Source organism: Streptomyces sp. NPDC085927 (assembly GCF_044540975.1).
Lineage (GTDB): Bacteria > Actinomycetota > Actinomycetes > Streptomycetales > Streptomycetaceae > Streptomyces > Streptomyces hirsutus.
Window position 1 is genome coordinate 1 of record NZ_JBITSN010000026.1, and the last position, 57,671, is coordinate 57,671.

The following is a 57,671-nucleotide window of genomic DNA, read 5'->3' on the forward strand; positions in this document are numbered from 1 at the left end:
CGACGGGCACCTGCCCATCGAGGTAGAGTCGGCCTACCTGCCCCAGCACCTCCTCCAGCACGACTGGCTGGGCGAATTCCCCACCTGACCAACCAAGAGGAGACCGGCCGGGAACTACCCGGCTCAGCCCCTCAGTACGTCCGCCACGCAAGCAGCTCGAACCCGGCGTACGAAGCGGCATCGAGCCCGAGGGACGGCAACGTCACCCCTGCCGCCTGGAGCGCGTCGCGCAGGTCCTCACACGCCTGTTCTGCGTCTCCCCCCTCAGAGAACCTCCCCTCTGCTGCGGGCGTTGGCCCTGGCCACCCGCGTCCACATCAGTTCCTCGGCCCGTTCACGGACGTTCAACGGCCGCACGTCGCCGGGCAGCGCCGTCCACTCCGTGCCGCCGCCCTCCGGGCGCAGCCATACGAACCCGTCCTGGTGGTCCATGACGATCCCGCGCCTCTCCTGCCTTAGGTCATGGGCGAGTTCACCGACCGGGAGCCGACTCGCCTCCGGTTCGGGGCGGCCGGGGCGGGGCGTCGTGTCGGTCGTCTTACGTCCGCGGGAGGGCAAGGGTGCAGCCTCCTGCTGCTTTTCACTGTTCACGCTCTCAGCGTCACGGCGGGCAAGGGGGCCCGCCAGGGTGACGATGTTCCGAAGCGGGTTCCGGGACGGCTGCCACCTGGGCACTCTCACTGTTCGCACCCACACTGTCACCGCAAGCGACTAGCGTTGGCGGATGCCCCGTTCCCTCGGGAACACGGGATGGCATGCCGGCACAGCACACGGCAAGGGAGCCCGACCACCATGACCCAGCCCTCCCGGGACCTCGAACCCGTTCACTCCGCCCGCGACCTGTACGGCGTCGAGCTGCGCCGGCAGCGCCAGCTCATCGGGCTGTCGCTGGACCGGATGTCGGACATCGTCAACTACAGCAAGACACACCTGCACGGAGTGGAGACGAGGGAACGGCTCCCCCTGCCGCCCCTCTCGGAGAAGCTGGACGCGGCTTTCGGGACAGGGGAGTTGTTCCAGGGGTTGTGGGGGCGGTGAAGCGGGAGTACACGCCGAGGCGGTTCGATCATTGTCTGGAGCTGGAGGCCCGGGCAGTGCGGATTCAGGAGTTCTGTGCAGGCATCGTCCCCGGTCTGCTCCAGACATCGGCATACATGCGTGCGCTGTTCACCGAGGGAAACCCCCAGATGAGCTCCGAGGAGATCGACCCCTTGGTCGCCGCACGCCTGGGCCGTCAGGAAGTCCTGCGCCGTGACAGCCCTCCGCACTTCTGGTGGATCCTCGGCGAAGCAGCCCTACGGCAGGCAGTGGGTGGACCGGAGGTGATGTACGGGCAACTCGCGGCACTGCTTCCCCTGGTGCAATCGCGCTGCACGACGATTCAGATCGTCCCGTTCGCGGCGGGCTCATGCACCTTGATGAACGGCACACTCATCTTGCTTACGCTCCCGGACAACTCCACCACCGTGTACCAGGAAGGCCCCAGGAACGGCGAGATCTTCGACGACCGCGAGACCGTCACACAGTGCGTGCGAGAGTACGATCTGATGAAGGCCAGCGCCCTCCCGCCAAGGGATTCAGCAGCGTTGATCGAAGCGACGATGGAGATGTACGAGCCATGCGAGTCACCCCAGACGTGAGCACCGCCCGCTGGCGTAAGTCCTCCTACAGCGGAAACCAGCAGGGGGATGCCTGCGTCGAAGTCTGCGACGACTTCGCCGACGCGGTCCCCGTCCGCGACAGCAAGAACCTGACCGGCCCTGTGATGATGCTGGACGGGGAGGCCTGGCGATCCTTCGTCGGCAGCGTCAAGGACGGCTCCCTGTAGAGCGGTTACGCGGAACGAGCCCTGGTGATGTTCCAGGACCCGTTCCGGAACAAGGACTACGGCGGTCTCACGGTCCAAGAGGAATACCGGTGGGACGAGGACGGCCGACCGACGAGAAGCCGGCGTCTCGACGACCACTCGCAGGCGCCCTGAGCGGATTCCCGATCGCCGGGTCGCGGCCTCGATGCGTCTTGGGAAGTGGCTCCAGGATGATCGAGGTCGAGTCGGAGTACCTGCCCGTGAATCTGCTCAAGTGCAGCCGGCTCGGCGAATTCCCCACCTGACCCGACACGAGGTGAATGAGCAGCATGTCCGCCCAGGACTACGACAGCCAGCTTCTCGAATCCGTTTCCGTGCGGCGGCGGCGCTTGCGGGACGCCCTGTTGTTCGGGGCGCAGCGGCAACGGCGGGCCGTGGACGAGCGGGTGGGGAAGGTGATCGCCGGGATGGTGATCGCGGCCGTGCTGTGCGCGGGGTGTGTGGGGTGGTCGTTCGTTTCGAATCGGCTGATCGGGCAGAGCAGCCCGTACTCCCCCGGCGTTTCCACGCCCTCCAATAGTCCTACAAGCCGGTGATAGGTTCGCGAGCGTGATGTCTCCGGGGGCCTTGAGCAGGGAAACGGCCGGTGGGCCGACGGTGTTGAGCCGGGTCACGCTCGTCGGTGAGCGGCGCCGCGTCGACCTCGTGCTTCCGGCGCGGGAGCCGGTCGGGCTGCTGCTGCCCGAGATCATGCGGTTGCTGGACGACCGCGTGGAGGGGCGGCCCGCCTCGCGTCACCTCGTCACGGTGGACGGCTCCGCGCTCGATCACGACAGCACACTGGAGACGGCGGGCGTCCGCGACGGCGCCGTCCTGCGTCTCGTCCGCGCGGAGGACGCCCCGCCCGCCCCCGTCGTGCACGACGTCACCGACGAGGTGGCGGAGGATCTCGGTCATCGGGCATGGGTGTGGGGGCCGGCCGCGCGGCGAGTCACGGCGGGGGTCGCGAGCGTGGGCTGGGTGGTCGTCGCCGCGCTGTTCGCGCGGGCGCAGTACGACCGGTCGGTCGTCGCCGGTGCCCTGCTGGCCGCCGCCGGTGCGGCCGCGGTCGCGGGTGCGGTGCTGGGGCGGGTGCGCAGGCACGGGCTCGCCGCGACCCTCCTGTGCGCCGGTGGCGCGCTCGGTGTGCTGGGCGTGTGGAGCCTGGTCGACGACCTCGGCGGGTCCTCGGCGGGCGCTCTGCGGCTCGCCGGGGTGGCCGCCGTGAGCGTGCTGGTCCTCGCCCTGCTCGGGCTGTTCACGCCGTTGGGACGGGGCGGGCTCGTGGGCGCCGGCGCCGTGGCTCTGACCGCCGTCGGCTGGGAGGCCGTCGTCGCCGTGCAGTCCGGCGCCGGGACGGCGGAGCAGCAGGCCCGCGTCGGGGCCGTTCTCGGTGTCGTCTGCGTGGTGCTGCTCGGGGTGCTGCCGCGGCTCGCCCTGATGGCGTCCGGGCTCTCCGGGCTCGACGACCGCCGGGCCGGGGGGGTCTCCGTCAGCCGCCACCAGGTGTCCGTCGCCCTGGCCGCCACCCACCGCGGTCTGGTGCTCGCCACGATCACTCTGGCGGGGTCGGCCGCCGTGGCCGCCGTCCTGGCGCTGCGGGATCCCTCCGTGTGGACGGTGCCGCTGGCCGCGGTCGTCGCGGTGGTGCTGGCTCTGCGGGCCCGGGCGTTTCCGCTGGTCGCCGAAGTGGTCGTGCTGCTGGCCGCCGCGGCGGGCGTCGCCGTGCGGCTGCTGGTGGTGTGGGCGGAGCGGTCCTCGGCCGCGGCACCGCTGGCCGTCCTCGTCGTGCTGGCGGTCCTGCCGCTCGTCGTGCTCGCCGTGCAGCCGGCCGAGCACGTACGGGTCAGGCTGCGGCGGGCCGGTGACCTGCTCGAGTCGGTGGGAGTCATCGCGCTGCTTCCGCTGCTCGTCGGCGTGTTCGGTGTGTACGGGCGACTGCTCGACACCTTCGCTTGAGGGCTTGAGGGGGCGCGGCGGCATGACGAGCGGGGAGCAGGGGCGGGAGCAGCCGTCGGCGCACGGCGGTGGCGGCGACTGGCAGCGGGACGTGCTGCGGGAGTTGGGCGGCGGGGGAAGCGGCCGTCCGGACGCGGGTCGGCATACCGGTGCGGATACGCATGCCGATGCGGGGAGCGGGCCTTCCCAAACCGCCCCCCGTACCGGCGAGCCCGCCCTGCGACTCGTACATCCCGCACCCTCGCGGCCGACGGCCACGGCGGCAGAATCGGGGGCGGGCGCGGAAGGTGGGGCGCCCGGCCCGCACGTCCCCGGTCCGGTGCCCCCGACCGCCTCCGCCGCCCCCACCGCCTCCGCCTCACCGTCCGCGCCCGACGCTCCGGACGGCCCGGCGTCCCCCTCCCCCGTACCGGCCGTCCGGGCCGCCGACGAGCCGGTCCCGGAGCGGCCCGCGGCGCCCGCCGTCCCCGACCGCGACCCCCGCCTTCCGGCGGCCCCCGCCCCCGAGTCGTCCCCCACCCTCGATCCCCGTCTCCTGCTCGCCCTGGGACGCCCCCTGCACGGCGACTCCGTGCCCCGGCGCACGGGCAGGGCGCTGCGCAAGCTCACCTCGTCCGTGGCACAGGACGTCGCCGAACAGACCCGGATCGCGCGTGAGCTGCAACAGCCCGTCACCACGGGCCGGGTGGTGGCGGTCACCTCCATCCGCGGCGGCGTCGGCAAGTCCACCGTCTCGGCGTTGCTCGGGCGCACCCTCAACCACTACCGGCACGACCCGGTGCTGACCCTGGAGGCGGATGCCGCGCTGGGCACCCTGCCGGTGCGCATGGGCGCGGAGGCGGTGCGCTGGACGTGCGCCGATCTCGCGCCGATCCTCCAACCGTCCATGCAGCTGACGGACGTGACGGGCTACTTGGTGCCGGTGTCGGACGGCGGCTGGCTGCTGCCCGCGAGCCGGGGCCAGGTCGGTGCGCCGCTCGCCATGGCGGCGTACCGCAAGGTGACGCTGGCGCTGCGCCGCTACTTCGCCGTGACCGTGGTCGACTGCGAGACGCTCCCCGGCGAGGTGGCCCGCACCGCCATGGACACCGCGCACGCCCGGGTGGTGGTCTCGCCGGCCACCGCGGAGGGGGTGAACGCCACCCGTCAGGTGCTGGACTGGCTGGCCCGGTTGCCGCACTCCGCCCTGGCCACGACGGTCGTGGCGCTGGTGTCGAGCACCCCCGACACGCTCCTCGACGACAAGACGGCCGCCGGGCATCTCAAGGAGGCCGGTGTCACCGTCGTCACCGTGCCGTACGACCGTCATCTGGCCGGTGGCGGCCCCATCCGCACCGACCTGCTGGCGCACGCCACGCAGCAGGCCGTCCTGCGGCTGGCCGCCGAGGTGATGGGGCGCGCGGTGAGGGTGCGATGAGCACCCGGCCGGTGCGCCCCGGGACGGGCCCGTCCCGTCCCGGCCCGTGCCCGTCCTGCCCGCCCCCCGTCACCACTTCCGTCACGACCCGCTTCGGAGAAGTCCGCCCGTGACCCTGCAGATCGTCCACCGGCCCGCCCGCAGCACCCGCCCCCCGGAACCCGCCCGGCCCCGTACGGTCGAGGCTCCGCCCAACCTTCCCGAAGGGAAGATCGGCAACGCGGCCACCGCGCTGCTGCCGATGGCCGGCGTCATGGGCTCCGTGATCATGATGACCGTGATCCGCAACAGCCGGTTCGCGGTGGTGGGCGCGGTCGTGCTGGTCTTCGCGCTGCTGGGCGCGGTGGCGCTGTTCCTGTCGCAGCGGGGCAAGGCGCAGCGCACCCGGCGCACGCAGCGTGAGCGCTACCTGGAGTACCTGGAGGAACTGCGGGAGGAACTCGGCGCCGCGGAGCGCCGGCTGCGGGACGCGGAGCGGGAGCTGAACCCGCCGCCGGAGGCGCTGTACGACCTGGTGCGGGACCCCGCCCGGCTGTGGGAGCGGCGCCGCCGGGACGCCGACTTCCTGCGGGTACGGGTCGGTCTCGGTGACGTACCGGCCCAGGAGCCGGAGATCCAGCAGAGCGGCACCGGCGGGGTGCTGACGCCGCCGGACCCGTTCATGCTCAACGAGGCGCGCGCCCTGCAACGCCGGTTCGCGACGGCCGCCGACGTGCCCTTGACGGTGCCGTTGGACCGCGCGGGAAACGTCAGCGTCGTCGGCGACCGGGAGGACGCCCTGCGGGTCGCCCGGGCCCTGCTGGTGCAGACGGCGGTGACGCACGCTCCCGACGACGTCGCGCTCGCCCTCGCCGTCCCCGGCGAGCGGCTCGCCGAGTGGGAGTGGGCGAAGTGGCTGCCCCATGTACTGGATCCGCAGGCGCACGACGGTCCGGTGGCCGCACGCCGCATCGCGCCCGACGTCAGGCAGCTCGCCGAAGGGCTCCGGCACGAGCTGGGCCGGCGGTCCGCGTACGCGGCGGAGGTGCGGCGCGGTCTGGCCGACCGGACCGCGCTGCGGCTGGCGGGCCGGCTGCTGGTGGTCGTCGACGCCCACGGCGAGCCGGCCACCGAGTTCCCCCGCCCGGACTCGGCGGTCGGACTGGCGGACATGGGGGTCACCGTGGTGCACCTCCTCCAGGAGCAGGTGCACGAGCCGGACGAGGTGAGCGTGCGCATCACCGTCCGGGGCGAGCGGGTGGTCGTCGAGGAGGTGCGTGGTTCCTCCGCGGCCCAGGGCCTTCACGGTTCCTCCGCCGCGGAGGACCTGCGCGGTTCCTCCGCCGCCGAGGGCACCGTGGACCCGGTCACCGCGGCCGGGGCGGAAGGCGTCGCCCGGCTGCTCGCCCCGCTGCGGCTGTCGCCGGAGTCCGTCGCCGAGGGAAGCCCCGTCACCGGGCCGGTCGACTTCCCCGCGCTCCTCGGCATCGCCGACCCGGCCGACCTCGATCTGCCCACCTTGTGGAAGCCCCGCGGCGAACGTGACTTCCTCCGCGTGCCCATCGGTCTCACGGACCGTCATGAGCCGGTTCTGCTGGACCTGAAGGAGTCCTCCCAGCTCGGCATGGGTCCGCACGGCCTGTGCGTGGGCGCGACCGGTTCGGGCAAGAGCGAGCTCCTGCGCACCCTCGTCCTCGCCCTGGCCGCCACCCACTCCCCGGAGGACCTGGCACTCGTCCTGGTCGACTACAAGGGCGGCGCCACCTTCGCCCCCTTCGCCGAGCTCCCGCACACCGCCGGGATGATCACCAACCTGGAGAACCGGGCAGGGCTCGTCGAACGCGTCCACACCAGCCTCGCCGGCGAGGTCAAGCGCCGCCAGCAGGTCCTGAAGGACGCCGGCAACGTCGCCGACATCGGGCACTACGCCGTGCTGCGCGCGACGGAGAGGCCGGACCTCGAACCGCTCCCGCACCTGTTCGTCGTCATCGACGAGTTCGGCGAACTCCTCACCGCCAAGCCCGACTTCATCGACCTGTTCCTGTCCATCGGACGCATCGGCCGCTCCATCGGCGTGCATCTGCTGCTGTCCAGTCAGCGCATCGAGGGCGGCAAGCTCAAGGGCCTGGACACCTACCTGTCGTACCGGCTGGGGCTGCGCACCTTCTCCGCCGACGAGTCCCGCACGGTCCTCGACACCACCGACGCCTTCCACCTGCCGCCCCTGCCCGGATTCGGCTACCTGAAGGTCGACACCTCCACCTACGAACGGTTCAAGGCCGGGTACGTCTCCGGCGCCCACCGCGGCCCGGCGGCGCGCGAACAGCGGGACGAGGAGCCGCTCGCCCTGCCCTACCCGGCGTACAACACCGCGGGGCGCACGCAGGAGCCGGAGGAGGAACCCGCCGCCACCCGGCGGGAGACCGGCCCGACCGTCCTGTCCCTCATGGTCGGCGGGCTCGCCGACGCCTCCCCCAAGCTCTCGGCTCCTCCCCCACTCTCGGCTTCGCTCGAGCGGGGGGACCCCCATGAGCAGGGGGGACCCCCATCGCCCGTGCGCCGTATCTGGCTGCCCCCGCTGCCGGACGCCGTGACCCTGGACGCGGCCGCGGGACCGGTCCGGGTCTCCGAGCGCGGGCTGCACCTGGCGCGCGCCGCGGGCGGGATGCGGGTGCCGCTCGGTGTGCTCGACGACCCGGCCCGGCAGTGGCAGGGCCAGTGGGTGCTCGACCTGACCACGGCCGGCGGTCACGTGGCTGTGATCGGTGGCCCCCAGTCCGGCAAGACCACCCTGCTGCGGACCCTCGTGCTGTCCCTGGCGGTCACCCACACACCCCGCGACGTCGCCGTGTACGGCCTGGACCTGGTCGGCGGCGGCCTGTCGGCGCTGGCCGCCCTGCCGCACGTCGGCGGGATCGCCGGACGGGCCGACCGGGAGCGCGCGGCCCGTACGGTCGCCGAGGTGCGCGCCATGCTCGACGAGCGCGAGACGGTCTTCCGCGAGCACGGCATCGACTCCGTCGACCAGCTCCGCCGGCTCCGCGCCCAGGGCCGGCTGCCACAGCTCGGCTCCACCGACGTCGTCCTCGTGGTCGACGGTTTCGGCGCGCTGCGCGACGACTTCGCCGACCTCGACGAGCCGGTCGCCGACCTGCTGAAGCGGGGCGGCGGCTACGGCATCCACGTCGTGGCGGGCATGCTGCGCTGGAACGACGTCCGCATCGCCACCCAGTCGCTCTTCGGCACCCGCGTCGAGCTGCGCCTGAACGACCCCGCCGACTCCTCCGTCGACCGCAAGCTCTCCGAGACCCTCGCGCCGGACGTGCCCGGCCGGGTGCTCACCGACGGAAAGCTGTTCGCGCAGGCCGCCCTGCCCCGCATCGACGGCTCGCCCACGACCGGCGACCTGGGCCCGGCCCTGGACGAGGCGGCCCGGACCGTCCGCGCCACCTGGCACGGCGAACCCGCCGCCCCGGTGCGGGTGCTGCCGGCCCGGCTGCCGGTGACCCGGCTGCCCTCACCGGCCGCCGAACCGCGGCGGATACCGGTCGGCCTCGACCAGGACGCCCTCGCCCCCGTGCTGCTCGACCTCTTCGGCGGCGACCAGCACCTGATGGTCCTCGGCGACAACGAGTGCGGCAAGACGAACCTGCTGAAGCTGGTCGTCGCCGGGCTCGTCGAGCGGTACTCCGACGACGAGCTGGTCTTCGGCGTCTTCGACCCCCGCCGCGGCCTGCGCGGCGTCGTCCCGGAGCCGTACCGGGGCGGTTACGCCCACAACGCCACGCTCGCCGCCGCCCTCTCCACGGGCATCGCCGCCGAACTGCAGAAGCGGCTGCCGGAGACCGCCGACCCGGACGCGCCCGAGACCGGTGAACCCGCGTTCCGGGGCCCGCGGATCGTCATCCTCGTCGACGACTACGACATCCTCACCACCGCCGGACAGCAGCCCCTCGCGCCCTTCCTGCCGTACGTCTCCTCCGCGCAGGACATCGGCCTGCACTTCGTCCTGGCGCGCCGCACCGCGGGAGCCTCCCGCGCGCTGTACGAGCCGCTGCTGACCACCCTGCGCGAGACGGGCACCACCGCCCTGGTGATGACCGGCGACCGCACCGAGGGACAGCTCTTCCCCGGTCTGTACGCCTCCCAGCAGCCACCCGGCCGCGGCACCCTGGTCCGCCGCGGCCGACGCCACCGGCTCGTCCAGACCGCGCTGGCCGGAGCCGAAGAGGAGGAGTCGTGACCAAGGACGTCATCGCCCTCACCCCGACGATGCCGGACACCTGGGCCCTGCTGGCCGGCCTGTACGCGGGCGGGCCCGGGGCGGGCGTGACCGCAGGGTCCGGGGGCGCCGTGCTGCGTCTGTGCGCCCCGGACGGCAGGCCCCTCGTGACCGTGGAGGCCCCGCTGCTGGTCCAGGTCCCCGGGGAGGCCGAACGGCTGCTCGGGCAGGACGTGCCCGTGCCGTTCTGGTGGACCGAGGCCCGGGCCTCCGGCGCCGTGCCCGAGGCCGAGCGGCTGGCGGGATCGGTGTGCGGGCGGCTCGCCCTGCTGCTGGGCGGCAGCACCTGGCCCGCGTCGGCGGCGGGCACCGAGGTCGTGGACGTGCGCGCGGCCGTCGCGCCGGACGACGGGCAGCCGGTCGTGGACGTCCTCACCGACAGCACGTCCGTCGTCCTGGCCGACCGGCCCGTCCTGGCCCTGACCACCTGGCTGTCCGAGGTGCTGCGCGGCACCTCCGAGTCGGGCCGTGCCCTGCAGATCGTCACCCCGCCGCACGTCCGGCTCAGCGCCCCGGCCCGCGCCACCCTCCTCCAGGTGCCCAACCGCTGGGTCGTCCAGGACCCGGCACAGGGCTACTACGACGGGCAGTCCGGGGCGGTGCTGCGCTGGCAGGACGGGACGTTCGCGCCCGCGCTCGGGGCGGACGGCACGGCCTCGGTCGCCGAGGCGTTCGGCCGGACGTCCCCGTCGGGTGACCGGCAGCTCGTCGTGGCGTTCCGTACGACGCTCCCCGCGCACGAGGACGCCGTTCTGGGCGAAGCGCTCGAGACGGCCTGGCGCGCGCTCACCGGCTCGGCCCCGGCCGGCTGGGGCACCGCGGAACCCGTCAACCTGCCCTGGTCGCCGCGCCGGCTGACCGGTCTGGCCCGTGACCGGGCCCCCGAGCCCACCCATCTGCTCGTGACGGGGCACCCCGACCGGCCCGCGCTGGCGTGGATCCGGGTGACGCGGACGACCACCGGGGTCGAGCAGGACGTGACGCTCACCCTCGGGTACGGGGAGGGCGAGGAGCCGCCCCTGGAGGCGATCGCGCCCCTCGCCGAGAACCTCGTCGTGGAACACGGCCTGACGACGATGCTGACCTCGGTGCGGCGGGCCTCCCGCGACCTCACGACGGCGCCCGTGCTCCAGGCGCCGTCCGTCCCGGTCGCCTTCACCCTGGGCGCGCGCGACGTGCGGGGCATCGGACTCACCCATGCCCGTCGCCCGCCCGTCGGGGTACGGCCCGTCGTCCTGGGGCCCGCCTCCGAGCCGGCCCTGCACTACCCGCTGGGGGACGGATCGGACGCCGGCGCCCTCGTCGAGCTGGACCGCCTGGCGGCGCATCTGCGGGCCGGTGTGCCGGGGACGGGGACGGAGACGGAGGCCTGACGTCGTCGTCCGCGTCGGCGGTGCCACGGGCGGGACCCGGGTCACGGGGCACAGGACCCGGGTCGTCGCTCACCTCCCACGGCTCACGGCTCACGGCTCACGGCCGGACGTTCTCCGTGAACCTCCGTGCCGTCTCCGCCAGGACCTCGCGGCCGTCCCGGGCCCACAGGACGTCGTTGAAGAGTTCGACCTCGATGGCGCCGGTGTAGCCGGCCGCCTCCACGTAGCCCTGCCACTCCCGCATGTCGACGCTCCCGTCGCCGATCTGGCCGCGGCCGTTGAGGACGCCCTCGGGCAGCGGGGTGGTCCAGTCGGCGAGCTGGAAGGTGTGGATGCGGCCCTGGGCGCCGGCCCGGGCGATCTGCGCGGGCGCCGTGTCGTCCCACCAGATGTGGTAGGTGTCGACCGTGACGCCGACCTGCCGGGCCGGGAACCGTTCGGCCAGGTCCAGGGCCTGGGCGAGGGTGGAGACCACGCAGCGGTCGGAGGCGTACATGGGGTGCAGCGGCTCGATGGCCAGCCGCACCCCGTGCTCCTCGGCGTACGGGCCGAGCTCCGCCAGGGCGTCCGCGATGCGTTCGCGGGCGCCGCGCAGGTCCTTGGAGCCGGCCGGGAGACCGCCGGAGACCAGGACCAGGGTGTCGGTGCCCAGGGTGGCGGCCTCGTCCACGGCGCGGCGGTTGTCGGCCAGGGCCGCGGCCCGCTCGGCGGGGTCGATCGCGGTGAGGAAACCGCCCCGGCACAGGGTCGTCACCGTCAGGCCCGCGTCCCGGACCAGCTTCGCCGCCGCCTCCACCCCGTGGGCCTGGACGGGCTCGCGCCACAGGCCCACCGCGGGGACGCCCAGGTCGCGGCAGGCGTCGACGAGTTCCGGCAGCGACAGCTGCCTGACCGTCATCTGGTTGATGCTGAAACGCGCGAGGCCGGTCACCGGCTCGGCGACGGGGTTGGTCACGGGCTCGGTCACGGGGTCGCTCCGTACAGGTGCAGCAGGGTCCGCATGCGGTCCTCGGCGAGCTTCGGGTCGGGGAACAGGCCGAGGCCGTCGGCGAGTTCGTAGGCGCGGGCGAGGTGGGGCAGCGAGCGGGCCGACTGCAGGCCGCCGACCATGGCGAAGTGGTTCTGGTGGCCGGCCAGCCAGGCCAGGAACACCACGCCCGTCTTGTAGAAGCGGGTGGGTGCCTGAAAGAGGTGCCGGCTCAGCTCCACCGTCGGGTCGAGCAGGGCGCGGAAGCCCGCCGTGTCCCCGGTGTCCAGGACCCGGACCGCCTGGGCCGCCAGCGGGCCGAGCGGGTCGAAGATGCCGAGCAGGGCGTGGCTGAAGCCCTGCTCGTCGCCCGCGATCAGCTCGGGGTAGTGGAAGTCGTCACCGGTGTAGCAGCGCACTCCCTCGGGCAGGCGGCGGCGCAGGGCGACCTCGCGCCCGGCGTCCAGCAGCGAGACCTTGATGCCGTCGACCTTGTCGGGGTGGGCGGCGATGACCTCCAGGAAGGTGTCGGTGGCCGCGTCCAGGTCGGACGAGCCCCAGTAGCCCTCCAGCGCCGGGTCGAACATGGGGCCGAGCCAGTGCAGGATCACGGGTTCGGCACACTGGCGCAGCAGGTGGCCGTACACCTCGAGGTAGTCCTCGGGGGAGCGGGCGGCGGCGGCCAGGGCGCGGGACGCCATCAGGATGGCCTGCGCGCCCGACTCCTCGACGAGTGCGAGCTGTTCCTCGTAGGCCGCCCGCACCTCGGCGAGCGTGCCGGAGGCGATCTGGTCGGTGCCGACGCCGCAGGCGATGCGGCCGCCGACGGCCTTCGCCTCGGCGGCGGAGCGGCGGATCAGCTCGGCCGCGCCCGCCCAGTCCAGGCCCATGCCGCGCTGGGCGGTGTCCATCGCCTCGGCGACGCCCAGGCCGTGCGACCACAGGTGGCGGCGGAAGGCGAGGGTGGCGTCCCAGTCGACGGCGGCGGGCGAGTCGGGTGTCGTGTCGGCGTACGGGTCGGCGACGACGTGCGCCGCGGAGAAGACCGTACGGGAGGTGAAGGGGGCCCCGGCGGAGAGCGCGAGGGGTTCGGTGCGGGGCTCGTACGTCCGCAGCCGGCCCTGCGCGTCGGGCAGTCCGATGGTCACAGCGAGATCTCCGGTACGTCGAGGCGGCGGCCCTCGGCCGACGACCTCAGGCCCAGCTCGGCGAGCTGGACGCCGCGGGCGCCGGCCAGCAGGTCCCAGTGGTAGGGGGCGTCGGCGTAGACGTGCTTGAGGAACAGCTCCCACTGGGCCTTGAAGCCGTTGTCGAACTCACCGTTGTCCGGGACCTCCTGCCACTGGTCGCGGAAGACCTCGGTGGCGGGGATGTCCGGGTTCCAGACGGGCTTGGGGGTGGCGGAGCGGTGCTGGACACGGCAGTTGCGCAGGCCGGCCACGGCGGAGCCCTCGGTGCCGTCGACCTGGAACTCGACGAGTTCGTCGCGGTTGACGCGGACCGCCCAGGAGGAGTTGATCTGGGCGATGGCGCCGCCCTCGAGCTCGAAGACGCCGTAGGCGGCGTCGTCGGCGGTGGCGTCGTAGGGCTTGCCGTTCTCGTCCCAGCGCTGCGGGACGTGGGTGGCGGCCAGCGCCTGGACGGAGCGCACCCGGCCGAACAGCTCGTGCAGGACGTACTCCCAGTGCGGGAACATGTCGACGACGATGCCGCCGCCGTCCTCGGCGCGGTAGTTCCAGGAGGGGCGCTGCGCGGACTGCCAGTCGCCCTCGAAGACCCAGTAGCCGAACTCGCCGCGCACCGACAGGACGCGGCCGAAGAAGCCGCCGTCGATGAGCCGCTTCAGCTTGAGCAGGCCCGGCAGGAACAGCTTGTCCTGCACCACGCCGTGCTTGATCCCGGCGGCGTTCGCCCGCCGGGCCAGTTCCAGGGCGCCGTCGAGGCCGGTGGCGGTCGGCTTCTCGGTGTAGATGTGCTTGCCGGCGGCGATCGCCTTGGTGAGGGCCTCCTCGCGGGCGGAGGTGACCTGGGCGTCGAAGTAGATGTCGACGCTCTCGTCGGCGAGCACCGCGTCCACGTCGGTGGAGACGTGCTCCAGGCCGTGCCGCTCGGCCAGCGCCCGCAGGGCGTGCTCGCGGCGGCCGACCAGGACCGGCTCCGGCCACAGCACGGTGCCGTCACCGAGGTCGAGGCCGCCCTGCTCGCGCAGGGCCAGGATGGAGCGGACGAGGTGTTGCCGGTAGCCCATCCGCCCGGTCACACCGTTCATGGCGATACGCACCGTCTTGCGTGTCACGTCGTTCCCTTCGTACGCGGTCCCCGCGCGCCGCGCACGCCCCACCCGTCACGCACCGGCCGGCCATGGGCGGCCGGCGGTCCGGGGACTGGTGAACGTCACAGCAAGCGCTTTCTATACATCTAGAAACTAGCCTCTCGACGGCGCTCCGGACAAGACCATGGAGAACCCGACTTGTTCGAGGGGGCGAACAAGCGGTCGCGGGGCCATAGGGTCTGATCGGGCGGGACATCGGGTTCGGTGCCCGGACGACGAGACGCGCGACCGGAGGACGAGAGATGACGGTGACCCTGGCGGACGTGGCGGCCCGCGCGCAGGTCTCCCCCGCGACGGTGTCGCGCGTGCTGAACGGGAACTATCCCGTGGCCGCTTCCACCCGCGAGCGGGTACTGAAGGCGGTGGACGAACTCGACTACGTGCTCAACGGCCCCGCGAGCGCCCTGGCCGCCGCCACCTCCGACCTGGTGGGCATCCTGGTGAACGACATCGCCGACCCGTTCTTCGGGATCATGGCGAGCGCGATCCAGGGCGAGATCGGGGGCCCGGGCGGGCGGGCCGGCGGGGAGAGGCTCGCGGTGGTGTGCAACACGGGCGGCTCCCCGGAGCGTGAACTGACCTACCTCACGCTGCTCCAGCGGCAGCGGGCCGCGGCGGTGGTGCTGACCGGCGGCGCCATCGAGGACGCCCCGCACAAGGCGGCGATGGACGCGAAGCTGCGCAAGCTGGCGGACGCCGGGACCCGGGTGGTGCTGTGCGGCCGGCCGCCGGCACCGGACACCGGGGCGATCGCGCTGACCTTCGACAACCGCGGCGGCGGCCGGGAACTCACCGAGCACCTGATCGGGCTCGGCCACCGCCGCCTCGGCTACGTCGCGGGCCCACTGGAGCGCACCACCACCCGCCACCGCCTCGAAGGGCACCGGGCCGCGCTCGCCGCGCACGGCATCGAGGAGGACCCCCGCTGGACCGTCCACGGCCGCTACGACCGCCGCTCCGGCTACGAGGCCGCCCTCGAACTCCTGCGCAGGGACCCCGCGCTGACCGCCGTGGTCGCCGCGAACGACTCCGTCGCGCTGGGCGCGTGCGCGGCGCTGCGGGACTCCGGCCGGAAGATCCCCGACGACGTGTCGGTCGCCGGTTTCGACGACCTCCCGTTCAGCATCGACGCGGTGCCCGCCCTGACGACGGTACGGCTGCCGCTCGCCGAGGCGGGGGCACGGGCCGGCCGCATCGCGATGGGCCGCGAGGAACCGCCGCCCGGGGGGATCGCCTCCGTGCGGGGCGAGTTGATGGTGCGGGGGTCCTCGGGGGTGCCGCGGGTGTGAGCGGGCGGCCGGGGCATGTCCCGGGGCCGGAAGCCGTGTCCGTCCCGGGGCCGGAAGCCGTGTCCGTTCCGGGGCCGGAAGCCGTCCCGCCCGGTCGGAGTACGCGGTTCCGGGGGCAGCGATGAGTTCCGCCGCTACCGTCGGTCTCCACTTGCGTCATCGCCTCAGCGGACCACAGGAGCGGCAGCCATGCGTATCGTGATCACCGAGTTCATCAGCCTCGACGGTGTCGTGCAGGCTCCCGGCGGTCCCCAGGAGGACACCGACGGCGGTTTCGCCCACGGCGGCTGGTCGCACGCCTACTTCGACCCGGAGGTCCTCGGCGGCGCCTTCGACGCGGCGCTGGGCCGGGCCGGGGCGCTCCTGTACGGGCGCCGCACCTGGCAGACCATGGCCAAGGCGTGGCCTCAGCAGGCCGGGGACCCCTTCGCCGACCGGATCAACGGCCTGCCGAAGTACGTCGTCTCCGGCACCCTCGGCGAGTCCGACCTGACCTGGAACAACAGCCGGCTCATTCCCGCCGGGGAGGCGGTCGCCCGTATCCGGGAGCTGCGCGCGGCCGAGGGCGGCGACCTCGCGATGATGGGCAGCCCCACGCTCGCCCGCACCCTGCTGAGCGAGGACCTGGTGGACGAGCTCCAGCTCCTCGTCATGCCGGTGCTCCTGGGCGGCGGCAAGTCGATCTTCCCCGCGGACGGCGCGAAGCGCCCCTTCGAGCTGGTCTCGGCGACCGCCGCGAAGTCGGGCGCCCAGGTGTGCGTCTACCGCCGCGCCGCGGAGGCACCGGCCGAAGCGCCCTCCGGGACGCCCGCCGGGGCCTGACGGCCCCCTCGCGGGGGTGCTGCCCGCCGGGACGGCCGGCACCCTCGCCCCCCGCTCCACCCGCCCGTCCCGAACCCGTGCGCGACACCGGAGCGACGAGGGGGATTCAGCGCCGAGGGTGCCGGGTAGGGTCCGTGGTCATGAAGCTGGCGTTCTCCACCCTCGGTGTCCCCGGCCTTCCGATGGCCGACGTACTGCGCCTCGCGACCGCGCACGGCTATCACGGCGTCGAACTGCGCGCTCACCCCGAGGAACCGGTTCACACCGGTCTCACCCCCGCCGAACGGGCCGATGTCGCCGCCGAGTTCAAGGCGGCCGGCATCGAGATCCTGAGTGTCGCGGGCTACCTCAAGGTCGCCGCGCCGGGCGAGGACGAGGCCGTCATCGCCGAGATCCGTGCCCTTCTCACTCTCGCCCGCGACCTCGGCGCCCCCTACATCAGGGTCTTCCCGGGCGGTTCCCCCGACCAGACTCCCGAGGAGGCCGACGCGACGGCCGCCCGGCGGCTGGGCACGGCCGCCGAGCACGCGACCGACGCCGGCGTCCGCATCCTGCTGGAGACCCACGACTCCCATCGCACCGGCGCCGACGCGATGCGGATCCTCGGCCTCGTGGGACACCGCCAGGTGGGCGCCCTCTGGGACGTGATGCACACCTGGCTGGGCGGTGAGCAGCCCGTGGAGAGCCACGCGGCCCTCTCCCCCCACCTCGGCTACGTCCAGGTCAAGGACATCGCCTCCGCCGAGGACACCACTCCGCTCCCCCTGGGCGAGGGCATCCTCCCGCTGGCCGACTGCGTGGAGATCCTCTCCCGCCACGGCTGGGACGGCTGGCTCTGCTGGGAGTACGAGAAGCGCTGGTACGAGAAGGCCGCCCCGCTCCCCGACCTCCTCACCCCCGGCCGCGCTCACCTCTCCCGCCTCCTCAACGACTCGGCGTGACCGGCTGCCGCCGGCCGGCCGGTCCGGTGCCCCGGCCGCCCGGCGCGCTCCCCCGCCCGGCGGATCCGCTCGCCCCGTCGACGGGCCCGTCCGTCCCGGCGGGTTCCGCCGTCACGACGGCGGGCTGCTCCGTCACGACGGCAGGCCCCTCCGCCCCGGCGGCGGATCCGTCCGTCCCGCCGACGGGCTCCCTCCGCCGGCCGGTCCGCCGGGCCCGCCCGGCGAACGAGGCGAGGGCCACCCCGCCCACCAGCAGCGCCGCCGCGCACCACCGCAGCGGGGACACCGGCTCGCCCAGGAAGAGGGCGGCCGACGACATCCCGAAGACCGGCACCAGCAGGGAGAACGGCGCCACCGTCGACGCGGGGTGACGGCGCAGCAGCCACCCCCAGGCCCCGAAGCCGAACACGGTGGCGGCCCAGGCGACGTACAGCAGCGCTCCCGCCCCGGGCAGGTCCAGTGCGCGCAGCGCCTCCAGGTCCCGTGACGGGCCCTCCAGGAGCAGCGAGAGCGCCAGCAGCGGCAGGACCGGCACCGTACTCACCCACACCATGAAGTTCAGGGCGTCGGCGGGCGCGGCCCTGCGGGTCAGTATGTTCGACACGCCCCAGCAGGCGGCCGCGGCGATGACCAGGGCGAACGCTCCCAGAGGACCCGAGGCGCCCTCGTCGACGGCGGCGACGCCGATCCCGGCCAGGGCCACCGCCATGCCCACCAGCCGGATGCGCGCGGGCCGTTCGCCGAGGAGCAGGAACGCGAACAGGGCCGTGAACACGGCCTGGATCTGGAGCACCAGGGAGGACAGCCCGGCCGGCATGCCCGCGTCCATGCCGACGAACAGCAGCCCGAACTTGGCCACCCCGAGCGCGAGGCCCACCCCCACGATCCACTTCCACGCCACCTTCGGGCGCCCCACCAGGAACACCGCGGGGACCGCCGCCGCGAGGAAGCGCAGCGCGGAGAACAGCAGCGGCGGGAAGTGGCCGAGGCCGATCTCGATGACGACGAAGTTCACGCCCCAGACGGCGGCGACGAGAACGGCGAGCAGGACGTGGGAAGGTCGCATACGTCGAGGATCACCGCCCACGACCCTTCAGCACCAGCGATGATTCCTGCATGGTGGGGTGAAGCACCGCTTACCGATCGGGGAGCCGTCATGCTCGACCTCCAGCGCCTGCGCGCCCTGCACGCCGTGTCCGTGCACGGCACCGTCGGGGCCGCCGCCGCGGCGCTCGGTTACACCTCCTCCGCCGTCTCCCAGCAGATCGCCAAGCTGGAGCGGGAGACCAGGACCGTGCTGCTGGAGCGGGAGGGCCGGGGTGTGCGGCTGACCGACGCGGCATACCATCTCGTCGCCACCGCGCAGGAGTTGCTGGCGATCGTGGAGCGGGCCGAGACCGAGCTGGAGGAGCGGCGCGGGGTGCCGTCCGGGCGGCTGACCATCGCCGCCTTCGCGTCGGCGGCCCGCGGGCTGATGCCGCCCGTGCTGGCCGACCTGGCCCGGCGGCATCCCGCGCTCGACACCCGGCTGACCGAGATCGACCCGCACCTGTCCGTGGACCTGGTCGCCAAGGGCGCGGTCGATCTCGTCGTCGCGCACGACTGGGACATCGCGCCGCTGCCCGCCCCGGCGGGTGTGGAGCAGGCGGCCGTCGGGGACGACCTGTGCGATCTGCTGGTGCCGCGCGGGCATCCGTTCGCGGAGCGCGGCACGGCGGTACGGCGCGAGGAGCTGGGCGGCGAACGGTGGATCTGCCAGCCTCCGGGGCGGGTCTGCCACGAGTGGCTGGTCCGCACCCTGCGGACCGCCGGACACGAGCCGGACATCGTGCACCAGGCGGACGAGAACCCGACCCTGGTCGCCCTGGTCGCGGCCGGGCTCGGCATCGCCCTGATCCCGCGGCTCGGCCGGGGTCCGCTGCCCGGCGCGGTGGTGGAGGTCCCGCTCGACCCGATGCCCGTACGGCATCTGTACGCGCTGTGGCGGGGCGGCGCGGCGCGCCGTCCGGCGATCGCGGAGACCGTCCGCACCCTGCGCGCCCACTGGCCCGCCGTCTCGGCGCACCGGCCCCCCGTGCCCCAGGCGTCCTAGTCGTCCCCGTCGTCCCCGTCATCGCTGTCGTCCCCCGTCATCGCTGTCGCCCCCCGTCGTCCCAGGTCGTCCCAGGTCGTCCCAGGTCCGGACGTCCGTCCCATCCGAGATTTCCGCCCGTACCCGGGAACCACGATCCGTCCCCTCCCGTCCAATGCGCGGACTGCCGGAGGAGTTTGCGCGGTGCGGTGTCGGCCACTCGCCACTGGCTGCGACGCCGACCCACCCTCTCCGCCGTGCCGCGGCCGGCAGCACCGCCGCCATCGGCGCGCCCCCCTCCCAAAGCGCCGATGGCGGCCCCGCCCGTGCCCCCGCCGACCGCGCCTCTCGCGCACTCCCTTGACTGGCAGAAACTTCCCGGATATTGGTGACCCCTTGGAAGTTTCCTTCAGCGGATCCCCCGTGGATCACCTCCCAAAGGAGCGCACGTGCCCGACAGCAGCACGGGAAGCACAGGAAACACAGAGAACGCGGAGACCGCGGAGCACGCGGTGGACCCGGTGAACGCGGGAAGCACGGGGAGCGCCGCCCGTCCGTCCAGACGTGCGGTCCTCGCCGCGACGACGGCGGTCACCGCCGTCCTCGCCGGAGGTGCCGCCACCGCGCACGCGGCCGGCACCTCCGGCGCCCCCTCGGCCCCCGCCTCCCCGGACGACCGGAAGCTCCGCGCCCTCGTCTCCCGGATGACCCTGGAGGAGAAGGTCGGCCAGCTGTTCGTGATGCGGGTCTACGGCCACTCCGCCACCGAACCCGACCAGGCGGACATCGACGCCAACCTCAAGGAGATCGGCGTGCGCACGGCCGCCGAGCTGCTGGAGAAGTACCGGGTCGGCGGCATCATCTACTTCACCTGGGCGCACAACACCCGCGATCCGCACCAGATCGCGAGCCTCTCCAACGGCATCCAGAAGGCGTCCCTCGGCCTGCCGCGCGGACTGCCGGTGCTCATCTCCACCGACCAGGAGCACGGCATCGTCGCCCGGATCGGCGAGCCGGCGACCCTGTTCCCCGGCGCGATGGCCGTCGGCGCGGGCGGTTCCCGCTCCGACGCGCGCAACCTCGGCAGGATCGCGGGGCGCGAGCTGCGCGCCCTGGGCATCCGTCAGGACTACGCCCCGGTGGCCGACGTGAACGTCAACCCGGCCAACCCCGTCATCGGCGTACGGTCCTTCGGGTCCGAGCCGGACGCGGTGGCACGGCTGGTGGCCGCCGAGGTCGCCGGGTTCCAGCAGTCGGGGGTCGCGGCGACCGCCAAGCACTTCCCCGGACACGGCGACACCGCCGTCGACAGCCACACCGGCTTCCCGGTGATCACCCACAGCCGGGAGCAGTGGGAGAAGCTGGACGCGCCGCCGTTCCGGGCGGCGATCGCCGCGGGCATCGACTCGATCATGACGGCCCATCTGATGGTCCCGGCACTCGACGACTCCGACGACCCGGCCACCCTCTCGCGCCCGATCCTCACCGGCATCCTCCGCGAGGAGCTGGGCTACGACGGGGTCGTGGTCACCGACTCCCTCGGCATGGAGGGCGTGCGGACGAAGTACGGCGACGACCGGGTGCCGGTGCTGGCCCTGAAGGCGGGCGTGGACCAGCTGCTCAACCCGCCCTCCCTGGACGTGGCGTGGAACGCCGTCCTGAAGGCCGTCCAGGACGGCGAGCTGACCGAGGCACGGCTCGACGAATCGATCCTGCGCGTCCTGCGCCTGAAGGCGAAACTGGGCCTGTTCAAGGACCCGTACGCCTCCCCGGACGGCGTGGACCGCAAGGTCGGCACGCGCGCGCACCGGGCGGCGGCCGACCGGATCGCCGAACGGACCACCACCCTGCTGGTCAATGAGGACCGCGTGCTGCCCCTGTCCCGGCGCCGGCAGCCGAAGCTGCTGGTCGTGGGCGCCGACCCGGCCTCCCCGTCCGGCACGACGGGACCGCCGACCGGGGTACTGGCAGGCGCGCTGAACGAGCTGGGCTTCACCGCCACCGCCCTGTCCACCGGTACGGCACCGTCGGCGGCGGCGATCGACCGGGCCGTGGCGGCCGCGCAGGAGGCGGACGCCGTGGTCGTCGGGACGTACAACGTGACGGCGTCCTCCAGCCAGCGGACCCTGGTCGAGCGGCTCCTGGCGACCGGCAGGCCGGTGGTCGCGGTGGCGATCCGCAACCCGTACGACGTGGCCCACCTGCCCGCCGTGCGGGCCTTCCTGGCGACGTACTCCTGGACCGACGTCGAACTGCGGGCGGCGGCCCGGGTGATCGCGGGCCGGGTGGAGCCGCGCGGGACACTGCCGGTGCCGGTGCAGCGGGCGGACGACCCGGCGGCGGTGCTGTACCCGGTCGGGCACGGCCTGAGGTACTGACCGCGGCAGCCGGATTTCCCGCAGCCGGATTTTCCGCAGCCGGGTAGCCCGTTGGACGTAGCACCCGTACGTCACACAACCGACGCACCCCCACCAACATGCGCAAAGCATGCCGTATGTCTGGTGTGGCCCGCTGTGGCGGGTCACGCTGGACGGGGGTGTTCGGGGGAGGGTGACGCACGTGAGAAGTTCCCTGGGGGCGGTGTGCGCGCTCGCCGTGCTGGCCACGGCCCTGTCGGCCGGCTGCCAGAGCGCGCCCGGCGGCATCGGCAAGAACGGCGGCCCTACCGGAGAGCCGACGGCGACGGTGTCGCCGTCGCCGGTCCGGACCTCGGGGTACGGGGCGGTGTTCCTCGGGATCGACGAGTGCAGTTCGTTCGGCCGGACCAGTTTCACCGAGGTGTCGTGCACCGGTGAACGGGCGGCGGCCCGGGTGGTCGCCCGCCACGACGGAACCGTCCGGGACGGGCCGCGCTGCCCCGCCACCACGGACTTCGTCCTGCACATCAGCGAGCAGCGCCCCGCGTCCGACGAGGACGGCGACGGGGCGGTGCCGCGCGGCTACGCCTGCATGCGCAACCTGCAGCCCCCGCACCCGGGCGATCCCGGCGGCGGGGGCGGGCCGCGCACCATCGTCGGCGACTGCGTGCGCGGGCTGGACGACGGCCAGGTCCGCGAGACGGCCTGCGACGGCGAGGGGGAGCAGCGGCCCGAGTACAGGGTGACCGAGGCCGTGGACGCCAGGTCCCGGTGCCCGGCGTCCACGACCCTCTATGTCCGGCTCGGCGGCAGCTCACCGGTGGGCTGCGCCGGCCCGGTGTGATTCCCGCCGCTGTGGCGGACCGGCGTTCCTACCGGTGCAGCGCCGGTTCCCGCCGGATGTCCCGCACGTCCAGCTTGCGGTCGAACTTCGCCAGCGGCTTCGCCTCGGCCGGGTTCTCCTTGACCGCGCTCGGCGCGACGCCCGCCCAGTCGAGGATGCGGGCCGTGGCGAGCGCCTTCTCCGCGTCGACCAGACCGGCCACGTTGGCACCGTGGTTCATGCCGGGGGCGGTCAGCACGTACGAGTCGCGCGCGCCCTTGCCGAGCCGGAAGGGCTCGGCACCCCACGGGTCGTTCTCGCCGTAGACGAACAGCATCTGCCGGGCGTTGCCGCGCACCCAGGTGTCGACGTCGCGCATGGCCCGGGGTTCGAACGTCATCGGGATCGAGCGGGGCACGAAGTTGCGCGGCGGCTGGTAGCCGTAGCGGATGTACTTCTTCTCGACGTGCGGGAACCGGATCGTCGGCGCACCGAGCTGCGTGCCGGCCTGGTAGTAGTACGGCGTGTACGGGCTGAGGCCCTGGTCCGTGTAGAACGAGAAGCCGGAGATCGTGTCGATCGAGGTCCAGATCTCGTCGTCGGTGGCGTTCCTGGCGTCGGCCGGGACCTGCTCGCAGTCCTGCACCGTGCTGTACTGCCAGAAGCCCCACACGTAGTCGAGGACGACGGCCTCGTAGGCCCGGTCCGCGCCGCCTATGGTGTCGAAGGTGTAGCCGTTCTCGGCGGCGTACGCCTCGTACCTCTCCTTCAGCGGGGCCCGGCGGACCAGCGCCTCGCGCTGCACCGCGTTCAGCCGGGCGCGGCACTCCTTGGTGCCGACCTTCGCGAAGAAGCGGTCGTAGGCGGAGTCCTCTTTGTTCACCACGTCGTTGGGGGCGACGTAGGCGACGACGCCGTCCATGTCACGCGGGTAGAAGCGCTCGTAGTACGTGGCGGTCATGCCGCCCTTGGAGCCGCCGGTGGAGATCCAGTTCTCGGAGTAGATCCCCTTCAGCGCCTTGTGGATGCGGTGCTGGTCGCTGGCGGCCTGCCAGATGTCCAGTTTGGACCAGTCGGCCGGGTCCGGGCGGGACGGGGTGAAGAAGCGGTACTCCATGGAGACCTGGTTGCCGTCCACGATCTGGGTCGGCTCGCTGCGGCGGGGCGTCGTCGAGACGTTGTAGCCGCCGGTGAAGAAGACGGTCGGCCGCGCGACGTCCTTGTGCAGCACGGTGATCCGCTGCTGGAAGGTGCCCTTGGAGGGCCTGCGGTGATCGACCGGCTGGGTGTAATTGAGGACGAAGAAGCGGTACCCGGTGTAGGGCTTCTCCTCGACCAGGCTCATGCCCGGAACGGAGAGCAGTCTCTCCTTGATGTCGGTGCCGGCGGTGACGTCGGTCTCGGCGGCGGTGGCCGCACTCGCCGCGCTCACCGTGCCGATCAGCATCGTGAGCGTCAGCAGCCATCTGAGCGCCTTGCGCATGCACACTCCCCTGTGAAACAGATGTGGCCGGGAAACTAACCGACCAACTCACCCCAGCACTAGGGGACATGGGGATAGCCCTCGGTACAGAGAGGGGCAAAGGCCTTACGCGGGACGGAAATTCCGGCTCGGTCCCGGACGCGCGCTCAGCACAGGATCCAGCCGGAGCTGACCGACCCGCCGGCCACCCTGCCCTTCACCCAGACGCAGCGGCGCCCGGCGTGCACGGTGACCGGGCCGGCGTGCCGCTTGTAGCGGCCCTCGTCGACCACCGGACGGCCGCCGCGCGCCCGGATGCTCACCGACATCTTCCGCTTGGTGCCGGGCTTCTTGGCGAGGGTGACGGCGCAGAGGTAGCCGCCGCGCTTGTAGACGACGACCGAGCCGGTGGAGAACGGCAGGGTGCGCATCTTGCGTCCGGGGCAGTGCGCCGCGGCCTGGGCGTCGCCCGGCGCGGAGACCACCAGTAGCCCCGCCGCGGTCAGCATCGCCAGACCGAGCGCGAGTCGCCGGTGTACCGCTCCACTTCCCACTGCCGTTCCTCCCCGTGCCGGATCGCACCGCATCGAAGCCCGCGCCGAAGCCCGCACCGCACCTGCCGCGACCGACGGCGTACAGGTGTACGGACGCATGACGTACGCCGGATGGTTGCCCACCCGTCTCCCCGCCCTCCCGCACGCCCCTGCGCCCATGCCCCGGCCCGGCGGACACGCACGCCTTGCGCCCATACCCCGGCCCGGCGGACACGCACGCCTTGCGCCCATACCCCGGCCCGGCGGACACGCACGCCCTTGCACCCGCGTCCCGGCCCGGCGGTCACGCGCCGGCGTCACACCCCGGGATTCACCGCCCCGCGCCGACCGGCTCCTCCGGTTCGGCCTCTCCGACGAAGGTCCGCCACAGCGCGGCGTACCGTCCGTCGCGGGCCAGCAGTTCGTCGTGCGTGCCGTCCTCGTCGACCCGGCCGCGGTCCATGACGACGACCCGGTCGGCGCGGGCGGCGGTGGTCAGCCGGTGCGCGACCACCAGCGTGGTGCGCCGTCCCGCCAGCCGGTCCGTCGCCTGGTTGACCTGGGCCTCGGTGGCCAGGTCGAGCGCGGCCGTGGCCTCGTCGAGCAGCAGGATGTCGGGGTCGACGAGTTCGGCGCGGGCCAGCGCGATCAGCTGGCGCTGTCCGGCGGAGAGGTTCCGGCCGCGCTCGGCGACCTCGTGCAGGTAGCCGCCCTCCAGCGTGGCGATCATCTCGTGCGCGCCGACCGCGCGGGCCGCCGCCTCGACCTCGGCGTCGGAGGCGTCCGGGCGGCCGTAGGCGATGGCGTCGCGGATCGTGCCCGGGAAGAGGTAGGCCTCCTGCGGGACCACGCCGAGCCGGTGCCGGTAGGCGGTGATGTCGAGGTCCCTGAGGTCGGTGCCGTCGACGGTGACCCTGCCCCCGGTCGGGTCGTAGAACCGGGCCACCAGCTTGACCAGGGTGGACTTGCCGGCGCCGGTCTCGCCGACGAAGGCGACGGTCTGCCCGGCGGGGATGCGCAGGTCGATGCCGCTGAGCGCCTCCTCCTCGTCCCCGTAGGCGAAGTCCACGTCCTCGAAGACGACCTGGCCGCGCAGGGAGGGCACGCCGAGGGGTTTCGCGGCGTCCTGGGTGGACGCCGGTTCCCGCAGCAGTTCCTGGATGCGGCCCAGGGAGACGGACGCCTGCTGGTAGCCGTCGAAGACCTGGGAGAGCTGCTGCACCGGGGCGAAGAACAGGTCGATGTAGAGCAGGTACGCGACCAGCGCACCCGTCGTCAGCGTCCCGTTGTCGACCCTGATCCCGCCCACGACGAGGACCGCCGCCGCGGCCGACGACGCCAGGAACTGCACGAACGGGAAGTACACCGAGATCAGCCACTGGCCCCGGATGCGGGCGGCCCGGTAGCTGTCGCTGCGCTCGGCGAACCGCCGGTTGCCCAGCCGCTCGCGCCCGAAGGCCTGCACGATCCGCAGCCCGGACACCGACTCCTGGAGGTCGGCGTTGACCGCCGAGACCCGTTCCCGGGCCAGTTCGTACGCCTTCACGCTGGCCCGGCGGAAGAAGTACGTGGCGATGATCAGCGGGGGCAGCGTGGTGAAGACGATCAGGGCGAGCTGGACGTCGATCACCAGCAGGGCGACCATGATGCCGAAGAAGGTGACCACCGAGACGAACGCGGTGACCAGGCCCGTCTGCAGGAACGTCGACAGCGCGTCCACGTCGGTGGTCATCCGGGTCATGATCCGGCCGGTCAGCTCGCGCTCGTAGTAGTCGAGGCCGAGCCGCTGGAGCTGGGCGAAGATCTTCAGCCGCAGTGAGTACAGCACGCGTTCGCCGGTGCGTCCGGTCATCCGGATCTCGCCGGTCTGCGCCGTCCACTGGACGACCACCGCGAGCAGGCCGAGCAGCGCCGACGCCCAGACGGCGCCGAGGGCGGCCTGGGTGACACCGGCGTCGATGCCGTGCCGGATCAGTACCGGCAGCAGCAGGCCCGCGCCGGCGTCCACGGCGACGAGCCCGAGGCTCAGGAGGAGGGGCCGGCCGAAGCCGCGCAGGAGGCGGCGCAGTCCGTAGGACTCCTCCGGCTGCACGGCCCGGCGCTCGTCGACGTCGGGGATGTCGTCGGCCGGGGGCAGCGCCGCGACCTGGGCGAGCAGTTCGGGGGTGGCCGGGCTGCCGGCCAGGGCGGTGTCCTTGGGCTCGCGGTCGCCGGTCCACAGGCGGGGGGTGACCCCGCGTTCGGCGTCGAACTCGGCGTCCAGCTCCGCGCGGACCGTGGTGTCGGCGGTGTCGTCCCGCTGGGGGGCGGCGGCCGGGTGGTGGCCCGGGGAGACGCCGCCCAGCTCGTCGGGGTCGGTGAGCAGCCGGCGGTAGAGGGCGGAGCGCCGCTGGAGCTCGTCGTGGGTGCCGATGTCGGCGAGCCGGCCGCCGTCGAGGACGGCGATGCGGTCGGCGAGGCCCAGGGTGGAGCGGCGGTGCGCGATCAGCAGCGTCGTGCGGCCGCGCATGACCCCGGCCAGCGCCTCGTGGATCTCGTGCTCGACGCGGGCGTCCACGGCGGAGGTCGCGTCGTCGAGCACCAGCAGGCGCGGGTCGGTGAGGATGGCGCGGGCGAGCGCGATGCGCTGGCGCTGGCCGCCGGAGAGGGTCAGGCCGTGCTCGCCGACCGTGGTGTCGTAGCCGTCGGGCAGCTCCGTGATGAACCGGTCGGCCTGGGCCGCGCGGGCGGCGGCCACGACCTGTTCCTCGGTCGCCTCCGGGCGGCCGTACGCGATGTTGGCGCGCACGGTGTCGGAGAAGAGGAAGGAGTCCTCCGGGACCAGCCCGATCGCGGCCCGCAGCGACTCGGTGGTCAGCTCGCGCACGTCGTGCCCGCCGACGAGGACGGCGCCGCCGGTGACGTCGTAGAAGCGCGGCAGGAGCAGCGAGACGGTGGACTTGCCGGAGCCGGAGGCGCCGACGACGGCGAGGGTCTCACCGGCCCCGATCTCGAAGGACAGGCCGTTCAGGACGGGGCGGCTCTTCCCGGAGGCGGTGTCGTAGCCGAAGGAGACGTCGTCGAACTCGACGGTCGCGGGGGCGTCGGCGGGGAGTTCCTTGGTGCCGTCGGCGAGGGACGGCTCGGTGTCGATCAGTTCCAGGACGCGTTCGGTGCCGGCCCGCGCCTGCTGCCCGACGGTCAGCACGACGGCGAGCATCCTGACCGGGCCGACGAGCTGGGCGAGGTAGGTGGAGAAGGCGACGAAGGTGCCCAGCGTGATGTTGCCGCGCACGGCGAGCCAGCCGCCGAGCGCGAGCATCGCCACCTGGCCGAGGGCGGGGACGGCCTGGAGGGCCGGGGTGTACCGGGAGTTCAGCCGGATGGTCCGCAGCCGCCCGGCGAACAGCCGCCGGCCGACCTCGCGGAGCTTGCCCGTCTCCTGCTCCTCCTGCCCGAACCCCTTCACCACGCGCACCCCGCTGACGGCGCCGTCGACCACTCCGGCGACGGCGGCCGCCTGGGCCTGCGCGTACCAGGTGGACGGGTGCAGCCGGGTGCGGCTGCGCTTGGCGATCCACCACAGGGCGGGGGCGACGGCGAGGGCGACGCCCGTGAGCGGCAGCGACAGCGACGCCATGATCACGAGGGAGATCACGAACAGCAGGATGTTGCCGAGGGTCATCGGCAGCATGAAGAGCAGGCCCTGGATCAGCTGGAGGTCGCTGGTGGCCCGCCCGACGACCTGCCCGGTGGACAGCTCGTCCTGGCGGCGGCCGTCCAGCCGGGTGATCGTCCGGTACATCTCGGTCCGCAGGTCGTGCTGGACGTGCAGGGCGAGCCGTCCGCCGTAGTAGCGGCGGACGAAGGTGAGGGCGTAGACGACGGCCGCGGCACCGATCAGGGCGCCCGCCCAGGGGGCCATGGCACGGGTGTGGTCGCCGATCACGTCGTCGATGATCACCTTGGTGACCAGCGGGACCAGCGCCATCACGGCCATGCCGCCGAGGGACGAGCCCAGGGCCAGCACGACGTCCCCCGGATGACGCCACGCGTACGCGCCCAGTCGTCGTGCCCATCCCTGCTGCGGTGTCACGCGGGTGCCCTCCGGTCGTTCCGATCATCCGATCGTCCTGATCTACCGGAAGGCACCAACACGCACCGAAGCGGATTTCATCCCTCCGTAACGTTTGGGCAGGTCGGTGTCACCCCGGAGGGACCTCCCTCCGCAAGGACGTCACGCAATCGACACCACATGTACATTCCTACAACTTCATGCGCATGTCACGATGCGAGAACCCTCATTCAACTCGCGTAGACGGGACACCCCCAGATGCTCGCGATACGCATGCGCACCCGGCGCCGGAAGGCGGTGGCGTTCGCCACGGCCGCCGCTCTCACCGCCCTCGCCGGTCCCGCCCTGACCGCGTCCCCCGCCACGGCCACACCCGCGCCGCCGGAAACGTCGGCGGCAGCGGCGGCGAACTCGGCCTACGACTCGACGTACTACAAGAACGCGATCGGCAAGACGGGGACCAGCCTCAAGTCCTCCCTGCACACGATCATCAGCAGCCAGACGAAGCTGTCCTACTCGGCGGTCTGGGACGCGCTGAAGGCCACCGACCAGGACCCGAACAACAGCAACAACGTGATCCTGCTGTACTCGGGGGTCTCCCGCGCCAAGTCCCTCAACGGCGGGAACACGGGCAACTGGAACCGCGAGCACGTGTGGGCCAAGTCCCACGGCGACTTCGGCACCTCCACCGGCCCCGGCACCGACATCCACCACCTGCGCCCGACGGACGTCCAGGTCAACAGCGTCCGCGGCAACAAGGACTTCGACAACGGCGGCAGCGCCGTGGCGAACGGCGGCGGCAGCCTCACCGACTCCGACTCCTTCGAGCCCCGCAACGCCGTCAAGGGCGACGTGGCCCGCATGATCCTCTACATGGCGGTCCGCTACGAGGGCGGCGACGGCTGGGCCGACCTGGAGCCCAACAACAACGTCAACAACGGCAGCGCCCCCTACATGGGAAGGCTCGCCGTCCTGAAAGCGTGGAACGAGCAGGACCCGCCGGACGCCTTCGAGCAGCGTCGCAACCAGGTCATCTACGACTCCTACCAGCGCAACCGCAACCCGTTCATCGACCACCCGGAGTGGGTCGAGTCGATCTGGTAGCCCTCGCCGTGGCTGAACTCCCTTGATCAAGAGGGAGTTCAGCCCGGCTCACCGAACATCGCCCATCCAGAGCCGCCGTCCCAGCTCGTCGAGGTCCGCCCGCCGCTCCTCGTACTCGGGCAGTGCGATCCGCAGCAGCCGCCAGAAGTCCTCCCCGTGCCCGGGCACCTTCACGTGGGCCAGTTCGTGGGCGATGACATAGTCGATCAGATGCATGGGCAGCTGGAAGAGCGGCCACCCGAGACTCATCAGCCCCTTGGTGCCCGCCCCGGCCTGCGGCGGCCGGTACGAACCCCATCGGTCCCCCAGGTCCCGCACGTCGAGTTCCGGCTCGCTCACCCCCATGCGAGCCGCCCAGGGCTGAAGCCGCTGTCCCGTCCAGTTACGGCCGGCCCGGCAGTACCAGTCGACCAGCGCCGCCCGACCCGCCCGGGGCTCCGCTGCCAGATCCGGGCCCATGACGAGACGCCCCGCGATCAGCCGGACTCCTCCGGCCGCCCTCTCCTCACCGGACACGGCCAGCCGGTACGTCCTCCCCAGATAACGGAAGACCTCTCCGTCGACGAACTGTTTGACGGGGCTGAGCGGGCGCGTGCGCTCCCGCTCCCGCCGTTTGGTCACCAGCCAGTCCCGGTGTGCGCGGACGAACTGCTCCGCCTCGGCCGTCGAGCGCCCGGCCGGCGTGTGCAGGGTGAGGGTCGCGTCGGTCTCGACGGTCAGCGCGAACCGTTTCCTTCGGGCGCTGGCACGCACCCGCAGAGACAGCCCGTCCACGGTGAGGTGGGCTTCGAGGGCGGAGTACGTCGAAGGATCGGCCGGCGCGGTCACGCGCCTATTCTCCCCTCGCCCTGTTCCGGAACTGCCGGAGGTTGTCCTGCGCGAAGGACGCCAGGCGCTCGGCCGCGTTCTCCAACGACGCCCAGTCCCCCTTCACGGGCCGGACATGGCCACTGAGCAGGACGTCCTGGAGGTCTCCGGCCAGCGCGCTGATGTCCTGGTGCTGTCCCTGGTACGACGCCCTGGCCATGGTCCGGGTGGCCATGTCGCACACCTTGCCCGTGAGCCGCCTGATGTCGCCGCCGTCGGCGAGGCTGATCCCGGGTGTGTCCTCCAGGATCTGCTCGACGAGCCGGTACGCCCGCTGTTCGAGCGGCGTGAGACCGGCGAGTTCCGGGGACTCCTCCTGTTCCTGCCTGGCCTCCTCGATCAGCGGGCCGAACTCCTCGATCTGCTCCTCGAAGCGACCCGGCATCGTGCGCAGGATCTCTTCCAGGCGCTTGGAGAGCCGCTCGTACTTCGCGGGGTCCTCCCGCTTCGTCCGCTCCTCCAGGTGGAAGCGGAGCGCGTGGCCCATCTCCGCCGCCGCCTCCTGCGGCGGCAGCCGCCGCACGGCGTCGTCGAAGGTGAGGGCGGTGAGCGAGACCGGCGGGATGACCTGGTCGATCTCCGGCCCTTCGAGGTGGTCGGCGATCATCGCCCGGACCTTGCGTCCGTACCGGCGCAGGGTGAACGTGCCGCCCTCGTCGTCCCGGCGCAGCCGCCGCACCCGCTTCTGGAGCAGGCTCCAGCGCCGGGCGTCCGCCACGTAGTCCAGGGCGTCCTCGTGCGGAAGGACGCGTTCGAGGGTGGCGAGGAACTTGTGCAGCACCTCGTCGAAGTCGAACCACAGGTCGTCGGGCTCCAGGGCGAGGGCCGCGGACCCCAGTTTGGCGAGCTGGTCGAGCTGCGCGTCGTCGATGCCGTTGCGCCACAGGAAGTCGCGGACCCCCTGTGCGGCGGGGCCGAGTTTGTCCACCTCGTAGGACAGATCTCGCATGGTGTCGGTGACGTCGGCGTTCCGGTACCCGGCGAGTGCGCTGGAGAGGTGCTCGAAGACGCCGTAGTAGTCGACGACGTAACCGACCTCCTTGCCGGGCGAGGTGCGGTTGACACGCGCGACGGCTTGGAGCAGCTCGGCGTCCCGGATCGGCCGGTCCAGGTAGAGCACCTGTTCGCGCGGGGCGTCGAATCCCGTGAGCAGCATGGACTTCACGATCAGGAACGCGACGGGGCTGTCGGGGTGCACGGGGTCGGGCACCGAGGTGGGGAGCGGCGGCGGCCCGCTGTTCGCGGCCTCGGACCACGGGGCGTCCATACCACCGGCGGAATCGGTGGGAGGGGGCAGGGCCTGCGGTGGATTGAAGGGGGTCACCGCAACCCACTCGGGATCGGGCGCCAGCTCGGGGAACGCCTTCTGGAAGCGCTCGGTGTACGCCTCCTGGCGGCCGGCGTCGGTCCACTCCCTCCATTCTCCCCGCTTGTGGCCGGAACCCGGGGAGATGACGGGAACGAAGTCGATCCGCCGCAACAGCGCCCGGAACTGGTGGGCCTGATGGAGATAGCGCTGTCTGACGGACAGCTTCTCCAGCGGGGTCCCCGTCACCGACTCCGGGTCGAACTCGGCCAACTGGTCCAGCAGTTCGTCACGGGCCTTGCGCAGGGCGTGGTGGTACCGCACGGCCGCCTTCCGGCTGACGGCCGCGACCTGTGCCTTGAAGCCGCCGGGAAGCACGGTGGTCACCCAGTGCTCCAGCATGTCCTCGGCCTTCGCCTCGATCATGGGAACGGACTCGGCGACGTCCCGCTCGGTGGGCCACCGCTTGAGCAGCGCGGCCCGCTCCTCGGGGGTGCGGTCGCGGACGAGGTCGTCGAAACCCTTGTCGAGGACCTCCCCGTCACGGACCTCGCCCTCCCCGGTCCGTCCCTCGTAGCGGATACGGACGACGACGCCGTCGTACTCGGCGTCCTCCATCCGGTACTCGTCGAGGAAGCCCCGCGGCGAGTCCCCCCGCCCGAAGATCCGGCGCGTGTCCTCCTCGCGCCCGGTGATGATCGGCGTACCCGTGAACCCGATCTTGGCGGCGTTCGGGATCGCCTTGCGCAGGGCGGCGTGCAGGACGCTGGTGTGGGAGCGGTGTGCCTCGTCGACGAGGACAAGGATGTCCGGCGAGGTGTTGCACTCGGGGAAGTCCGGTACGGGGCCAGGGCTTTCCTCCTCGCTCCGGCCCGTTCCCCCTCCCGTCAGATTCCGGTCGTCCGCGCTGCCTTCCGCGTCCCCGGCGAAGGTGAAGCCGGTCCCGTACTTCTGGATCATGCCGAAGACGACGCGCCGCCCGCCGTCGCGCAGCAGCCCTTCCATCTGCGTCCGGGTCTGCGCCGTCGCGACGTCGGACTCGCTGAGTTTCAGCGTCCGTGAGAGCTGGGTCTGCAACTGGGTGCGGTCGGTGACCACGACCACCATGAACTCACTGAGCCGATGGTGCAGATGCACCCGCCGCACCAGGAACGTCATGGTCAGCGACTTGCCGGAGCCCTGCGTGTGCCAGATGACACCGCCACGCTCGTCCTCGGTGTCCCGCCCTGCACGGGCCCGCCCGGTCAGCAGTCTGCGTACGGCCTTCTCGGCGGCCCGGTACTGCTGGTGCCGGGCGACGGCCTTCACGGTCCGCACGGCCCCGCCGTCCGCGTCCGACTCGACGGCCATCGGGATCACGTAGTGCCGTACGACGTTGAGCAGGGCGGCCGGCCGCAGGACCACACCGACGAGTTTCTGCTGCTCGCCGAGCGGCGCGGGCGCGGCCGGGTCGGCGCCGTCGCCGTCCGCGAGCAGCCCGGCGGTACGCAACTCCCGCCGCAGCGTGCCCTCTTCCTCCGGTTCGACGCTGCGCCACGGGTGGAAGTGCTCAGGCTCGGAGGTGACGGTGCCCAGGTGGGCGGTCTCGCCGGTCGCGGCGACGAGGAGCTGCACGGTCCGGAACAGTTCCGGCACACCGGCGGGGACCGGGGTACCGGTGGCGTCGAGGTCCAGTACGGGGTTCCCCGCGTAGTGCCGGAGATCGAGCACAGCGCTGCGGACAGGCTCGGCGAGATCGGGGCTCTTGCACTCGACGGCGACGAGCGGGATGCCGTTCACGAAGAGGACGAGGTCGAGTATCGACAGCTCCCCGGAGCGGCTGCGCACGCGGAGCTGGTCGACGACGGTGAAGGTGTTGCGCGTGACGAGGTCCGGATGCCACTCGACGTACTGGACGGTGGCGGACGGACCACCGTGCGCGGCGGAGGGCGAGGGCAGCGTCCAGCCGTGCAGCAGCATGTCGGTGGCGGCGAGGTTCGCCTGCACGACGCCCTTGCCGAGGGAGAGGGAGGCGAGCTCACCGACCGCCCGCCGGATGTCGTCCTCGCCCATCCAGGGCCGGCTGTCACCGCCCCGGAGGTTGATCCGCCGCAGTGCGGGTCCGAGCTGGTCGACGAGCAGCGGCACGGCCGCGTCGAGCGTGTCCAGCTCCGGGCCCGGGATGCGCGTCCACCCCATGGCCTCCAACTGGGCCACCAGCGGCCGCTCCACCTCGTCCCGCTCGACGTGCACCACCACAGCCCCGCGCCTCCGTACGTCCCGCTGTTCCCCGGAGATCCATTCTGGGCCCGGGAAGCGGGGCGAGGGGAAGGGATACGGGGAGAGGGCATGACCGATCGTGCGAACGTACGGGGGTTTCAAGCCAGTACATCCGCACGGTCGGCTACGGAGGCGGGCGGGTCAGATGCCGGGGACCTCTTCCGGTACGGAGTCGGGGTTTTCCTCGTCGCCGTGGGGCGCAGGGAGACGCTCTCCCCTGCTGCGGGCGATGCGGTGCACGTCGTGGAGCGCCTCGGCCAAGCAAGCGGCAAGGTAGTGGATTTGGGGCGCGGTGGCCTTGGTGTCGCCCAGGAGGTCGACGGCGTGGCCGAGAAGGTCGTCGGCCATGCCGAGCTGGACGGCTTCGAGGTCGTCGGCGAGGCGGGCGAGACGGCCGGTGCCGGTGTCGTCGGTGATGAGGTAGCAGGGGTTGCCGTCGAGGTTGGACCAGGGGAGGAGACGGGGCCGGCCGGCCGTGGGGGCGGCGGCGTCGTGGCTTTCGTAGATCATGCGGCGGCCACCTCGGCACCCCGGACTCGGCGCGCGCCGACATCTACGCCGTGGATGTGCCGTGGCCCTACGTCGATGCCGTGCACGGCGAGCCAGAGGGTTCGGCGCCGGGCGCGCTGCTGTCTGGCCTGCACGCGTCGTTCGTGGGCGAGGAGATAAGGGCGGACGAGCCGGGAGTCCTCGCCGTGGAGGAGAGCTTCGTGCGGGGAGGGGCGGCGGCCGGGGGTGACGGGGGCGGCCGGCGCGGGGGTGGGCGCCGCTTCCCCGGCGCGGTGCCGGTTCCGGTGCCGGTGGCGCCCGGAGGCGGGCCACAGGAGCCGCAGCAGCGGCTCGACGAGGAGGGCGATACGGTGCAACACGTCTTCAACTCCGGTGAGGTTGAGGGCCATGCCCCCGGGCCGTCGCTAGCGGTCGCGGGGGTCTTCCGTGCCCGAGGGCAGGTCGACGTGCATGGACATCGCTGTGTAGCGATCCGCTCACAGAGTGAGACGGGCCGGACTAGGCTCGCCAGAGGGTCGGATGTGACAACGCATCTGTCACACGGGAGCTGACGATGAGCAACATCTATGGGGAGTGGTTGAAGGCGCAGCGCGAAGCGGCCGGGCTGACGCAGCAGGAGCTGGCGACGGCCGCCGTCATGACGCGTTCGCACATCTCGCACATCGAGGCGGGCCGGCGCACCCCGTCCAAGGAGGACGCGAGACGCCTCGACAGGGCGCTGAACACGGGCGATGTGCTCAGCAGCTTCCTACCGGACGACGACACCGCTGTCGCGGGGTACTTCGAGGCGGCCCTTCAGCTCGAACAGCAGGCAACGATGATCCGGGAGTTCGCCCTGTCGTTCATCCCCGGCATCCTCCAGACGGAAAGGTACGCACGTGCGGTTCTGAGCACGTCGTTCCCTCCGGTGGGTGAAGTGGAATGTGACAGGCTCGTTGTCACACGCCTTGAGCGGGCAAAGATCCTTGAGGACCCGGTGACACCCGTAGTGTGGGCGCTGCTTGACGAGGCTGTGCTGCGGCGGGTGGCGGGCGGGCCGGAGGTCATGGCGGAACAACTCCGCCACATCGTGAAGCTGGTGGAATCAGGACGCGTACGCGTCCACGTGTTGCCCTTCGGACTAGGGGTTCACGCCCTCATGCAGAGCATGCTCACCCTGCTCAAGTTCGAGGATCAGCCGCCGGTGGCGTACTCCGAAGGTATCCAGGTGGGCAAGATTCACGACTCCCCCGCCATGGTCGACCGCCTTGAAGGCACCTACGATCTCGCGCTAGGCGACGCAATGCCGCTCAAGGAGTCACTGACCCTGATGAGGGCGACAGCAAAGGACTACGAACATCGTGAATGAACCCACCATCCCCAACGCCTCCTCCCTGCACGGCTGGCGCAAGTCGACGTACAGCGGCAACGAAGGTGGCAGCTGCATCGAGGTCCTGGACGGCTACCCGACCAGCATCCCGGTCCGCGACTCGAAGGTCCCTCAGGGGCCTGCTCTAGTCTTCCCGTCGACCGGCTGGACATCGTTCGTCACAGCGATCAAGGACGGCCACCTGTCCGCCTGACCGCTCACCGCCACGATCCATCCGGCCCGCATCCTTTGGGCGGGCCGGACACCGTTCTCTCAGGCCGCCACGCCAGAAGCTGTGACTCGCCCCGACAGCAGATCGTCCACAAGCCCTTGCTTAAGCTCACGGAGCTTGTTCAGCTCTTCTTCCTCACGCCCGATCTGCTCGTCACAGGCCTCCAGTGTGGCTACGATGCGACGCTGTTCAGCCAGATCAACCGGGAGATCAATCTCCAACTCCCTCAACCGGGATGGATTGACATTCACCTGCTGCACCGCAACCGTCGAAATCGACCGCACTCGCTGACGAACGAGAGGGTGCATCAGCCATTCGATAAGGTACTCCGGCGTCACGCGATCCAGGTCCGGGACGAGGCGCACCAAATACGACGCGAAGGTCGCACTCGGCAGCTCGTCACGCCACATCGCCGCCTTTCCAATGTGCTCCATACTGTTGGTCCTGTTGAACAGGACATCTCCGCGCCGGAGAAACAACTTCGAAGGAACCGGAACTGGGCAATAACGAAGCTCATCCGCATCGATCCTGGCACTCTGAATATTGTTCATACGCAGCACTGGTACGCCGCAGGCATCCCTGCCAAGGGCTTCAGAAATCCCATATTCGGCCGATGGAACAACGTCCTTCAACGGCACGCGAGCCCAGCCTGCCGTTGGCTGAGCACTTGCTACAGACTCCATGGACGCGAGTAGAGATCCCTGGCGCAAGTTGTGGAACTTGGCGATCGACGCCTCGACGCCACGCTCCAACTCCGTGACACTATTGAGTACGTCAACGATCCGCCGCTGTTCGTTAAGCGGAACATCGGGGATAGGGAGTTGACGCAACACCTTTCCCGAAATCTTCACCATGCTCTCCGAAGTACCCTGCGCCATAGTCATGAGGCGCCGCCGCGTTCGTGGTGAACGAAGCACCAGCTCCAGAAATTCAACCAAATAACGCGCAGAGAGCCGAACACGCATCATCAGATCAGGATAGATGCAAGGGGTTCCAACATCCCGGTAAATCCCCGCCATCCCGACCAAAGTTCGCGTGTTCGCACGGCTTATAAGCAGGTCGCCATCCTGCAGAATCGCAGGATGCATCGCCGAGACTGATTCGGGGGCGTTCTTCAACTGGCCAGGACTGAAACCATCGGTCGAGAGGCATCCAAGACCCAGCATTTGGACTCCCGTCCAAGCCTGACTCTCCGACGGAGAGAAGCCGTTTCGAATGGGCTCAGCCAGCACCTCGGAGAGCTTCAGCTCCGGCCAAGCTTTACCTGACATAACCCAACTCCCTAAGGAACCCGTCCACCTCACCGGCCGCCCGCTCCCGCCCCGCCCGAATCTCCCTCAACGAAACGGCATACTTCTGCTCCCACGTCTCATAAGACGCCGCCAACTCCCGCTGCCACCACACCACATGGCCGTCCAGCTTCGCCGCCAAGTCGTCCCGTAGCAGGTCGAGCACCACCCGGCGCTCCCCCTCCGCGTCCAACTCTTCCCGTGCCCGGAACAACCGCGGCGGCTCCTCCCCCAGGGTCGGCGGGTCGCTCGGGTACGGATACCGGTGGAAGTCCGCCTCAAAACGTTTGATGTCCGCGCCCGCCTTCGTGCGCGCCTTCTTCACCCGCGCCAGCTCAGCCGTGAGCTCGGCCCACTCCTCGACACTCAGGGCGACGTCCTCCGAGTCGACCTCACCGTCGGCCGGGTCGCTGTCGGCCTCTGGCTCCTCCCCGCCCCCCGACAGCCGCGCGCTCAGCTCCTTGAACCGTGCGTCCGCCGCCGCCTTGCGCGCATCCGCCTCCGCCAACTCCTCCAGGAACCGCGGAGCGATCGCGGCGACCACCTTGTGGTCGTACGCCTGACGTCGCTCCGCCGCAGTCCTCGCACGCAGCTTCTTCGTCCGTGCGTCCTGTTCGGGCGAGAGCAGCGTGTCGACGTTCTCGACCCACCCGTCGACGACACCCCCGAACCCGTTCTCCGACAACGCGAGCAGGTCGTACTTGGCGTCGTACCACCAGCCCGCGACCGCACCCGCCAACGCGTACCGGTCCAGCAGCCGGACCCGTCCCAGCCGTTCCCCGAACGACGTCATCAGCTGCCCCCGCACCGCCATCAACGCGGCCTTGCGCTCGGAGGACGTGGACGAGGCGAGAGCTTCAGGCGTGGCCGCCACCGACTCCAGCCGCAGTGTGGCCTCCTCCTCCCACCACTTGCCGAACTCCGCCCGCAGCGCCTCCTCCCGGGGCCGGGCCAGTTCGCCCAGCTCGGGACGGCCACCCGCCGCCTCGTCCCGGAAGTCGACGTACGCCGGGTCCGCCGGCTCCCGCTCCACGAACAGATCGGTCACCCCGATCCCGTACGAGTCGAGCAGCGGCTTCTTCGCCTCGATCTCGGCGCGCGGCACCCCGCCTGCCAGGTGCGCCCGCACGTCCTGCGGCTCGGGCGGCGGCGTGTTGTCGACGTACCGGCGGATGTTGAGGTTGTCGTCGTTGGCGGCGAGTTCCTCGCGGGTCACGATCCGCGAGAAGCCGGGTACCTCCTCGTACGCGTGGAACGTCGAGACGATCTTCTCGGCGTGCTCGGGGAGCAGGGTGTTCTGCGCCCGCTCCGCGTGGAACTCGCGGTCGGCGTTGATGAACAGCACCTTGCCCTCCCGCGCCCGGTCCTTCCGGCCCGGTGGGCGGAGCACCAGGACGCAGGCGGGGATGCCGGTCCCGTAGAAGAGGTTCGGCGCGAGACCGATAACCGCCTCGACTGCGTCCTTCTCCAGCAGCTCCGTACGGATGGCCTGTTCACCGCCCCCACGGAACAGCACCCCGTGCGGCATGACCGTGATCACCATGCCGCCGCGGGGGCCCTCCCGCTTGGCCTCCCACAGCATGTGCTGGAGGAACATCAGGTCGGCCTTGCCGCGCTCGCTCGTCGCCCCGTACTTGGCACGCTCCGCCGGGTGCGCCAGGCCCGCGAGGGCGTAGTCCAGGGAGAACGGGGGGTTGCTGAGCACCCCGTCGAAGCGGTCCTCGTCCGAGCGCGGAACGTGCGCCGGCTGCGAGAGCGTGTCCCCGGTGGCGAGGTCGAAGCGGCGCACCCCGTGCAGGACCATGTTCATCGTCGACATGATCCAGGAGCCGGAGTTGGCGTCCTGTCCGGCGAAGAACATCGACGACGTGTCGCCGCCGTGCTCCTCCACGTACTCCGCCGCGTGGATGAGCATGCCGCCCGAGCCGACGCACGGGTCGTAGATCCTCATGTTCTCGGTGGGGGCGAGGAGTTCGACCATCATCCGGACCACGGCGCGCGGGGTGTAGAACTCGCCGCCCTTGCGTCCGGCCGTGTCCGCGAACTCCTTGATCAGGTACTCGTAGGCGGCACCGATCAGGTCGGGGAACTCGAAGTCCTCCGTGCGCAGCCGGATCCGTCCGAAGTGCGCGATGAGGAGTTTCAGGCGCTGGTCGGCGAGCTTGGCCGCGCCGGACGCGGCGCCCGACCCGCCGATGCGGTTGAAGTCCAGGTGGTCGAAGAGGCCCTTGAGCTTGCTGTTCTGCCCCTCGAGCGCTTGCAGCGCGGGCCGCAGGGTCATCTCGTTGATGTTGTGGGTGGCGGCGGAGACCTCGGCCCAACGGGCCTCCTCCGGGACGTACAGCACATCGCGCTTGCGGTAGGGGCCCGGCTGCTCAAGGTAGCCGGGGAGGTCCTCGTCGCCGAGCTTCAGCTCCTCGACCGCGTACTGCCTGAGCCTGTCCCTGGCCGCCTCGAACTCGTCGTTGGCCCGCTTCAGGAAGAGCAGTCCGAAGATGTAGTCCTTGTACTCGGAGGCGTCCATCGTGCCGCGCAGAATGTCCGCGGCGGCCCACAGATGCCGTTCCAGCTGGGCGAGCGTGAGCTTGGCCACGTACGAGACTCCCTACGACCGACCTGAGATGACGGAGAGACCCTATGACCCCGCTCGGGTCCCACCGAAATCGGCGCATGCGATCATGGCCGAGAGAGATCAGTAGCTGTCGATGTGCAGCGCCTTCTCCACGAACGCGTGCACGTCCGTGTAAGGGTCCCTGTCCCACTTGCCCACATGCGCCGCGTGCTGGTTGTTCATCCGCTCGGCGTTCTTCCGGGCCGTCTTGTAGCGGCCCAGGATCTGGTGCGGCAGGACGACCTTGGGAGTCCTGGCGTCCTGGGAGCCCCGCTGGAACGGGAGCCGGTCGGCCGCCCCGTCGCACACCCCGGCGAACGAGCCGCTGACCGGCTTGTAGTGCGCGAGGCGCCACACCTCGAAGCACGGATGGGAGAAGGCGACGCCGATGCCCGCCCTCTCCGCCCGATCCAGCGCGTCACGGACGTACGTGTAGTTGTCGTGGTCGAAGAGGCACCAGACCTGGGGCAGGTACTTCGCCTCCAGCTTGGCCCGCTTCGCCTTGCGGTCCTCTTCGCGCTTCAGCCTGATCGCCTGCTCGACGAGGTCGAGCGGCTTGCGCCCGCTGTCCGCTCTGCGGTTGGCGATGTGCATCTCCACCGGGACCTCGTCGGCGAGGGGGACGCCCTGGTCCTTGAGGATGTCGAGGTACGAGGGCTCGGTCACCTTGCCCTCGGTGAAAACGAAGACCTGACGCTTGCGCTGCCCGCCCCGTCGGGCCGGACGCTCCCACGAGTCCCTGCCCTTCTGCCCCCGCCTCATCAGTCGCGCCCCGCCTCGTCCGCTCGCTCGCCTGTCCCGTCGTACGTGCCGGCCTCACGCGCCACCAGCAGCCGCCGCGCGATCTGCCCCTCCAGGAGAGCCGGAACCCCGCCGAAGGCCCCCGCGAGATAGGACTGCGTGAGGTCCTCGTCCTCGCCCGGCTCCGCATCGGTGAGCGGATAAAGCCCGGTCGCCCCGTCCTTGTCCTTCTCCGTCAGCCACACCTGCGCCGGGTCGAGAAGCCGCTCGCCGCTCGGGGTGGTGAGCACCGTCGCGTCGTGCGACGTGAAGACCAGCTGGGCACCCTTGGGGTTCGCGTACGGGTCGTGGAAGAGCCGGACGACCTCGGCCGCGAAACGGGAGTGCAGGCTGGCGTCGAGTTCGTCGACGAGCAGGACCGCGCCCTCGTCGAGGGCAAGGAGGAGAGGGCCGAGGAGGGCGAACCAGGAGCGGGTGCCGTAGGACTCCTCCTGCCAGTCGAAGGACACGTCCCCGGCAGCCGAGTGGTGCGTCAGCTTCACCGTGTCCCGGCCCGGACCGTCCTTGACGACCGTCGCTCCGGTGATGCCGAGGTCGGCGACCCTCAACAGCTCCTGGATCCTGGTGGCCCTGGGACCGGACAGTTCCTTCGTGGTGTACCGCGCGCGCTCGTCCCGCTCGACCTCCGGACTGATCATCCAGAAGTTGCGGCGGAACCAGTGGAACAGCGGGGAGAGCTGCGGGTGGTTGTCCGTGCCGGCCGTGGAGAGCAGCAGTGCGTTCGGCCGCGTACGCCGTACGAGCTGGGCTCGGTCCCTGACCCGTCCGCCGGGCCACTTGAAGACGTCCGGCCGGGAGGCGTCGCGGTCGAGCCATTCCTGGCGGTGGCCCTTCGGATAGCTGTGCAGCCATTCGGACTCGACACGGGTGGCTCCGAGTTCGAAGCCGTACGTCCAGCGGACCCCGTCGATGATGACGTCGACCTCGAAGAAGGAGGGTTCGCTCTCGCTCTTGGGGTCCAGGGAGAAGACCTGACGCGGTATGCCGTCGTAAGAGGCCCAGTGAGCATAGGAGTTGAGGACCGCGTTGCGCATGTCGGTCATCGCGGTCAGCACGTTGGACTTGCCGGAGGCGTTGGCCCCGAAAATGCCGATCAGCGGGAGCACGGAGAGGGATCCGCCGCCCGCGAGGTCCACCGGGTTCGCCGATGCGTCCTGTCCGTCACCGGGCGCGACGAAGGACAGCTCCTGCTCGTCACGCAGGGACCGCACGTTCGCGACGCGGAATCTCAGTAGCAAGCCGTCCTCCTCTCCGCGCTCAGGGTAGTCGTCGCCTCCGGTAACGGCCTGACGGGGAAGCCCGTGACCTCAGGGAACATATCGTTCACCGGAGCGCCTCCGCAGCCGATCGAGTGATCAACATTCTGTAGGCATCGGAAGGACGACCACCCGGAGTGGGTCGAGGCGATCTGGTAGCCCGGCGACCCCCGTGGTGCCCGGCCGTGCAGTTCCGCCACCCGCGAGGCGACGAGCGCGGGCGGCCTCAGCCATGCCTCCGGGAGGCCGGGCCAGTTCACCGGATAACCGTCGTGTTCGTGAACCTCCCTCAGCACCCGTGCGCAGTCACCGAGGTCGTGGTCGGTCCGCTGCCGGGTGCTCGGGGGCCGGGTGGTCGGGGGCCGGGGGCCGGGGGGCCGGCAGCCGGAGGGCCGGGGGGCCGAGGGCTTGTCCGTGCCGTGCCGGACGCGCTCTCGCTCTTCACCGTTGCAGGGAAACACGGTCCGCACGCCCGCGCCCAGCGGTTTCCCCGGCGGGCGGCTTCCCCACCGGGCTCCGGCCGGGGCCCGCCCGGCGTCCGTTCCCCCTCAGGCCTTCGGCTGGGTGAAGCGGATGCGGTTGCCGAAGGGGTCGCGCAGGCCGCAGTCGATTCCGTACGGCCGCTCGGTGGGTTCCTCGGTGAACTCCACGCCCTTCTCCAGCAGCCTCTCGTAGGTCTTGCGGCAGTCGTCCGTGGTGAGGATGAACCAACCGCCCATGGCCCCCTTGGTCACCAGCTCCCGTACCTGCTCCGCCGTCTCCTCCGACATCGCCGGAGCGCCCGGCTTCTCCAGCAGGATCTGCCGCTCGGGGTGACCGGGGACACTGACGGTCAGCCAGCGCATGAAGCCCATGTCGATGTCCGCGGTGACCTCCAGACCGAGCTTGCCGACGTAGAAGTCGAGGGCCTCGTCCTGGTCGAGGACGTACATCTGTGAGTGCGTGATGGCGTTGAACATGACGCTCACGCTAACGAGTCGCCGGAATGAAAACTTATCCGAAACTGCTCGATCGCCGAGCGCCTGCCGACTGCCGACTGCCGACTGCCGACTGCCGGACGGTCAGGTGCTCGGCCGGGCCCACGCCATCGTGAAGCACGTCGGCACGCCCACGGCCACCGACTCCTTGCGGTACGTGCGCGGTGACCGGCCGACGATGTCGCGGAACGTGCGGCTGAAGGTGCCCGGGCTGTTGAAGCCGACCTCGAAGCCGATGGCCGTCACACTGCGGTCGGTCTCCCGCAGCAGGAACATCGCCCGTTCCACCCGGCGGCGCTGGAGGTAGCGGTGCGGTGTCTCACCGAACGTGGCCCGGAAGGTCCGCGTGAAGTGCGCCGGTGACACGTGCGCGATGCGAGCCAGGGCGGGGACGTCCATCGGCTGCGCGTAGTCGCGGTCCATCGCGTCCCGCGCCCGGAGCATGCGGCGGTTGGTCTCTTCGGCGGCGCGGCTCACGCCGCCATCCCATCACGGTCCGCTCACCCCGCGCCACGCGCGGACCGATCACCGCCGGCACAGCACCGACGCGCGTCGACGCTCCGGCAGGGGACATCGCCCGGCCTCCTGTCGTACCCGACCGGACCGGGCACAGGATGTCGGGTCCGGCAGGCTGGTTCCTTCCTAACGTGAGTGAGCGAAAGGGAAGGAGGCCGGGGTGCTGGAGCGGCTGAACCAGGCCATGGAACACATCGAGCGCCGCCTCGATCAGCGGATCGAGGCGGCCGACCTGGCGCGGATCGTGGCGACTTCGGAGTACCACTTCCGGCGGCTGTTCTCCGCGCTGGCGGGAATTCCGCTGTCGGAGTACATCCGGCGCAGGCGGCTCACGGTCGCCGGTGCCGAGGTGCTGGCCGGGGACCGGACACTGCTGGAGATCGCGGTGCGGTACGGCTACACGTCCGGGGAGGCGTTCGCGCGTGCGTTCCGGGTCATGCACGGCGTCGGTCCCGGCGAGGCCAGGCGGTCCGGTGCGAGTCTGCAGTCCCAGCCACGGCTGTCCTTCCGCCTCACCGTCGAAGGGAGCAGCAGTATGCGATACAGGATCGTGGAGAAGGACGAGTTCCGTGTGGTCGGCAGGAAGGCGCGCGTCCCCCTCGTGCACGAGGGGATGAACCCCGCCATCGCCGACTTCATCCGGGGCATCGGGCAGGAGACGCTGCAGCGCATGCGGGGTCTGTCCGATCAGGAGCCGCAGGGGATCGTAGGGGTGAGTGAGAACCTCGACCCGAGCCGGGCGGAAGGAACCGAGCTCGACTACTACCACGGGGTGGTGACCCGGGCCGCCGTGCCCGAGGACATGGACGCGCTCACCGTGCCGGCCGGGACGTGGGCCGTCTTCGAGAGCTCCGGGCCGTTCCCGCAGGCGCTGCAGTACCTCTGGCGGGACGTGTTCACGCAGTGGTTCCCGTCCAATCCGTACCTGAGCCGGCCCGGACCCGAGATCCTTCGGACCCGGCTGTCGCAGGATGCCACGCAGGCGGACGCGGAGCTGTGGATCCCCGTGGAGCGGGCGGCGGTCTGAACAACGGCGTGCGGCGGCGGCCGGGGCGGTGATCGTGGGGCCGGGGACGAGGTACGGGGCGAGGTCTCCGGCGGTCGCGGTTCCTCGGCGGGGGGCTTCCGGGGGGCGGGCTGGTCGTCGTTGATCACCGTCCTCCAGAAGTGACCCGCCCACGTGAAAACTGTGAGCACATCTGCCCCTACTGCCCAGATGTCACTCATTTGAGCACCTAAGGGACATTTCCCTGCCGACTGCTCACGGTTTTCGGCAAGGTAGCCGCCATGAGCCCGCACCTCAGGCACAGCCCCAACCCCCACGGCACGGGGCAGGTGATCAGCACCGTACGCACTCTCATGCGCGCGGATGGCCTGAACGTGCCCCTGGCCACCATCGCCCGGAACTGCGGCACCACCCGCAACTTCCTCTACCAGAACTGGAGATCCGTCACCGCGCTGCATCTGCACGCACTCCAGGCCGAGCTTGCGCACGCCTTCGCCACGGCGGACCGCGTCTGCCCGAGCGACGGCACGGTTCCGGGAATCACCGAGCACCTGACGGAGGTGGTCCGCACCGTTCGCCGTCACCCGGCCACGGCTGCCATCGCCCGGTCCTCACCCAGGGAGTTCGCGGCGGCGCACACGGCGCTCGACGGACCGCTGGTGGGGATCGTGACGGACCGCATCAGTGATCTGCTCCATCCCCTCTGCCCGCACGGCGGAATCCGGGGCGACCGCGCGCTGGCCTCCAGGCCGTGGAAGATCCTGTGGATCGCCCGCCCCGCAGCCCTCTGCCCCGAAGCCGTCGGCGACCGGCTCCGGGAGGACACCCTGGACAACGCCTTCACCGCATTGCTGAGCGACCTGCTGGAGCCCTGGGCCTCCGCACCGGAACCCTGCCGGCACTCCAGTGCGGTTTCGTGATCCACCCGGCGAGCCGTGGCTGAGCACCGCAATTGGCCGGTGGGTGTTCAGGGACGCAGGTGGACCTGGTGGTGTCGCGATCAGCCGACGGCGGGGAGCTGCTGAGCGAAGCGGCGGACGGCACCAGTGAAGGCGTCCGGATCGTCGAAGTTCGCGAGATGCCTTGCCCGCGGGATCAACTCGACCACGGCGAGGGTCGCGCGGGTCAGTCTCACGGAGTCAACCACCTGGTGTCGTAGTCGCGGAGTACGGCGGAGGGATCGTCCCAAGGGGAGGCGGAGCGGATCACTGCCCGGATCAGGCAGTCTTCGCAGGTTCCTCGTTGCCAACGGCCCGCCACCCCTCACGATGAACATCACGCCATTCACCGGCAGAGGTCTTCGCACGGATTCTCGGCTGTCCGCACGATCAGTCCGCGTGCGTCGGGGCGGACATCCGCAGGAGGGCCGGAAGGGCGTGCTCGGCCCGCAGCCGGTCAAGTGGTCGGCATTCTGCGGGCATCGGACGATCGGCCCCCGAGTGAGGCGAGTCGATCCGGGGGCCCACCCTTTCCCGTGGTGCTCGGCGACACCGCTTCGAGCACCACGGGACCCCGAGCACCACGGGCGCACCACACCTTCCCTGGTTGACCGGCGTCTTGGCCCGGGACTACCGGGCGCGGGCCACGAAGGGGCGGGAGAGGACGGTGACGGTGACGGAGAGGGCGGCCAGGGCGGTGATCGTGGAGCCGGGGCCCAGGTGCAGGGCGACGCCGCCGGCGAGCGCGGCTCCGATGCCCTGCCAGGTCATCCGGCCGGCGGACTCCACCCCCTGGACCTGGCCGCGGACCGGGTCGGGGGTCAGCGCGAGAAGCTGTTCCTGGAGCGGCAGGGTCGCGGCGAACCCGGCACCGGCCACGAACACCGCGACCGCCGCCACCGCGGTGGGCGGGCTCGCGGCGAACAGCAGGTACGGCGCGGCGAGCAGCAGCCGCAGGGCGAACGCGCAGCGGCGCCGCCGGCCGGCGGTGAGCAGTCGCCCGACGGTCAGGTCTCCGAGGAGCATGCCGGCCGAACCGGCGGCCAGGAGGACGCCGGCGTGCTCCGGGTCGTAGGAGATGAACAGGGCCTCGCAGCCGACGATCAGGCCGTTGGGAACCCACAGGTTCAGCAGCAGCACACGTCTGCCGGGGTGGGAGAAGAGCTCGACGTTGGCCGCCCAGGTCCGGCGCGGTCCGGAGCGCGGTCCGGGGCGGGGTCCGGGGCGGCCCGGACCGGCCGGACGGGTCGAGTACTCCCGGACGGTCGTCGCCACGGCGACCAGCCCGAGTCCGGTCAGGACGGCGGCGACGACGAAGACGTCGTGCGGGCTCAGGTGGCGGAGCAGGACCGCGCCGACGGCGAAGCCGAGGATGGCCGTGCCGCCCGAGGTGATGTTCATCAGCGACCGGGCGAGCGCGTACGCGGAGGCCGGTACGACTTCGGCGAGCAGCCCCATCCGCGCTCCGGTGCCGAGGGACTGGAAGAACCCCAGTACCAGAAGGAGCCCGAACCGGGCGGCCAGGGGCAGTCCCGGGACCGCCTGTGCGGCAACGCCCGCCAGGGAGACGCACTGGAGCGTGACGAGGGTTCGGCGAGGACGCTTCCCGTCCGCGACCGACATCAGTGTCAGTGCGCCGAGCACCATCGCGAACGTGGCGCCGTACATGCTCACGGCCGTCAGGAAAGGGGACCCGGTCCGGTCGTTGACCAGCGTGCCGAGCGCGAAGCCCGACAGGGTGCTCGCGGCGACCGTCAGCGTGAAGCCGGCGTACAGGCCGGCGAACTCACGGTTGCGGAGCAGAGCGCGGTAGCCGGTGGCGGGGATCGCGGTGGGTGCAGAAGCGGGGGCGGGAGAGGGCGCGGAAACGTCGGCGGAAGCGTTGTCGGAAGGCATGAAAAAAGCCTCCGGATGTGCCCGCTGGGCGCCGGAGGCCAACTCGTACAGTCTAACAGGGAGTTCGGCCGGCGGCCGCTCAGTCCAGGTGCGTGGGTGCGAACATCCGCAGGACGGCGGGGAGGACGACCACGGACGGGCCCGGGGTGGCCAGGGCCGCCGCCAGGTCGCGTTCCAGCGTCTCGGGGGTGGTGCGTACGCCGGGGACGCCGAAGGACTCCGCCAGGGCGACGTGGTCCGGGCCGGTCAGTTCGGTGGCGATGGGCTCGCCGTAGGCGTCGGTCATGTACTGGCGCAGGATGCCGTAGCCGCCGTCGTCGACGATCAGCCAGGTGACGTCGAGGTCGTACTGGCGGGCCGTGGCCAGCTCGGCGACGGAGTACAGGGCGCCGCCGTCCCCGGAGACCGCGAGGACCGGGCGGGTGGGGTCGGCGACCGCCGCGCCGAGGGCGGCCGGGAGACCGTAGCCGAGGCCGCCGGCGCCCTGGGCGGAGTGCAGCTGGTTGGGGCCCTTGGCGTCGAAGGCGGACCAGGCCCAGTAGGCCAGGATCGTCATGTCCCAGAAGGACGGCGCGTCGTCGGGCAGGGCGCGGCGGACGGACGCCAGCACCTCCTGCTCCAGGGTGAGGTCCTGGGCGGCGATGCGTTCGGCGACCTTCGACAACAGCGTGCGGACGCGTTCCGGTGCCGTCGCGTCCTCGCGCGGCTCCACCGTCTCCAGCAGGGCCTGGAGCGCGAGGCGCGCGTCCGCGTGGATGCCGAGCGCCGGGTGGTTGGACTCCAGCTTGCCGAGGTCGGCCTCGATCTGGACGATCCGGCCGCGCGGCGTGAACGTGTGGTAGTTCGAGGAGAGTTCGCCCAGTCCTGAGCCCACGACCAGGAGCACGTCGGCGTCCTCCAGGAAGTCCGTCGTGTGGCGGTCCTCCAGCCAGGACTGCAACGACAGCGGATGCGTCCAGGGGAAGGCACCCTTGCCGCCGGGCGTGGTGACGACCGGTGCCCGGAGGAGTTCGGCGAGCTTGCGGAGCTTGCCCGAGGCGTCGGAGCGGACCACTCCCCCGCCCGCGATGATCGCGGGGCGCTCCGCGTGCGTCAGCCAGTGGGCGGCGAGCGCGGTCAGTTCGGGGCGCGGGGGCAGTTCGTCGGGGGTGGCGTCCATGGCCGTCACGACCGGCAGGGCCGTCGGGGCGTCCAGGACGTCCTGCGGGATCTCCACCCACACGGGACCGTGCGGCACCGTGAGCGCCGACTGCCAGGCCGCCGTGATCGCCGACGGGATCTGGGAGGCGGTGCGCACGGTGTGGACGGACTTGACCACGCCCCGGAACGAGGCCGCCTGGTCGGGCAGTTCGTGCAGGTAGCCGCGCCGGCCGCCGCCCAGTCCGGCGGTCGGCACCTGACTGCCGATCGCCAGCACGGGGGCGGACGCGGCGGCGGCCTCCTGGAGCGCGGGCAGCGCGGTCAGCGCGCCCGGTCCGGCCGACAGCAGCAGCGGGGCCGCCTCGCCGGTGACGCGGCCGTACGCGTCCGCCGCGAACCCGGCGTTGTTCTCCACCCGCAGGCCGACGTACCTGAGGTCCGAGCGGCGCAGGGCGTCGAACACGCCGAGCGCGTGCTGGCCGGGCAACCCGAAGACGGTGGTCGCGCCGAGGCCTGTCAGGGTCTCCACGACCAGGTCACCGCCGGTGCGGCCGTCGGGCGGGTTCAGCGCGGCCTCGGTCTGGGCCGGGGTCGGGCGGAGCACCAGGTCGTGGTCGTGGGTCACTTGCCCTCGTTCTCCTTACGGGCCTCTGCGATCTGGCGGGACATGATCGTGGTCAGTTCGTACGCCGTGTGGGAGGCGGCGACCGAGGTGATCTCCGCGTGATCGTATGCGGGGGCCACCTCGACGAGGTCCGCCGAGACCAGGTTGCAGGAGGCCAGCCCGCGCAGGATCTCGAGGAGTTCGCGGGAGGTCAGGCCGCCGGCCTCGGGGGTTCCGGTGCCGGGGGCGTGCGCCGGGTCCAGGCAGTCGATGTCGATGGAGATGTACAGCGGGCGGTCGCCGATGCGCTGCCTCAGCTGGTCGGCGACCTCGTCGGCGCCCCGGCGGTACACGTCCGCCGAGGTGACGATGCCGAAGCCCATCTTCTCGTCGTCGGTGAGGTCCTGCCGGCCGTAGAGCGGGCCGCGGATGCCGACGTGGGAGAGGGCGGAGGTGTCGAGGATGCCCTCCTCCACGGCCCGGCGGAACGGGGTGCCGTGCGTGTACTCGGCGCCGAAGTAGGTGTCCCAGGTGTCCAGGTGGGCATCGAAGTGGAGCAGCGCGACCGGGCCGTGCTTCTTGGCGACCGAGCGGAGCAGCGGCAGGGCGATGGTGTGGTCGCCGCCGAGGGTCATCAGACGGGCGCCGGTGCCGAGCAGGTCGTCGGCGGCGGCCTCGACGGTCTCGACGGCCTCGTTGATGTTGAACGGGTTGACGGCGATGTCGCCGCCGTCCGCGACCTGGGCGAGGGCGAAGGGGGAGGCGTCCTGCGCGGGGTTGTAGGGGCGCAGCAGCCGGGACGCCTCACGGATGGCGTTGCCGCCGAAGCGGGCGCCCGGCCGGTAGGAGACGCCGGAGTCGAACGGCACGCCCACCACGGCGATGTCCGTGCGGCCGACCTCGTCGAGCCGGGGCAGCCGGGCGAAGGTCGCGGGGCCCGCGTACCGGGGGACGCGGGAGGAATCGACGGGCCCGCGGGGCGTCTCGTTGCTGCTCATGGGTACTGCCTTCTTTCCTACGCTTCGCCGCGTATGCACTGCCTGCCGCATGACTTTACCGGCGCCGGGGACCTGGTTCCCGGTCGCACTGTCGGCGACGTTAGGTGGCAGGAAAGCGGCTGCAAAGTGTACGTTTCATCCACTTCGAACGAGCGACATGGAGGAAACGTCCACCATGCCGGACCCCACGGCTCCCCCCACGCCTCCGGTGCCCCTGGACGCGCTCCTGGCACGGGAGGACCTGGGCCTGCGCCGGGTCGCCGGTCCGTCGGACCCCGGCATCGTGGTGCGCTGGGCGCACACCTCGGAGATGGCCGACCCGTACCCGTACCTGCTCGGCGGTGAGCTGCTGCTGTCGGCGGGCGTGCACATCCCGGACGGGGCGGGCCCGGGGTACTTCGACGCCTATGTGTCCCGGATCGTGGCGGCGGGCGGCGCGGCGCTCGGTTTCGGTCTGGCGCCGGTGCACGACGCCGTGCCCCGGGCGCTGGCCGCGGCCTGCGACCTCCAGGGGCTGCCGCTCCTGGAGGTGCCGCCGCGGACCACGTTCTCCGGGGTGGCCCGCGCGGTGTGGCAGCTGATGGCGCAGGCCCGGCTGGCGGAGCTGCGCCGCGTGACGGAGGCCCACCGCAGCCTCGCCTCGGCCGCCGCCCGCCCGGACCCGGTCCCCTCGGTCCTGCACCGCCTCTCCCGGCACCTGGACGGCCGGGCGGTCCTCTTCGGCCCGGAGGGCACGGAGATCGCCGCCGCGGGCCGTGCCCTGGGCGGGGAGACCGACGCGGCCCTGGCGAAACTGGCCGAGGTGGTACGGCCGGCGGGCCCGGACGAGCACCGGCCGGACCCGACGGGCGGAACGGGGCCCGGGGCGGTCCCCGGGGCCGCCGGTCCGGGGTCCCCGGCCGGGCAGGCGCGGCCCCGCCCCTCGCCCGCCTCCGCCACGGACACGGTCGCCGGGGTCCGGCTGGCCGCCTACGCGCTCGGGGCCGGGCACGGGTTCGTGCTGGGCGTCGCGGCCCCGTCGCGGGACTCCGGGGACCACACCATCGCGTCCGTGGCCGCGGTGCTGCTCTCCCTGCTGACCGGTGAGCAGCAGAGCGGTACCGGCGCGGCCCGCTCCGCCGCGCTCGTACGGCTGCTGCTGGGGAGCGCGCCGGAGGAGGTGGCGCCGTTGCTCGGCGGTGAACGGTGGCGGGTCGTGCACGCGCGCCGGGCCGTACGGCCCTCGGAGGCACGGTCCCCGGAGGCGCGGTCCCCGGACGCCCTGGCGGCCTCCGCGCTCGGCGCGGCGCTCGGGTCGGCGCTGGTGGATCCGGCGGACGGGATCGTGCGGGTGCTCGTGCCGGCCGGACGGGAGCCGGAGACGCAGCCGGGCTGGACCCTGGGGGTCAGCGCCGACGTCGCCCCGTACGACTGGCCGGCGGCCGACACCCAGGCGGCCCGCGCGCTGGCCCGCGCCCGTGCCACCCGGGTCCCGATCGTCGTGCACGGCGCCCGCCCCGCACTGGACGACCTGGTTCCCGCGGCGGACGCCCGGGCCCACGCCCGCATGCTGCTCGCCCCGCTGGCGGGCACGCCCGCGCTCACCGACACCCTGCGCACCTGGCTTTCCCTGCACGGCAGTTGGGACCGCACCGCGGTGGCCCTGTCCGTGCACCGCAACACCGTGCGGCAGCGGATCGCCCGGTGCGCGGCCCTGCTGGACGCCGACCTGGACGACCCGGACGTCCGCATGAACCTGTGGTTCGCCCTGCGCCGCACCTGACCCCCGGACCACGGCGACCCTGAGTACGCGTACGGATGCCGTCCGAGTACGTGACGCACGTCCCAGGGGGCGACACCCCAGGGACGCCCGCCCCGGCCTGCTCCACAATGGGAGGCATGCCGATATCCGGGACGCCCAGCCGCGCCGAACTCCTCGTCCACCTTGCCGCCACGCGCATCGCCGGCGATGTCGCCACCCCGCGCGAGAACAATCTCTCCCACTACCGCAAGCTGGCGAACGGCGACCGCCACTACTGGCTCGGCCTGGAGCTCGGCGACCGCTGGAGCGACGAGCAGGACGTGCTCGCGGTGATGGCGGAGCGGGCCGGGGTCAGCGACGAGGCCGAGCACCGGTACGGCCAGGACACCATCGATCCGGAGCTGACCGTGGCCGCCCTGGAGCGGATGGCGGGGCGGCTGCGGAAGGCGGCGGACGGGCAGCAGCGGGTGCTGTTCGCCACCGGTCATCCCGGCGGCCTGCTCGACGTGCACCGTGCCACGGCCGCCGCGCTGCGCGCCGCCGGCTGCGAGATCGTGGTGATCCCGGACGGGCTGGCCACGGACGAGGGCTACGTGATGCAGTTCGCGGACGTGGCGGTGCTGGAGCACGGGGCCACCCTGTGGCACACCCACTCCGGTGAGCCGATGAAGGCCATTCTCACCGCCCTGGAACGCGAGGGCCGTCCGCTGCCCGACCTGGTGGTCGCCGACCACGGCTGGGCGGGCTACGCGGGGCAGCACGGCGTCGACTCCGTCGGCTACGCGGACTGCAACGACCCGGCGCTGTTCCTGGCCGAGGCGGAGGGCACCGTCCAGGTGACGGTCCCCCTCGACGACCACGTGGTCAGCCCCCGCCACTACGACCCGATGACGGCGTACCTGCTGGCGGAGGCGGGACTGGACCAGGGCGCCCGTTAGGACGGGCGTCAGGAGGGCCGAGGGGCCTCCTCGCGCGGGACGCGGACCAGGCCCTCCTGGATGACCGAGACCGCGAGGCGGCCGTCCTGGGTGTAGATGCGGGCCTGGCCGAGGCCCCGGCCGCCGTGCGTGGACGGGGAGTGCTGGTCGTACAGCAGCCATTCGTCGGCGCGGAACGGGCGGTGGAACCACATGGCGTGGTCGAGGGAGGCCCCGACCACGTCCCCCACCGCCCAGCCGCCGCGGCCGTGCGCGAGCAGCACCGAGTCCAGCAGCGTCATGTCGGAGACGTAGGTGGCGAGGACGACGTGCAGCAGGGGTTCGTCGACCTCGCCGCCGAGCTTGCCGTTGGTGCGGAACCACACCTGGGAGTGGGGTTCGCGGGGCTCGCCGAAGCGGCCGTAGGGCGGCTCGTCGACGTAGCGCAGGTCCACGGCCCCGCGGGCCTCCAGGAAGCGCTCGACGACCTCGGGGGCGAGGTGCCGGTAGTCGCGCAGCCGTGCCTGGGAGGTGGGCAGCGTGTCCGGGTCGGGCGCGGACGGCATCGGCTCCTGGTGTTCCAGGCCCTCCTCGTGCGTCTGGAAGGACGCCGAGAGGTGGAAGATCGGCTTGCCGTGCTGGACCGCGACGACCCGCCGGGTGGTGAAGGAGCGGCCGTCACGGATCCGGTCGACGGTGTACACGATGGGCGCGCCGGCGTCGCCGGGGCGCAGGAAGTACGCGTGCAGGGAGTGGGCGGGCCGGTCCGCGGGGACGGTCCGCCCGGCGGCGACCAGCGCCTGCGCGGCGACCTGCCCGCCGAAGACGCGGGGGACGACGGCGAAGCGGGACTGGCCGCGGAAGATGTTCTCCTCGATCTGCTCGAGGTCGAGCAGATCGAGGAGTTCCTGTAGTGCCTGGCTCATGGGGTCAGTTGTACCGGTGCTCGTAGAGGCCAGGGATGTCGGACGTCCTACAGGCCCATGTCCTTGGCGATGATCGTCTTCATGATCTCGCTGGTGCCGCCGTAGATGCGGTTGACGCGGTTGTCCGCGTACAGGCGGGCGATCGGGTACTCGTTCATGTAGCCGTAGCCGCCGTGCAGCTGGAGGCAGCGGTCGATGACCCGGTGCGCGACCTCGGTGCAGAACAGCTTGGCGGAGGCGGCCTCGGCGGGGGTGAGTTCGCCCGCGTCCAGGGCCTCGGTGGCGCGGTCGGCGACGGCCTGGGCGGCGTCCACCTCGGCCTGGCAGGCGGCCAGCTCGAACTTGGTGTTCTGGAAGTGGGCGACCGGCTTGCCGAAGACGGTGCGCTCCTGCACGTACTGCTTGGCGAACCGGACGGCGGCGGCGGCCTGGGCGTAGGCGCCGTAGGCGATGCCCCAGCGCTCGGAGGCCAGGTTGTGGCCGAGGTAGGAGAAGCCCTTGTTCTCCTCGCCGAGGAGGTCCTCGACGGGGACCTTGACGTCGACGAACGCCAGCTCGGCGGTGTCGGAGGTCTTCAGGCCGAGCTTGTCGAGCTTGCGTCCGACGGAGTAGCCCTCGGACTTGGTGTCGACGGCGAACAGGGAGATGCCGTGGCGGCGGTCCTCCGCGGTCGGGGCGGCGGTGCGGGCGCAGACGATCACCTTGTCGGCGTGGACGCCGCCGGTGATGAAGGTCTTGGCGCCGTTGAGGACGTAGTGGGTGCCGTCCTCGCTCAGCTTGGCGGTGGTCTTCATGCCCGCGAGGTCGGAGCCGGTGCCCGGCTCGGTCATCGCGATGGCCCACATCTCCTCGCCGGTGACGAACTTGGGCAGGTAGCGCTTCTTCTGCTCGTCGGTGGCGAGCATCTTGAGGTACGGCAGGGCGAGCAGCACGTGCACGCCGGAGCCGCCGAACTGCACGCCGGCGCGAGCGGTCTCCTCGTAGAGGACGGCCTCGAACTTGTGGGTGTCCATGCCCGCGCCGCCGAACTCCTCGGGCACGCTGATCCCGAAGATGCCCAGCTCACCGAGCTTGTAGTAGAAGTCGCGGGGCGCCTGGCCCGCCGCGAACCACTCGTCGTAGACCGGGACGACCTCGGCCTCGATGAAGTCGCGGATGGTCTCCCGGAAAGCCTCGTGGTCCTCGTTGAACACCGTACGGCGCACGCCGCCGCCCTCCTTCGCGCCTGGTCCGGCGCCGCTGTCGCGTTCCTGGTTGCCCGACGTCGGGGCGCCCCACTGCCTGGCCGCCCGACGTGCCTAAGCGCTTGCTCAGAGACTCAACCGTACCGGCGAGTAGCCAAAGCCGTCCAGACCGTGAGCCCCGTAACGCTCGTCACGTGCGCCGGGGCCGGGGCGGCGTGGAGGCCCGGGCGCCGTGGAGGACCGGCAGGGTGAGTCCGGGAGGGTGGGCCCGGGGCCGGACCGGACCGGCCGGCGGTCAGGCCGAGTCCGCCGCGGCGAAGGCGCCGCGGGCCATCCGGTGCAGGAGGGCCGCCGTCGTGGCGCGGCCGGGCAGGGAGCCGGTCCGGGTGAGGTGCGGGGTGGAGTTGAGCAGCCCGAACACGGAGTGCACGGCCGAGCGGGCGGCGGGTTCGGCCAGGTCCGGGTACAGCGCGCGCACCACCCCGACCCACAGTTCGACGTACTGCCGCTGCAACTGCCGCACCAGCTTGCGGTCGGTGTCCCGGAGGCGGTCCAGCTCACGGTCGTGCAGGGTGATGAGGGGCCGGTCGTCGAGCGCGAAGTCGATGTGGCCCTCGATCAGTGAGTCCAGGACCACCTCGGGAGCCGCCCCGTCGACCTCCTTCAGGCGCTGTTTCGCGCCGGTGAGCAGCTGGCCGCTGATCCCCACCAGCAGCTCCGCGAGCATCGCGTCCTTGCCCGGGAAGTGCCGGTACAGGCCGGGGCCGCTGATGCCGACCGCGGCACCTATCTCGTCGACCCCGACTCCGTGGAAACCGCGCTCGGCGAACAGCCGCGCGGCCTCCTTGAGGATCTGCTCGCGGCGGGTCGGTGCGTCGGTTCTGGTGGCCATGGGAACGATTCTAGACAGCGGGGTTAGCGGTCGTTAACCTGAGGGAAATCCGTTAACGGTCATTAACCAGTCGAGGGGACCGGCAGATGGACGAGGCACCGGAACTTCACAGCGCGGCCGATCCCGCGTCGGAGTCCTTTCGGGCCAACGAGGAGGCGCACCGCGCACTCGTCGAGGAGCTGCGCGCCAAGCTGGCGGCGGCCGCGCTCGGCGGCGGCGAGCGGGCGCGGGCCCGGCACACCGCGCGGGGCAAACTGCTGCCCCGCGAGCGCGTGGACACCCTCCTCGACCCCGGTTCGCCCTTCCTGGAGCTGGCCCCGCTGGCGGCCGACGGGATGTACGAGGGGCAGGCCCCGGCGGCCGGGGTGATCGCCGGGATCGGGCGGGTCGCCGGGCGCGAGTGCGTGGTGGTCGCCAACGACGCGACCGTCAAGGGCGGCACGTACTACCCGATGACGGTGAAGAAGCACCTGCGCGCGCAGGAGGTGGCCCTGGACAACCGGCTGCCCTGCGTCTACCTGGTGGACTCCGGCGGCGCCTTCCTGCCGATGCAGGACGAGGTGTTCCCCGACCGGGACCACTTCGGGCGGATCTTCTACAACCAGGCCCGGATGTCCGGCGCCGGCATCCCGCAGATCGCGGCGGTGCTGGGCTCGTGCACGGCGGGCGGGGCGTACGTCCCGGCGATGAGCGACGAGGCGGTGATCGTCCGCGGCCAGGGCACGATCTTCCTCGGCGGCCCGCCCCTGGTGAAGGCGGCCACCGGCGAGGTGGTCACGGCGGAGGAACTGGGCGGCGGCGAGGTGCACGCGCGGGTCTCCGGCGTCACCGACCATCTCGCCGAGGACGACGCGCACGCGCTCAGGATCGTGCGGAACATCGTCGCGACCCTCCCGGCGCGCGGCCCGCTCCCCTGGGGGGTCGAGCAGGCCGTGGAGCCCAAGGTCGACCCGCTGTCGCTGTACGGCGCCGTCCCGGTCGACTCCCGTACGCCGTACGACGTGCGGGAGGTCATCGCGCGCGTGGTGGACGGGTCGCGTTTCGCCGAGTTCAAGGCGGAGTTCGGGCAGACCCTGGTCACCGGTTTCGCCCGGATCCACGGCCATCCGGTGGGGATCGTCGCCAACAACGGCATCCTGTTCTCCGAGTCGGCCCAGAAGGGCGCCCACTTCATCGAGCTGTGCGACCAGCGCGGCATCCCGCTGGTGTTCCTGCAGAACATCTCCGGCTTCATGGTCGGCAAGGACTACGAGGCCGGCGGCATCGCCAAGCACGGCGCCAAGATGGTGACGGCGGTGGCGTGCACACGGGTGCCGAAGCTGACGGTGGTGGTCGGCGGTTCGTACGGCGCGGGCAACTACTCGATGTGCGGCAGGGCGTACTCGCCCCGCTTCCTGTGGATGTGGCCGGGCGCCAAGATCTCGGTCATGGGCGGCGAACAGGCCGCCTCCGTGCTGGCGACGGTCAAACGCGACCAACTGGAGGCTCGCGGGGAGAGCTGGCCGGCCGAGGACGAGGACGCCTTCAAGGCGCCGGTCCGCGCGCAGTACGAGCGGCAGGGCAATGCCTACTACGCGACGGCCCGCCTGTGGGACGACGGGGTGATCGACCCGCTGGAGACCCGGCAGGTCCTGGGCCTGGCCCTGACCGCGTGCGCCAACGCGCCACTGGGCGACCCCCAGTTCGGCGTCTTCCGGATGTGAGGGGACCTCAGAGGATGGCGGATCAGACCATGTCGGGTCAGATGTTCGAGACAGTGCTGGTGGCGAACCGGGGCGAGATCGCCGTCCGGGTCGTCCGCACCCTGCGGTCGATGGGCGTGCGCTCGGTGGCCGTCTTCTCCGAC

Annotated in this window: 47 protein-coding genes and 1 pseudogene (1 of these 48 running past the window's edge); 23 read left to right on the top strand and 25 right to left on the bottom strand. The window is 71.8% G+C overall.

Annotated features, from left to right (window positions below; translation table 11 throughout):
- Positions 1 to 264 precede the first annotated feature (264 nt).
- Complete coding sequence (locus tag ACIF80_RS35745; protein WP_399812733.1) at positions 265 to 432, bottom strand: hypothetical protein; 168 nt, start codon at positions 430 to 432, stop codon at positions 265 to 267.
- A gap of 360 nt (positions 433 to 792) precedes the next feature.
- Between ACIF80_RS35745 and ACIF80_RS35750 the strand changes: the two genes are divergently transcribed.
- The 8 genes from ACIF80_RS35750 (at position 793) to ACIF80_RS35785 (ending at position 10,856) form a co-directional block, all read left to right on the top strand.
- Positions 793 to 1,038 (top strand): helix-turn-helix domain-containing protein, encoded by a 246-nt coding sequence (locus ACIF80_RS35750; protein ID WP_399812735.1) that lies wholly within the window; start codon positions 793 to 795, stop codon positions 1,036 to 1,038.
- Entirely contained in the window at positions 1,035 to 1,640 is a 606-nt protein-coding gene (locus ACIF80_RS35755) for a DUF5753 domain-containing protein (protein WP_399812738.1), read from the top strand. Before ACIF80_RS35750 ends, ACIF80_RS35755 begins: the two co-directional genes overlap by 4 nt.
- On the top strand, positions 1,619 to 1,828 hold the full coding sequence (locus ACIF80_RS35760; RefSeq protein WP_399812741.1) for a DUF397 domain-containing protein: 210 nt from the start codon (positions 1,619 to 1,621) through the stop codon (positions 1,826 to 1,828). The genes ACIF80_RS35755 and ACIF80_RS35760 overlap by 22 nt, the downstream gene beginning before the upstream one ends.
- A gap of 308 nt (positions 1,829 to 2,136) precedes the next feature.
- On the top strand, positions 2,137 to 2,403 hold the full coding sequence (locus ACIF80_RS35765) for a hypothetical protein (protein WP_399812743.1): 267 nt from the start codon (positions 2,137 to 2,139) through the stop codon (positions 2,401 to 2,403).
- A 16-nt stretch (positions 2,404 to 2,419) separates the two neighbouring features.
- Positions 2,420 to 3,805 (top strand): type VII secretion integral membrane protein EccD, encoded by a 1,386-nt coding sequence (eccD, locus tag ACIF80_RS35770; RefSeq protein WP_399812841.1) that lies wholly within the window; start codon positions 2,420 to 2,422, stop codon positions 3,803 to 3,805.
- A 319-nt stretch (positions 3,806 to 4,124) separates the two neighbouring features.
- Entirely contained in the window at positions 4,125 to 5,222 is a 1,098-nt protein-coding gene (locus ACIF80_RS35775) for a hypothetical protein (RefSeq protein ID WP_399812745.1), read from the top strand.
- A 109-nt stretch (positions 5,223 to 5,331) separates the two neighbouring features.
- Positions 5,332 to 9,444, top strand: coding sequence for a type VII secretion protein EccCa (gene eccCa, locus ACIF80_RS35780; protein WP_399812748.1), 4,113 nt, complete (start codon positions 5,332 to 5,334; stop codon positions 9,442 to 9,444).
- Positions 9,441 to 10,856, top strand: coding sequence for a DUF6177 family protein (locus ACIF80_RS35785; RefSeq protein WP_399812751.1), 1,416 nt, complete (start codon positions 9,441 to 9,443; stop codon positions 10,854 to 10,856). The genes eccCa and ACIF80_RS35785 overlap by 4 nt, the downstream gene beginning before the upstream one ends.
- Before the next feature lie 97 nt (positions 10,857 to 10,953).
- On the opposite strand, the gene ACIF80_RS35790 is transcribed toward ACIF80_RS35785, so the two are convergent.
- The 3 genes from ACIF80_RS35790 to ACIF80_RS35800 are packed head-to-tail and all read right to left on the bottom strand — an operon-like array spanning position 10,954 to position 14,119.
- Complete coding sequence (locus ACIF80_RS35790) at positions 10,954 to 11,787, bottom strand: sugar phosphate isomerase/epimerase family protein (protein ID WP_399812843.1); 834 nt, start codon at positions 11,785 to 11,787, stop codon at positions 10,954 to 10,956.
- Between the two features lie 32 nt (positions 11,788 to 11,819).
- Positions 11,820 to 12,971 carry a dihydrodipicolinate synthase family protein gene (locus ACIF80_RS35795; RefSeq protein WP_399812753.1) on the bottom strand — a complete coding sequence of 384 codons (1,152 nt, stop codon included), beginning with the start codon at positions 12,969 to 12,971 and terminating at the stop codon, positions 11,820 to 11,822.
- Positions 12,968 to 14,119: a Gfo/Idh/MocA family protein gene (locus ACIF80_RS35800; protein WP_399812756.1), complete on the bottom strand. Its 1,152-nt coding sequence runs from the start codon at positions 14,117 to 14,119 to the stop codon at positions 12,968 to 12,970. Before ACIF80_RS35800 ends, ACIF80_RS35795 begins: the two co-directional genes overlap by 4 nt.
- 278 nt (positions 14,120 to 14,397) lie before the next feature.
- On the opposite strand from ACIF80_RS35800, the gene ACIF80_RS35805 reads away from it, so the two are divergent.
- The 3 genes from ACIF80_RS35805 (at position 14,398) to ACIF80_RS35815 (ending at position 17,207) form a co-directional block, all read left to right on the top strand.
- Positions 14,398 to 15,444, top strand: a complete 1,047-nt coding sequence (locus tag ACIF80_RS35805; protein WP_399812758.1) for a LacI family DNA-binding transcriptional regulator — start codon at positions 14,398 to 14,400, stop codon at positions 15,442 to 15,444.
- A gap of 189 nt (positions 15,445 to 15,633) precedes the next feature.
- Positions 15,634 to 16,266, top strand: a complete 633-nt coding sequence (locus ACIF80_RS35810) for a dihydrofolate reductase family protein (protein WP_399812760.1) — start codon at positions 15,634 to 15,636, stop codon at positions 16,264 to 16,266.
- A gap of 140 nt (positions 16,267 to 16,406) precedes the next feature.
- Positions 16,407 to 17,207, top strand: a complete 801-nt coding sequence (locus ACIF80_RS35815; RefSeq protein ID WP_399812762.1) for a sugar phosphate isomerase/epimerase family protein — start codon at positions 16,407 to 16,409, stop codon at positions 17,205 to 17,207.
- On the opposite strand, the gene ACIF80_RS35820 is transcribed toward ACIF80_RS35815, so the two are convergent.
- Positions 17,191 to 18,273 carry an EamA family transporter gene (locus ACIF80_RS35820; protein WP_399812764.1) on the bottom strand — a complete coding sequence of 361 codons (1,083 nt, stop codon included), beginning with the start codon at positions 18,271 to 18,273 and terminating at the stop codon, positions 17,191 to 17,193. The two genes, ACIF80_RS35815 and ACIF80_RS35820, sit on opposite strands and share 17 nt — an antisense overlap.
- 90 nt (positions 18,274 to 18,363) lie before the next feature.
- Here ACIF80_RS35820 and ACIF80_RS35825 point away from each other — a divergent pair, with 90 nt between their 5' ends.
- From ACIF80_RS35825 to ACIF80_RS35835, 3 genes are all read left to right on the top strand, one after another.
- Positions 18,364 to 19,299 (top strand): LysR family transcriptional regulator, encoded by a 936-nt coding sequence (locus ACIF80_RS35825; RefSeq protein ID WP_399812766.1) that lies wholly within the window; start codon positions 18,364 to 18,366, stop codon positions 19,297 to 19,299.
- Between the two features lie 428 nt (positions 19,300 to 19,727).
- The gene (locus tag ACIF80_RS35830) at positions 19,728 to 21,656 is read left to right on the top strand and encodes a glycoside hydrolase family 3 protein (RefSeq protein WP_399812768.1); all 1,929 of its coding nucleotides are present in this window, start codon (positions 19,728 to 19,730) and stop codon (positions 21,654 to 21,656) included.
- Positions 21,657 to 21,837: 181 nt separating this feature from the next.
- Positions 21,838 to 22,479 (top strand): hypothetical protein, encoded by a 642-nt coding sequence (locus tag ACIF80_RS35835; RefSeq protein WP_399812771.1) that lies wholly within the window; start codon positions 21,838 to 21,840, stop codon positions 22,477 to 22,479.
- Positions 22,480 to 22,507: 28 nt separating this feature from the next.
- Here ACIF80_RS35835 and ACIF80_RS35840 read toward each other — a convergent pair whose 3' ends face one another.
- The 3 genes from ACIF80_RS35840 to ACIF80_RS35850 form a co-directional block, all read right to left on the bottom strand.
- The gene (locus tag ACIF80_RS35840; protein ID WP_399812773.1) at positions 22,508 to 23,941 is read right to left on the bottom strand and encodes a S28 family serine protease; all 1,434 of its coding nucleotides are present in this window, start codon (positions 23,939 to 23,941) and stop codon (positions 22,508 to 22,510) included.
- Positions 23,942 to 24,087: 146 nt separating this feature from the next.
- The gene (locus ACIF80_RS35845) at positions 24,088 to 24,429 is read right to left on the bottom strand and encodes a hypothetical protein (protein WP_399812846.1); all 342 of its coding nucleotides are present in this window, start codon (positions 24,427 to 24,429) and stop codon (positions 24,088 to 24,090) included.
- A gap of 355 nt (positions 24,430 to 24,784) precedes the next feature.
- Positions 24,785 to 28,528 (bottom strand): ABC transporter ATP-binding protein, encoded by a 3,744-nt coding sequence (locus ACIF80_RS35850; protein ID WP_399812775.1) that lies wholly within the window; start codon positions 28,526 to 28,528, stop codon positions 24,785 to 24,787.
- Positions 28,529 to 28,765: 237 nt separating this feature from the next.
- Here ACIF80_RS35850 and ACIF80_RS35855 point away from each other — a divergent pair, with 237 nt between their 5' ends.
- Positions 28,766 to 29,611, top strand: a complete 846-nt coding sequence (locus ACIF80_RS35855; protein WP_399812777.1) for an endonuclease I family protein — start codon at positions 28,766 to 28,768, stop codon at positions 29,609 to 29,611.
- 48 nt (positions 29,612 to 29,659) lie between these two features.
- Here ACIF80_RS35855 and ACIF80_RS35860 read toward each other — a convergent pair whose 3' ends face one another.
- The 4 genes from ACIF80_RS35860 to ACIF80_RS35875 all read right to left on the bottom strand — a co-directional run bounded on the left by ACIF80_RS35860 (position 29,660) and on the right by ACIF80_RS35875 (position 34,912).
- Positions 29,660 to 30,439: a M48 family metallopeptidase gene (locus ACIF80_RS35860; protein ID WP_399812779.1), complete on the bottom strand. Its 780-nt coding sequence runs from the start codon at positions 30,437 to 30,439 to the stop codon at positions 29,660 to 29,662.
- Positions 30,440 to 30,443: 4 nt separating this feature from the next.
- A complete protein-coding gene (locus tag ACIF80_RS35865) occupies positions 30,444 to 34,022 on the bottom strand; it encodes a type I restriction endonuclease subunit R (protein WP_399812780.1) in 3,579 nt (1,192 codons plus the stop codon).
- 162 nt (positions 34,023 to 34,184) lie between these two features.
- The gene (locus ACIF80_RS35870) at positions 34,185 to 34,553 is read right to left on the bottom strand and encodes a hypothetical protein (RefSeq protein WP_399812783.1); all 369 of its coding nucleotides are present in this window, start codon (positions 34,551 to 34,553) and stop codon (positions 34,185 to 34,187) included.
- The gene (locus ACIF80_RS35875) at positions 34,550 to 34,912 is read right to left on the bottom strand and encodes a hypothetical protein (RefSeq protein ID WP_399812784.1); all 363 of its coding nucleotides are present in this window, start codon (positions 34,910 to 34,912) and stop codon (positions 34,550 to 34,552) included. The genes ACIF80_RS35870 and ACIF80_RS35875 overlap by 4 nt, the downstream gene beginning before the upstream one ends.
- Positions 34,913 to 35,106: 194 nt before the next feature.
- Here ACIF80_RS35875 and ACIF80_RS35880 point away from each other — a divergent pair, with 194 nt between their 5' ends.
- Together ACIF80_RS35880 and ACIF80_RS35885 are read left to right on the top strand one after the other, a co-directional pair.
- On the top strand, positions 35,107 to 35,901 hold the full coding sequence (locus tag ACIF80_RS35880) for a helix-turn-helix domain-containing protein (protein ID WP_399812785.1): 795 nt from the start codon (positions 35,107 to 35,109) through the stop codon (positions 35,899 to 35,901).
- Positions 35,894 to 36,115 (top strand): DUF397 domain-containing protein, encoded by a 222-nt coding sequence (locus tag ACIF80_RS35885; RefSeq protein WP_399812788.1) that lies wholly within the window; start codon positions 35,894 to 35,896, stop codon positions 36,113 to 36,115. The genes ACIF80_RS35880 and ACIF80_RS35885 overlap by 8 nt, the downstream gene beginning before the upstream one ends.
- Positions 36,116 to 36,174: 59 nt before the next feature.
- On the opposite strand, the gene ACIF80_RS35890 is transcribed toward ACIF80_RS35885, so the two are convergent.
- From ACIF80_RS35890 to ACIF80_RS35915, 6 genes are all read right to left on the bottom strand, one after another.
- On the bottom strand, positions 36,175 to 37,404 hold the full coding sequence (locus ACIF80_RS35890; RefSeq protein WP_399812791.1) for a restriction endonuclease subunit S: 1,230 nt from the start codon (positions 37,402 to 37,404) through the stop codon (positions 36,175 to 36,177).
- Positions 37,394 to 40,015 (bottom strand): N-6 DNA methylase, encoded by a 2,622-nt coding sequence (locus tag ACIF80_RS35895; RefSeq protein ID WP_399812793.1) that lies wholly within the window; start codon positions 40,013 to 40,015, stop codon positions 37,394 to 37,396. Before ACIF80_RS35895 ends, ACIF80_RS35890 begins: the two co-directional genes overlap by 11 nt.
- 99 nt (positions 40,016 to 40,114) lie before the next feature.
- On the bottom strand, positions 40,115 to 40,795 hold the full coding sequence (locus tag ACIF80_RS35900; protein ID WP_399812796.1) for an RloB family protein: 681 nt from the start codon (positions 40,793 to 40,795) through the stop codon (positions 40,115 to 40,117).
- The gene (locus ACIF80_RS35905; RefSeq protein ID WP_399812799.1) at positions 40,795 to 42,072 is read right to left on the bottom strand and encodes an ATP/GTP-binding protein; all 1,278 of its coding nucleotides are present in this window, start codon (positions 42,070 to 42,072) and stop codon (positions 40,795 to 40,797) included. The genes ACIF80_RS35900 and ACIF80_RS35905 overlap by 1 nt, the downstream gene beginning before the upstream one ends.
- Positions 42,073 to 42,638: 566 nt before the next feature.
- Complete coding sequence (locus ACIF80_RS35910) at positions 42,639 to 43,049, bottom strand: VOC family protein (RefSeq protein ID WP_399812802.1); 411 nt, start codon at positions 43,047 to 43,049, stop codon at positions 42,639 to 42,641.
- 102 nt (positions 43,050 to 43,151) lie between these two features.
- The gene (locus ACIF80_RS35915; RefSeq protein ID WP_399812804.1) at positions 43,152 to 43,544 is read right to left on the bottom strand and encodes a helix-turn-helix domain-containing protein; all 393 of its coding nucleotides are present in this window, start codon (positions 43,542 to 43,544) and stop codon (positions 43,152 to 43,154) included.
- A gap of 199 nt (positions 43,545 to 43,743) precedes the next feature.
- On the opposite strand from ACIF80_RS35915, the gene ACIF80_RS35920 reads away from it, so the two are divergent.
- On the top strand, positions 43,744 to 44,610 hold the full coding sequence (locus ACIF80_RS35920) for a GyrI-like domain-containing protein (protein WP_399812807.1): 867 nt from the start codon (positions 43,744 to 43,746) through the stop codon (positions 44,608 to 44,610).
- A gap of 260 nt (positions 44,611 to 44,870) precedes the next feature.
- The gene (locus ACIF80_RS35925) at positions 44,871 to 45,509 is read left to right on the top strand and encodes a hypothetical protein (protein ID WP_399812810.1); all 639 of its coding nucleotides are present in this window, start codon (positions 44,871 to 44,873) and stop codon (positions 45,507 to 45,509) included.
- A gap of 80 nt (positions 45,510 to 45,589) precedes the next feature.
- On the opposite strand, the pseudogene ACIF80_RS35930 reads toward ACIF80_RS35925, so the two are convergent.
- The 4 genes and pseudogenes from ACIF80_RS35930 to speB form a co-directional block, all read right to left on the bottom strand.
- Positions 45,590 to 45,700: pseudogene (locus tag ACIF80_RS35930) on the bottom strand (alpha/beta hydrolase); the annotation flags it as partial.
- Positions 45,701 to 46,157: 457 nt separating this feature from the next.
- Positions 46,158 to 47,423: an MFS transporter gene (locus ACIF80_RS35935; RefSeq protein WP_399812813.1), complete on the bottom strand. Its 1,266-nt coding sequence runs from the start codon at positions 47,421 to 47,423 to the stop codon at positions 46,158 to 46,160.
- A 79-nt stretch (positions 47,424 to 47,502) separates the two neighbouring features.
- On the bottom strand, positions 47,503 to 49,188 hold the full coding sequence (locus tag ACIF80_RS35940) for a thiamine pyrophosphate-binding protein (protein WP_399812815.1): 1,686 nt from the start codon (positions 49,186 to 49,188) through the stop codon (positions 47,503 to 47,505).
- On the bottom strand, positions 49,185 to 50,165 hold the full coding sequence (gene speB / locus ACIF80_RS35945) for an agmatinase (protein ID WP_399812817.1): 981 nt from the start codon (positions 50,163 to 50,165) through the stop codon (positions 49,185 to 49,187). Before speB ends, ACIF80_RS35940 begins: the two co-directional genes overlap by 4 nt.
- Positions 50,166 to 50,340: 175 nt before the next feature.
- Here speB and ACIF80_RS35950 point away from each other — a divergent pair, with 175 nt between their 5' ends.
- Together ACIF80_RS35950 and ACIF80_RS35955 are read left to right on the top strand one after the other, a co-directional pair.
- A complete protein-coding gene (locus ACIF80_RS35950) occupies positions 50,341 to 51,927 on the top strand; it encodes a helix-turn-helix domain-containing protein (RefSeq protein WP_399812819.1) in 1,587 nt (528 codons plus the stop codon).
- A gap of 116 nt (positions 51,928 to 52,043) precedes the next feature.
- A complete protein-coding gene (locus ACIF80_RS35955) occupies positions 52,044 to 52,844 on the top strand; it encodes a phosphatase (protein ID WP_399812822.1) in 801 nt (266 codons plus the stop codon).
- An 8-nt stretch (positions 52,845 to 52,852) separates the two neighbouring features.
- Here ACIF80_RS35955 and ACIF80_RS35960 read toward each other — a convergent pair whose 3' ends face one another.
- The 3 genes from ACIF80_RS35960 to ACIF80_RS35970 all read right to left on the bottom strand — a co-directional run bounded on the left by ACIF80_RS35960 (position 52,853) and on the right by ACIF80_RS35970 (position 55,825).
- On the bottom strand, positions 52,853 to 53,749 hold the full coding sequence (locus ACIF80_RS35960) for an acyl-CoA thioesterase (RefSeq protein WP_399812825.1): 897 nt from the start codon (positions 53,747 to 53,749) through the stop codon (positions 52,853 to 52,855).
- Positions 53,750 to 53,796: 47 nt separating this feature from the next.
- On the bottom strand, positions 53,797 to 54,954 hold the full coding sequence (locus tag ACIF80_RS35965; protein ID WP_399812828.1) for an acyl-CoA dehydrogenase family protein: 1,158 nt from the start codon (positions 54,952 to 54,954) through the stop codon (positions 53,797 to 53,799).
- A 274-nt stretch (positions 54,955 to 55,228) separates the two neighbouring features.
- Positions 55,229 to 55,825 (bottom strand): TetR/AcrR family transcriptional regulator, encoded by a 597-nt coding sequence (locus ACIF80_RS35970; RefSeq protein WP_399812830.1) that lies wholly within the window; start codon positions 55,823 to 55,825, stop codon positions 55,229 to 55,231.
- Positions 55,826 to 55,911: 86 nt separating this feature from the next.
- On the opposite strand from ACIF80_RS35970, the gene ACIF80_RS35975 reads away from it, so the two are divergent.
- Entirely contained in the window at positions 55,912 to 57,528 is a 1,617-nt protein-coding gene (locus ACIF80_RS35975) for a carboxyl transferase domain-containing protein (RefSeq protein WP_399812832.1), read from the top strand.
- 41 nt (positions 57,529 to 57,569) lie between these two features.
- A protein-coding gene (locus ACIF80_RS35980; RefSeq protein WP_399812834.1) for an acetyl-CoA carboxylase biotin carboxylase subunit crosses the window boundary here: on the top strand, positions 57,570 to 57,671 show its start. It continues 1,839 nt past the right edge of the window; 102 of the gene's 1,941 nt are visible here — the first part of the coding sequence; the start codon lies at positions 57,570 to 57,572; the stop codon falls past the right edge of the window.

Coding starts and splice junctions, on each gene's coding strand:
- ACIF80_RS35745 (WP_399812733.1), bottom strand. CDS start 432: ATGGACCACCAGGACGGGTTCGTATGGCTGCGCCCGGAGGGCGGCGGC.
- ACIF80_RS35855 (WP_399812777.1), top strand. CDS start 28,766: ATGCTCGCGATACGCATGCGCACCCGGCGCCGGAAGGCGGTGGCGTTC.
- ACIF80_RS35760 (WP_399812741.1), top strand. CDS start 1,619: ATGCGAGTCACCCCAGACGTGAGCACCGCCCGCTGGCGTAAGTCCTCC.
- ACIF80_RS35880 (WP_399812785.1), top strand. CDS start 35,107: ATGAGCAACATCTATGGGGAGTGGTTGAAGGCGCAGCGCGAAGCGGCC.
- ACIF80_RS35975 (WP_399812832.1), top strand. CDS start 55,912: ATGGACGAGGCACCGGAACTTCACAGCGCGGCCGATCCCGCGTCGGAG.
- ACIF80_RS35750 (WP_399812735.1), top strand. CDS start 793: ATGACCCAGCCCTCCCGGGACCTCGAACCCGTTCACTCCGCCCGCGAC.
- speB (WP_399812817.1), bottom strand. CDS start 50,165: ATGAGCAGCAACGAGACGCCCCGCGGGCCCGTCGATTCCTCCCGCGTC.
- ACIF80_RS35925 (WP_399812810.1), top strand. CDS start 44,871: ATGAGCCCGCACCTCAGGCACAGCCCCAACCCCCACGGCACGGGGCAG.
- eccD (WP_399812841.1), top strand. CDS start 2,420: ATGTCTCCGGGGGCCTTGAGCAGGGAAACGGCCGGTGGGCCGACGGTG.
- ACIF80_RS35970 (WP_399812830.1), bottom strand. CDS start 55,825: ATGGCCACCAGAACCGACGCACCGACCCGCCGCGAGCAGATCCTCAAG.
- ACIF80_RS35890 (WP_399812791.1), bottom strand. CDS start 37,404: ATGTCAGGTAAAGCTTGGCCGGAGCTGAAGCTCTCCGAGGTGCTGGCT.
- ACIF80_RS35765 (WP_399812743.1), top strand. CDS start 2,137: ATGTCCGCCCAGGACTACGACAGCCAGCTTCTCGAATCCGTTTCCGTG.
- ACIF80_RS35845 (WP_399812846.1), bottom strand. CDS start 24,429: ATGCTGACCGCGGCGGGGCTACTGGTGGTCTCCGCGCCGGGCGACGCC.
- ACIF80_RS35820 (WP_399812764.1), bottom strand. CDS start 18,273: ATGCGACCTTCCCACGTCCTGCTCGCCGTTCTCGTCGCCGCCGTCTGG.
- ACIF80_RS35825 (WP_399812766.1), top strand. CDS start 18,364: ATGCTCGACCTCCAGCGCCTGCGCGCCCTGCACGCCGTGTCCGTGCAC.
- ACIF80_RS35810 (WP_399812760.1), top strand. CDS start 15,634: ATGCGTATCGTGATCACCGAGTTCATCAGCCTCGACGGTGTCGTGCAG.
- ACIF80_RS35910 (WP_399812802.1), bottom strand. CDS start 43,049: ATGTTCAACGCCATCACGCACTCACAGATGTACGTCCTCGACCAGGAC.
- ACIF80_RS35900 (WP_399812796.1), bottom strand. CDS start 40,795: ATGAGGCGGGGGCAGAAGGGCAGGGACTCGTGGGAGCGTCCGGCCCGA.
- ACIF80_RS35950 (WP_399812819.1), top strand. CDS start 50,341: ATGCCGGACCCCACGGCTCCCCCCACGCCTCCGGTGCCCCTGGACGCG.
- ACIF80_RS35935 (WP_399812813.1), bottom strand. CDS start 47,423: ATGCCTTCCGACAACGCTTCCGCCGACGTTTCCGCGCCCTCTCCCGCC.
- ACIF80_RS35955 (WP_399812822.1), top strand. CDS start 52,044: ATGCCGATATCCGGGACGCCCAGCCGCGCCGAACTCCTCGTCCACCTT.
- ACIF80_RS35960 (WP_399812825.1), bottom strand. CDS start 53,749: ATGAGCCAGGCACTACAGGAACTCCTCGATCTGCTCGACCTCGAGCAG.
- ACIF80_RS35840 (WP_399812773.1), bottom strand. CDS start 23,941: ATGCGCAAGGCGCTCAGATGGCTGCTGACGCTCACGATGCTGATCGGC.
- ACIF80_RS35805 (WP_399812758.1), top strand. CDS start 14,398: ATGACGGTGACCCTGGCGGACGTGGCGGCCCGCGCGCAGGTCTCCCCC.
- ACIF80_RS35815 (WP_399812762.1), top strand. CDS start 16,407: ATGAAGCTGGCGTTCTCCACCCTCGGTGTCCCCGGCCTTCCGATGGCC.
- ACIF80_RS35870 (WP_399812783.1), bottom strand. CDS start 34,553: ATGATCTACGAAAGCCACGACGCCGCCGCCCCCACGGCCGGCCGGCCC.